A 56999-nucleotide genomic window follows, 5' to 3' on the forward strand; every position below is an offset into this window, starting at 1 on the left:
CGCCCCGGCCTCGCCACCCTGGTCGACGGCGTCCGCCGCATCACCGCCGCCGGCCGGTCCAAGCGCGAGACCGCCTTCGCCGTCGCCGACTTCCTGCGCGCCCACCTGCCGGGTCTCGACATCCTCACCGAGCAGGAGCGGGCGGGGAAGGCCGAGACCTACCACTCGTTCCCGCTGCACGCGGAGACGGGCTTCTCGATCGTGGCCGTGGTGTGGCGCCCAGGACAGGGGACGGTCATCCACGACCACCTGTCCTGGTGCGCGTTCGGGGTGCTGAGCGGGAACGAGCACGAGACGCTCTACCGGGACATGGGGGACCACCTGGTGGAGATCGGGCGCGCGGACAACCGGCCGGGGGAGGTCAGCGGGTTCGCGCCGCCCGGAGACATCCACTCGGTGATCAATACCAATGACGAGGTGGGGGTGTCGATCCACATCTACGGCGCCGACGTCAGCCGGACGGGAAGCAGTGTGCGCCGGGTGTACGACCTTCCCGTCCTGTGACCGCATGGGCCTCCCACCACCGGGCGCTTCGCGCCGCTCGGGGTCGGGCTCCCCTCCTTTGGGGGGCCGAGCCCCCCAAGACCCCCAGCCGGGGGCCTGCCGGCCCCCGGACCCCCGGTCGTTACCGTGATTCGGGCCGAGTATCGCCGGGCGCTTCGTGGCCGTGAAGAGACGCGCCCACGGCGCGACCAGGCCGCACGTGGCCGCAGGGTCGGCTACCTGTGCAACCGGCATCGACGACCAAGCCGGCGCCGGCCTGCGCACCCGCCAGAAGTTCAGCCGCCCGCACTGCTCGTGGACCAACGGCAAGCCGGACGCCTCAACCGCACCCCGGCCGCCGAATGGGCCTACCGTCAGCAACCAGCACCTCACCGGCTCCGTCGGGCCCTGACTGGGCCACTACAACACCCAGCGACCTCACTGAGTCTCGGCGGCCGGCCACCCATCACCCGACTGTCACGCAGCCATGGCCAACTACACCTAGACCACCCTGGGGCGACTGCCCCGACGCCCCCGGGCGGCGGGTTCAGCCCCGTGCCGCGTCCGCCTGCCAGGGCCGTAGCAGCCGCTGCCACTGGGCGGGCCAGTTGAGCAACGCGATCACCCCCGCCACCACGAGGTGGATCGGCGCCGACAGGCTCTCCTGCACCGGGTCATGGCTGACGATGTGCGTGGTCACCGCCCCCGTCAGCACGAACACCAACCCGGCCGCCCCCAGGAACCGGGCCCGCCGCCGAGGTATGACCAGCAGCACCGCGCAGGCGAGCTCCAGGGCGCCGACGGCGAACCGGAACCACGGCGGGTACCCCCAGTCCGCGAACCTGACCGCGTAGTCCTGCCCGAAGGGCCCGACCCCTGGCCAGTACTTGGTGACCGCCCCGAGCAGAAACTCGGCCGCGACGATCCAGTACACGACGGTGGCCGCGTGCTTGCGCATCTCAGTCCTCCGCTGCCTGGGTGAGCCCGACGACGTTGCCGTCGGCGTCGGTGACGAGCGCGGTGAGCTTGCCGCCGCCGACGTCGGTGATGTCCTGCCGCAGGACGGCCCCGGTGGTGAGCAGCCGCTGCAGGCTGGCGGCGATGTCCTGGACGTGCCAGTAGCAGACGGGTCCGGTCATGCCCTGCCGGTGGCCGTTGGGGTCGAGGCCGATGTCCTGGCCGTCGACGTGGTAGCCGACGTAGTAGACCTCGTCCATGTACGGTTCCGCTCCGACCAGCGCGCCGAAGACCGTCTTGGCCTTGGCGAGGTCGCTGACCGGGTAGATGATCGTCTCCACTTTCGGCATGTTGACTCCTCTCTCGCTGGTGAGCGGCCTCTGGTGTGGCGGCTCTGATGCCACGGTAGGGATCGTCCCCGGCGGGCCGTGAGACCAGAACGTGCCAACCAGGGGACGGAACCCGCCACCCTCTGAGCAGCGGCGTCGCCCTGTTCTAGGCTGACGATCGTGACGAGGGGCACGATGCCGCCCTACGTGGTGAGCCTTGTGTTGGAGGCGGCGTCCGCCGCGGGGGTCGCGCGTGAAGAGCTCGCCCGCCTCCCGGGTGTGAGCAGCCTCGACCAGCCGGGCATCCGGGTGCCGACGATGACGCTGACCCGGTTGTGGGAGGTCGCGGCGGGTGCGTTCACCGAGGCGGGAGGCGCGCCACGGGTCGCGGGGCTGTGGACTCCCGGCCGGTTCCACGTCTGGGACTACGTGATCAGGTCGTCGCCCGATCTGGCAGAGGCCTTCCGGCTGGCCGCCCGTCATCTGCCCGCCGTCACCGATCCCGACAGCGCGTTCGACGTGCGCCTGGACTCGGCGGGCCGGCTGACGGTGGCCACGAGGCCGGTGCCCACGTTCGGCCGGGTGGGCGCGCTGATCGGCGAGTTCGTCCTGGGCCTCCTCCTGCAGCAGGCGGGCACGGCGCTGGGCCGTCCGGTGGTGCCGGTCGCCGTCGCCGTCGCGGGTGAGCCGCCGCGCTCGTACCGTCATCTGGTCGAGGCGTACGGCACGCATGAGATCCAGTTCGGCGCCCCGGTCTCGTCGATCACCTTCTCCGCCGCCGACGCGGCGGCACCGCTGCCGGGGGCCGATCCGGCCCTCGCGGTGATCGTGCAGGACCATGCCGTGCATTCGGTGAGCACGGCGAGGCTGCTGCTCGGCTGGCTCGACAAGGTCCATGCCGAGGTGGCCGAGTGTTTCCCCGACGGGCCTCCCTCGCTCGACAGGGTCGCCCGCAGGATGGCCATGAGTCCCAGGACCTTCCAGCGCAGGCTGCACGAGGAGGGTACGAGCTGGCGCGAGGAGGTGGAGAAGGTGCGCGAGGCGGAGGCGACGCGGTTGCTGCGCGACACCCGGCTCACCATCGACGTGATCGCCGCCCGGGTCGGCTACTCCGACATCCGGGCGTTACGCCGGGCCTTTCACCGCTGGCACGGTCACGCGCCGGCCGACTTCCGCCGGCGCTCGCCCTCGGGGTGACGATGGGCGTCGAGCCGGGCGAGGATGCGGTTCACGTCGCCCCGCTCGCCCGGCGGCAGCGGCGCGCCCACTGACGCTCGCAGCGCCTGCGCTTCGGCCAGGAGCCGGGTCGCCTCCTCCGTCTCCCCGGCGAGAGAACGAGCTCCGGCCAGCCCTTCCTTGGCCAGGGCCACGGCGCGCGGATCGGCCGTCGCCTCCGCGGCGGCCAGGCCCTGGAGCTGCAGCCGGGTCGCCGTGGCGGCGTCGCCGCGCTGCTCGGCGACGAAGCCCAGCTCGGCCAGCAGGAAGGCGGTGCCCGCCAGGCCCTTGACGTCGTCGAGCCAGCTCAGCCACCGGCGCAGCCGGGTCTCGGCCTCGTCGAGCCGTCCTTGGCGGCGGGCCACCATGCCCAGGCCGACCTCGGAGAACTCCAGCGCCGACCGGTACGACTGGCGGGTGGCCAGCTGTACGGCGCGCTCGTGCAGGGTCCTGGCCCTGCCGAGGTCGCCGGTGAGCAGGGCGACGCGGCCCAGCGCGGCGAGCCTGAACGCGACGGCGGGCCACAGCCCCAGCTCCTCGGCGTGTTCGAGCCCCTCCTCGCGCAGCTTGGCCGCCTGGTCGTAGTCGCCGCCGATCTCGGCCAGCATCGCCAGGGAGTCGGCGGCCTCCAGCTGCCCCCAGCGGTCGCCGAGCTCGGTGAAGGCGGCCAGGGCGTGCTCGCCGTCGGCGCGGCTCGCGGCCAGGTCGCCCAGGGCCATGGCCAGGTGGGAGCGGGTGGCGAGGGCCGCGGCCCGGGTCCAGGCGTCGCCCTCCTGGCGGGCTCGTTCCAGCACCTGCTCGATGCGGCGCAGGTTCGCGGCGAAGTCGCCGTAGGCCCACCGCACGTGCACGGCGAACCACGAGGCCCGCACGCCACCCGTCGCGACGGTGTCGGGGGGTTCGCCCAGGGCCGTGGACATGCCCGCGAGCCAGGCGCGGTCGCCTCCCGACGCCGCCAGCGCGTCGCGTGCCTCCACCAGGCGCCCCCGCAGGTGCCGGTACCAGGCCAGCGCGTCCGCCAGCCGTGCGTCGTGTACGAGCCCGAAGTCGGCAGCCTCCGCGTCGAGCCGCGCCAGCCACTCCCGCTGCCGTGCCCCGCGCACCTCGGGTTCGGCCCGTACGGCCAGGCCGACGAAGTAGGCGTGATGCAGGTCCCGTATCCGCGATTCCTCACCCGAGTCCGCCAGCTTCTCGCGGGCGTAGGCGCCGATCGACTGCAGCAGCAGGTAGCGCGGCCCGGCCCCGACGACCACCAATGACCGGTCGGCCAGCCGCGCCAGCTCCTCGGCTCCGACGCCGACCGCCTCGGCCGCCTCCAGCGTGCAGCCCCCGGCGAAGATCGACAGCCGCCGCAGCGCCGTACGCTCCGCCTCCGACAGCAGCTCCCAGCTCCAGTCGATGACCGCGCGCAGGGTGCGCTGCCGGGCGGGCAGGCCGCGGATCTCGGGGCTGAGCGTGGCGAACCGGTCGTCGAGCCGCCTGGCCAGCTCCTCCAGCCCCAGCGCGCGCACCCGGGGCGCGGCCAGTTCCAGCGCGAGGGGCAGGCAGTCGAGCCTCCGGCAGATCTCGGCGACCAGGTCGCCCGGTTCGACGGCGGCCCGTTCGGCGAACAGCTCGACGGCGGCGGGCTCGCTGAGCGGCTCCACGTCGAACCTGGCCTCGCCCGGCAGGCCGAGCGGTTGCCGGCTGGTGGCCAGGATCCTCAGCCCGGGCGCGGCGCCCAGCAGGGTGCGGGCGAGTTCGGCGACGTCGTCGATCACCTGCTCGCAGTTGTCGAGGAGCAGCAGGGTCCGCTTGTCGCGCAGGGCGTCGGTCAGGGGGATGTCGTCGCGGATGCCGAGCGTCGCGGAGATCGACCGGGTGAGGTCGGCGGCCGTGCGGGCCGCGGCGAGCTCGACCAGCCACACCCCGTCGGGCGCCGAGTGCGCCAGCCCGTTGGCGGCGGCCAGCGCCAGGCGGGTCTTGCCGACGCCGCCGGGCCCGGCGAGGGTCACCAGCCGGGCCCGGCCGAGCAGGTCCCCGACTCGTCGCACCGCTCCGTCGCGCCCTACCAGCCGGGTCAGCGGGGCGGGCAGGTTGGTTCTGGCGGGCTCCTGCCGGACCATCGCCAGGTGGAGCTCCCGCAGCTCAGGACCGGGGTCGACGCCGAGCTCCTCGGCCAGCCGTACCCTGAACCCGTCGAACGCCGTGAGCGCCTCGTGCCGCCGCCCGGCCCGATCGAGGGCCCTGAGGTGCAGCGCGAGCAGCCGCTCGCGGAACGGGTGCGCCTCGACCAGCGCGCCGAGCTCCACCGCCCGGCCCAGCGCCAGCCGTACCTCCGCCCGCTCCTCGATCAGCGCCAGCCGCAGCTCCTCCAGCCGCGCGGCGTACGGCACGGCGAAGTCGAGCCCTTCCAGCACGGGACCACGCCACAGGCCCAGCGCCTCGTCAAGCAGGTCGGCTCTGGCGGTGAGCTCGGAGGCGGCGCGGGCGGCGGCGGCCAGGCGCTCGAACTGCGCGGCGTCGAGCCACTCCACGACCACCTGGTAGCCGCCCGCCCGCCGCACCACCAGCCCGCGGTCGCCGAGTGCCCCTCTGAGCTGGGAGACGCGCGCCTGCAGCACGGCGGCGGCGTTGCGCGGCGGCTCGTCGCCCCACAGGTCCTCGATGAGGATCTCGGCGGGCACCGGCCGGGGCGCGTGGATGAGCAGGTCGGCCAGGAGCGCGCGGACCTTGGTCTCGGCCACGGCGAGCGGCCGGCCGTCGTCCGCCCACACCATCAGTGGACCAAGCACTCCGAACCGCACCAGGTCAGGCTATCCGTAGGAAACCCGTAGCCCGCTCCGGCAGAGTCACGGCCATGACGAAGAACGTGACGATTGCCGGTCTGGGCGCGATGGGATCGAAGATGGCCGAGGTCTACCTCGACCACGGTTACGAGGTGACGGTCTGGAACCGCACGGCCGCCAAGGCCGACCCGCTGGTCGCCAGGGGAGCGGTCAGGGCCGACACCGCCGCCACGGGTGCGTTGATCCTGATCAGCCAGGTCGACTACCGCTCCATGTACGACAGCCTCGGCGACGCGGACCTGAGCGGCAAGGTGCTGGTCAACCTGAGCTCCGACACCCCGCAGACCCTGCGTGAGGCGGCCCGCTGGGTGAGTGAACGCGGCGGCGAGCTGGTCACGGCGGGCATCATGGTGCCGCCGCCCGGCATCGGCCAGCCCGGCGCCTACAGCTTCTACAGCGGCAGCGAGAGCCTGGTCGAGCGGCACCGGCAGACGCTGGAGGTGCTGGGCGAGGTGAAGTTCATGGGGGAGGACCACGGGCTGGCCATGGCCTACTACACCGCGAGCCTGCACCTGTTCTTCTCCACGCTGGCCGCCTTCATGCAGGGCGCCGCGCTGGTCGGCGACGCGGGCACGTTCCTGCCGTTCGCCCAGGAGACCATGGTCGAGCTGGGCGGCGACGGGCCGATGGGCTATCTGAAGATCCTCGCCCGGGAGATCGAGCAGGGGGTCTATCCGGGCGGCGAGAACAACATGCACATGATGGCCGTGAGCATGGAGCACATCCTGCACGCGAGCAAGGACGCCGGCCTCGACGTGACCCTGCCGGCCGCGCTGGCGGAGGTGATGAACAGGACCGTCGGCAGCGGCCACGCCGCCGACGGGCTGGGCAGCGTCTACGAGGTGATCCGGCCGCGCAGCAGGTCCATCAGCTCGGTGTGAACCTCCTCGATCGAGCGGTCGGGACGCAGCACCTTCCGCTCGATCGAGACGGTCAGCACCATGCCGAAGACCGCCGTGGGCGCGACGCCTCCGGGCACGTGGCGCTCGTAGACGCTGATGACCCGGGAGCGCAGCGCGGCCACGGCGTCCTGCCAGGCCGTACGCCACATCTCGGCCAGCAGGACCCGCGCGAACGGCCCGTAGCGGGCGAAGAACTCCAGCTGGGCGAGCACGGCGGCGTCGAGGTCGCCGGCCTCGCCCATGGCGTCGGCGAGCAGGCCGATGCCGTAGTCGAGCAGCTGCGCGAACAGCTGCTCCTTGCTGCCGAAGTTGTAGAAGACCGTGCCCTTGGCGACTCCGGCGCGTTCGGCGATGGCCTCCACGGTCGTCGCCGTGTAGCCCTGCTCGGCCATCAGCTCGATGGCCGCGGCGAACACCTTGAGCCGGGTCTCCTGGCGGGTCACAGCGCCAGCTCCGGGTGGAGCCTGCGCATCGACCAGGTGCGACCCCGGTGTACGGCCAGCACGGTCAGCGCGAGGCCCAGCAGAAGGAAGGCGGACAGCACCCCGCAAGCCTGCCACACCACGGTGAGGTCGCCGCCGCTGATCAGCCGCCGCAACGCCGCGACGAGCCAGCTCATCGGCAACCACGGCGAGATCGTCTGGAAGAAGCCGGGTGAGGTCTCGATCGGGTAGGTGCCCGCGGCCGAGGTGAGCTGGAGCATCAGCAACGCCAGCGCCACCACCCGACCGGGTGGTCCGAGCAGCGCGTTGACCGCCTGGATCAGGGCCAGGAAGGCGGCGCTCGCCAGGAGCAGCATGCCCGCCAGCCCCCACCAGTGCGCCGCCTCCAGGCCCAGCAGCCTGAGCGCGCCGAGCAGGATGCCCACCTGGGCGAGGCCGAGGACCGCCGCGGGAATCCAGCCCGCGAGGGCGGTCCTGAGGGCGCCGGTGGTGCCCGCGAGCAGGCGGGGGTTGAGCGGCCGCAGCACCATGTAGGCGATCATCGCGCCCACCCACAACGCCAGCGGCACGAAGAACGGCGCGAAGCCGGTGCCGTAGTTGGGCACCTCGTTCTCCACGGAGGTGGCCAGCTTGACCGGGTCGCTCATGACCTCGCTGCGGCTCTCGCGCTCGCTGTCGGAGTAGTCGGGGATCTGCGAGGCGCCCTTGCCGAGCCCGTCCGCCAGTTCGCCCGAGCCGTCGGCCAGCTTGCCGAGCCCCTGGCCGAGGTCGTCGGCGCCGTCGTGGAGCTTGCCGACGCCCGCCTGGAGCGAACCGGCGCCCTGGTGCAGTTTGCCGACACCGCTCTGCAGCTGCCCGGCACCGTCGCTGAGCTTGCCGATCCCGCCGCCCAGCTTGCCGACGCCGGCGCCGAGCTCGGCCAGTCCGTCGCCGACCTTCGCGGAGCCGGCGGCGAGCTTGGCGGCGCCTGCTTCCAGCTGTCCTGCCCCGGAGCCGACCTGGCCGAGCTTCTCGTGGACGGTCGCGGATCCGTCGGCCAGCTTGGCCAGACCCGCGTCGAGTTCGGCGAACTGGTTGCGCACGCCGTCGAGCTTGGGGCCGAGCTGGGGCGCGATCCTGGCGATCTCGCGTGCCTGCCTGGCCAGCTCGCGCGCCTTGTCCGGCAGGTCGCTCGGGCGCGTGCCCAGCTCGCCTGCCTGGCCGGACAGGGCGGCGCTCTGCTCGGAGGCGCGCTCCGCCGAGGTGGCGGCGCCCCTGAGCAGTTCGCGGACCTGCGGGTCGGCGTCGGGCCCGAGCGCGTCGAGCGCGGAACGCGCCTGTTCCGCGGCGCTGGAGGCGTGCTGGCCCACCTGGCCGGCCTTGGCCGCCAGCCGTTCCGCTGCGCCGGTGCCGGCCCCGTCGGCGAGGGCGTCGGCGGCGTCGGCCACCGCCTCGGCCGCGGCGGCGACCTTGGGGCCGTACTCGTCGAGGAGGGGCACGTAGGTGTCGGCCAGCCGGTTGACGGTGGCGAGCTGGGCGTGCACCTGCTCGTAGGCCTGGCGGTTGCCCTCGGCCAGCGGTCCGGTGCCCTCGTCGCGCAGCCTGGCCACGCCGTCCCGGAGCTCGCCCAGCTTGCCCTGCAGCGTGGTCAGCCCCGTGGTGACCTGCTGCGAGCCGTCGCGCAGCTTCACCGCCCCGGCCGACAGTTTGGCGGTGGCGGTGCCGGCCTCGTTCAGCCCCACGGTCAGCTTCCTGCTGCCCTGGACGGCGGAGCCGAGGCCGCCCGTCAGCTCGCGCGTGCCCTGCTCGGCGTCGCCCAGCCCCTGGCTCAGCCGGCCGGCGCCCTCGCCGGCCTCGGCCGCGCCCTCCTGGAGCTGCCCGGCGCCGTCGGCGGCCTCAGTCGTCTTGTCGTGGATGTCGGAGAAGGAGAGGAAGACCTTGTCGAAGTAGCCCTGGACGGCCGTCCGCGACGCCGCGGCCCGCACCTCGTCGAAGACCGCGTCGGAGATCGTGCCCATGATGTAGGAGCGGCCGGTGTCGACACGCACCCCCAGCTCGGCGGGCTCCTTCGTGCCGGTCAGCCGCGAGCTGAAGTCGGCCGGGATGGTCAGCGCGACGTAGAAGCCGCCGTCGCGCACCCCGTCGGCCGCCTGCCGCGCGTCGACGTCGCGCCAGCCGAACACCTTCCGCTCGCGCAGCTCGTCGGCGAGCTCGGGACCGTAGGTGCCGGTGTCCTCCACGACCAGGGCGACCGGCAGCCTGTCCAGGTTGCCCTGCGGATCCCAGAACGACCACAGGTAAAGGCCCGCGTACAGCAGTGGCAGCAGCACCACCCCGGCCAGCGCCGCCCTGGTCAGCCTCGACCTGGTGAACCTGCGCAGCTCTCTCATCACAACTCCACCAGGTGATCGAAACGGGCGGGCGGCTGCACGCAGGAGGCGACCACGGCGACGTCGAGCCCGCGCAGCAGGTCCCACAGCACGTCCTGCCGGTCGGCGGGCAGGCCCCGGTCGACGTTGTCGGCCAGGATCACGCCCGGCCGGTCGAGGAGGGCGAGCGCGAGGCCGAGCCGTACGGCCTGCTCGCGGTCCAGCTCACCGGCGGCGGTCCGGTCGCCGGCGGTGAAGCCGACCCGTTCCAGGACCCGCTGGTACGGCACGCGCCTGCGCTCCCGCAGGTGCTCGCGGACCGTGAGCTGACGGTCGAGGTCGGTGACCCCGTCAACGAGCGCGAGCGCGGCGACCCGGCGGATCTGCCTGGGCCTGGCGTGCCCTGCCACGGTCAGCGTTCCGGAGGAGGGCCGCATCCGCCCCGCGAGGGTCAGCAGCAGGCTCGTGCGCCCGCTGCCGGCCGCCCCCGCGACGACGGTCAGCTCACCGGAGGCGGCGCTCAGGGTGACGTCCGAGAACACCCCCTCGACCGACAGATCCTTCGCGACGATCACGTGGCCCTCCTTTAAACTGACCAGTCAGTACAAAAGGTAGCGCACAAAAAGAGGGCCCCGTCCTCCGGGACCCTTCTCCGCCTAGCGCAGCTCGCCTTCCAGCAGGCCCATCATCACCATGTCGTGCCACTTGCCGCCCCGGCGGAAGCCGTCGCGCGCGACGCCCTCCTGCACGAAGCCCACCTTCTCGTACACCCTGCGCGCCGCCACGTTGTCGGCGACGACCCACAGCTCGATCCGGTGCAGCCGCATCTCCTCGAACCCGTAGCGGCACATCACCCGCATCGCGTCGCTGGCCAGGCCCCTGCCCCACTGGTCCTTCTCGCCGATCCACAGGTCGAGCTGCGCCATGCCCAGCTCCGGCTGGGCGTCGCGCAGCCGGATCGCCCCGACCAGCTTGTCGTCGCCGAGGGTCTCGATGCCCAGCAGGGTGGTGGCGTAGGAGTTCGTGTCACGCTCCAGATGCCGCCTGGTGAGCTGGGCCAGGGACTCGGGATAGCCCGCGTTCATCCAGCGCACCACCTCGGGGTCGGCGCCCCAGCGCCACAACGACGGGGCGTCGTCGGGTTCGAGCGGGCGGAGGCGGACCTTGGTTCCAGTGAACATGCCCTCTGTCTATCAGGGGTGGTCAACCGGTTTTCTCTGCCAGAAAGCCCGCGGCGGGACGCCGCGGGCTCTCGTAGTGCGACTCAGATGCCGCTGGGCTCTCGCGAGGTGACTCAGACGCCGAGGGCCGAAGGAAGCCCGAGCTCGCGCAGGAAGAGCGCCTCCGTCGTCGCGGTGCGGCGCAGCTCCTCGAGATCGAGCCGCTCGTTGGGCGCGTGGATGTTGGCCGCTTCGTCCTCCGCGCCGAACAGCAGGATCTCCGCCAGCGGGAACTGCTTGAGCAGCGTGTTCACCAGCGGGATCGACCCGCCCGCGCCCACGTCGCGCGGGGCACGGCCGAAGGCGCGCTCCATGGCGCGGTTGAGTGCCGAGCGTGCCTTGCCGCCCGAGTCGGCCTGGAAGCCCGACCCGACCGTCAGGTCGCCGAACGACACCTGCACGCCCCACGGCGCCACCTGGCGCAGGAACTCCATGACCGCCTCGGAGGTGGTCTTGGGATCGCCGGACGGAGGAACGCGGACGGTCACGCGGGCACGCGCGACCGGCTGGACGGCGTTGACGGCGCCCGAGACGGTCGGCACGTCGAGGCCGGTGACCGTGATCGCGTAGGAGGCCCACAGACGGTCGGCGAGCGAGCCGGAGCCGACCAGCGATACACCGTCGATCACCCCGGCGACCTCGCGGAACTCCTCCTCCGACGGCCCCTGGCCGAGGAAGGCGCCACGGGGCAGGCCCGGCACGCGGATGTCGCCGTTGTCGTCGTGGAGCGCGGTGAGCATGCGCATCAGCGCGGCGAGCGCGTCGGGCGCCGCACCGCCGAAGGAGCCGCTGTGCAGGGCCTCCTTGAGCGAGCGCACCTCGATGGTGAAGGCCGCCATGCCGCGCAGCGAGGTCGTCACCGACGGGTCGCCGACCTTCGGGTTGCCGGTGTCGGCGACCACGATGGCGTCGGCGCGCAGCAGCTCGGGGTTCTGCTCGACGAAGGCCTCCAGGCGCTCGCCGGCGTACTCCTCCTGGCCCTCGATGATGACCTTGATGTTGACCGGGAAGTGGCCCTGGAAGGCGCGCAACGCGGTGACGTGGGAGATGATGCCGGACTTGTCGTCGGCAGCCCCGCGGCCGAAGAGCTGGCCGTCGATGAGGGTCGGCTCGAAGGGCGGGGTGCGCCAGTTGGCCGGGTCGCCGGCGGGCTGCACGTCGTAGTGCGCGTACAGCAGCACGGTCGGGGCGCCGGCCGGGCCCTGTGCCTCGCCGTAGACGGCGGGGAAGCTGCCCTCCACCGGGATCTGCTGCACGTGGTGCAGGCCCACGGAACGCAGCAGTTCCTCGGTCACGGCCGCGGCGGCGAGGACGGGCTCCTCCGGGTGGCCGGGAAAGGCCACCGACGGGATGGCGACAAGGCGCTTGAGCTCCTCGACAGCCTGGGGCATCGCCGCGGCGACAGCGCTCTCGATCTGGTCAGGTGTCACCGGACTAATCTCCCGGATCGTTCTCGTCGTTGAGTTCGGTACGTCTCATTGGATCACACACGGTTACCCAGCGTGCAAATCGGGTTGACTCGCCGAACAAATCTACCTGCGGATTTCGTTGCCGTTACAAGTCGAGATTGCGGATACCTGTTTTCTTGCAGAGTGTTGCCACGCTTTCGCTTGGCAATACCGGCTGTGACCAGGCACACTGTGGGAAGTTCGACACAAGGGAAGATACAGATGAGCGCACAGCAGGCGGCTCAGGACCATCTCTGGCTCCACTTCACACGGCACTCCGGCGGCAAGATCCCCATGATCGTGAGGGGTGAGGGTTCCTACATCTGGGACGCCGACGGCAAGCGTTACCTCGACGGACTGGCGGGCCTGTTCGTGGTCCAGGCCGGACACGGGCGCTCCGAGCTGGCCGAGGCGGCCGCCAAGCAGGCCCAGGAGCTGGCCTTCTTCCCCCTGTGGTCCTACGCCCACCCCAAGGCGGCGGAACTGGCCGCGCGCATCGCGGAGCAGACGCCGGGCGAGCTGAACCGGGTCTTCTTCACCACCGGAGGCGGCGAGGCCGTCGAGACCGCGTGGAAGCTGGCCAAGCAGTACTTCAAGATGGTCGGCAAGCCGCTGAAGCACAAGGTCATCAGCCGCCAGATCGCCTACCACGGCACCACCCAGGGCGCCCTGTCGATCACCGGCGTGCCCTTCTTCAAGCAGATGTTCGAGCCGCTGGTGCCGGGACGCGTCGCCGTACCCAACACCAACCACTACCGGGCCGACGAGATCACCGGCGTGCCGGGCATGACGCCCGAGCAGTACGGCATCTGGGCCGCCGACCGCGTCGCCCGCGCCATCGAGATGGAGGGCCCCGACACGGTGGCCGCCGTCTTCGCCGAGCCGGTGCAGAACGCGGGCGGCTGCTTCCCGCCGCCGCCCGGCTACTTCCAGCGGCTGCGCGAGATCTGCGACCACTACGACGTGCTGCTGGTCTCCGACGAGGTCATCTGCGCGTTCGGCCGGCTCGGGACGATGTTCGGCGGGCAGAAGTTCGACTACGTGCCCGACATCATCACCTGTGCCAAGGGCCTGACCAGCGGTTACTCGCCTCTTGGGGCGATGATCGCGCACGAGCGGCTGTTCGAGCCGTTCAAGGGCGAGGGCGAGATGTTCGCCCACGGTTACACCTTCGGCGGCCACCCGGTCTCCGCCGCGGTCGCGCTGGCCAACCTCGACATCTTCGAGCGCGAGGACCTGCTCGGGCATGTCACCCGCAACGAGCCCGTCTTCCGGCAGACGCTGGAGAAGCTGTACGACCTGCCCATCGTGGGTGACGTGCGCGGCTCCGGCTTCTTCTGGGGCATCGAGCTGGTCAAGGACAAGACGACCAAGGAGACCTTCAACGCCGAGGAGTCGGAGCGGCTGATCAGAGGCATGCTCAGCCACTCCCTGTTCGACGCGGGCCTGTACTGCCGCGCGGATGACCGGGGCGACCCCGTCATCCAGCTGTCCCCCCCGCTGATCGCGGGCCCGAAGGAATTCGACGAGATGGAATCCATCCTGAGAAGAGTTCTTTCGGACATCTGGGCCAAGTTGTAAAATTCTTTCAACGACGAAAGAGGAACCGAGATGAAGATCGGCGTCCCCGCCGAGGTGAAGAACCACGAATACCGTGTCGCCGCCACCCCCGCCGGCGTGCACGAGCTGGTTCGCCACGGCCACGAGGTCCATGTCCAGCGGGGTGCCGGTCTGGGCTCGCACATCACGGACGAGGAGTACCTCGCCGTGGGCGCCAAGATCGTCGACACCGCCGACGCGACCTGGGCGGAAGCCGAGATGGTGCTCAAGGTCAAGGAGCCCATCGCCGAGGAGTTCCACCGGCTGCGCGACGACCTCGTGCTCTTCACCTACCTTCACCTGGCCGCCGGCGCCGACTGCGCGAGCGCGCTGCTCGGCGCGGGCACCACGGGCATCGCCTACGAGACCGTCCAGGTCGGCCACGCCCTGCCGCTGCTGGCCCCGATGTCCGAGGTCGCGGGCCGGCTGGCCCCGCAGGTCGGCGCCTACAACCTGATGCGCTTCAACGGCGGGCGCGGCGTGCTGCCCGGCGGCGTGCCCGGCGTGGCTCCCGCCAAGGTGGTCGTCATTGGCGGCGGCGTCTCCGGTCTCAACTCCGCGCAGATCGCCGTCGGCATGGGCGCCGACGTCACCGTGCTCGACACCAACATCGACCGGCTGCGCTTCATCGACGCCATCTACCAGGGCCGCCTGAAGACCCTCGTCTCCAACTCGCTCACCATCGAGCAGGAGGTGCTCCAGGCCGACCTGGTCATCGGCGCCGTGCTCATCCCGGGCGCCAAGGCCCCGACGCTGGTCTCCAACGAGCTGGTCTCCCGCATGAAGCCGGGCTCCGTGCTCGTCGACATCGCCATCGACCAGGGCGGCTGCTTCGAGGACTCGCGTCCCACCACGCACGCCGAGCCAACCTACAAGGTGCACAACTCGGTCTTCTACTGCGTGGCCAACATGCCGGGCTCGGTGGCCAACACCTCGACCTACGCGCTGACCAACGCGACCCTGCCCTACGCGGTCAAGCTGGCCGACCTGGGCTGGCGCGAGGCGCTGCGGATGGACCCGGCGCTGGCGCTCGGGCTCAACACCCACGCGGGCGCGCTCACCAACGAGCCGGTCGCCGAGGCCCTGGGCCTGCCGTACACCCCGGTCTCCGAGGTGCTGGCCGCCTAGTAGCCGGTGTTACGCACGATCTCGTCAGGGGTGAGCTGCTCGCGCGCCGTGGTCACCGACCACCGGTGGCCGAAGGGGTCCCGCAGGACTCCGTAGCGCTCACCCCAGAACATCTCCTGCACCGGCATGAGCACCTCGGCCCCGGCGTCGATCGCGTTGCGCGCGACCGCGTCGGGGTCGTCGACCTCCAGCAGGATCATCACCGGGCTGCCCCCGACGGTCGGCGGCGCCAGGGCGCCCAGCTCGGGCGTCTCCTCGCTCACCAGCAGCCGTCCCGCGCCCACCTGCAGCTCGACGAAGAGGATCACCCCGTTGGGCAGCGTGTTGCGGAAGACCTCCACCGCCCCGAAGGCCTCGCGGTAGAACTCCACGGCCCGGTCGGTGCCCAGCACGAACAGGTGGGGGCTCAGCCCCGTCGGCCTGATCGACGTCATGTCACTCCCGCCTCCCTGGCGGCCTCCACCATGCGCGTGAGCAGCGCGACCTCGGATCTCAAGGTCTGCTCGCCCGGCCCGGTGAGGCGGTAGTAGCGGCGGCGCGCGTCGTGCGGCGCGCCGGGGTCGTCCTCGTCGGTCTCCTCCACCAGCCCGTCGGCCAGCAGCCGGCTGATGGTGCGATACAGCGTGCCGGGACCCAGCCTGACGGCCCCGTCGCTGACCTGCTCGACGAACCGCATCACCGCATACCCGTGGGCGGGACCCTTGGCCAGGGCCAGCAGGACATGGAATCCGGCGCCGGTCAGCATGTTGACACGATAACACCACGATGGTTATATCCAAGTTGGGTATAACCACGAGGAGGACATCATGGCTATCTCCGTCAGCCAGGTCTCGCTCTACTACCAGGACCAGGACGCCGCGCTGCGCTTCTGGACCGACCAGGTGGGCTTCGAGGTCGCCACCGACCTGCCGTACGGTCACGACCGCTGGATCGAGGTGGCCCCGCCCGGCGGGGGAGTGCGGCTGGTCCTCTACAAGGCCGCGCCCGACTGGCCGACGCTGTCGTCGGACAAGCCCAACTACGTGCTCTTCGAGACCGACGACCTCGTCAAGACCCACGAGGAGCTCAGCGCGCGCGGCGTGCGGTTCACGATGGAGCCCAGGCAGGAGGGCTGGGGCTGGTCCGCGGTCTTCACCGACCCCGAGGGCCACCTGTTCCACCTCGGCCAGAAGCGCTAGCGGCTCTCCAGCTTGCCGCGCAGCCGGCGTGCCGTCGCCAGCACGTGCTCGATCTCGGTACGGCTCGGCCACGGCGCGGTGCCCGGCCGCAGCAACGTGGCCCTGACCGCGGCCAGGTGCTCGACGGCCGCGGCGTGCAGCCCGCTGCGCTGGGTCAGCCACGCCACCACGTCCGCGTGATCACGCAGCGGCCGGGTGACCAGGTCCCACGTGCCCAGGATCTCCGTCAGATCGGGTACGGCCAGCGGCACCGCTCCGCGCCTCCCGGTCGCCGCCGCGGCGAGTTCCGCCCGCGCGGTCAGCTCGGGCTCGGCCAGCCGGTCCCACGTCGGCGGGGGCGGATCGGCCAGCCACTGCTCGGCCTCCTGGGGCCGTCCGGTGGCGGTCAGCAGCCCGCCCAGCTCCATCGCAGCCCGGTGGTGCCCGGCCAGCGCGGCCTGGCGGAACCAGTGCTGCCCGCCCGCCAGGTCTCCGTTCTCGGCGATGAGCAGCAGCCCGAAATTGAACGCCGACTCGGCGTCGCCGCTGGCCGCGGCCCGTCCGAACCAGTGGCTGGCGCCCGCCGAGTCGGCCAGCTCCACGCAGACGAAGCCGGCCATGCGCTGGTCCTCCAGCCGCCCGGCCGCCGCGGCTCGCTCGAACCAGGCCAGCGCCGTGCGCAGATCCCTGCGTGACAACGCGATCCCGCCCAGCTGCGATGCCGAGCCCGGGTGCTCGCTCTTGGCCGCCAGCCGGTAGAAGGCCTCGGCACCCTCCGGGTCGCGCCGTGCCTGCAGCAGGAGTCCGAGGTGGTAGGCCGCCTCCGCGTGCCCGCTGCGCGCGGCGTACTCCCACCACTGGGCCGTGTCACCCTCCTCGCCTGCGGAGTAGGCCAGGAACCCCAGGTCGTGGGCGGAGGCCACGTCGCCCTCCGCCGCCGCCCGCCGGTGCCACTCGCGCGCGATGGGCAGCTCGCCGGCGTCCTCGCAGATCAGCGCCAGCCGCCTGGCCGCGGTGCGCGACCCCGCGTGCGCGGCGCGCTCGAACCACACCCGCGCGCCGCTCAGGTCGCCGCGCTGCTCCAGCAGGAGGGTGGCCAGGCTGAGCGCCGCCTCGGTGTCGCCCATGCCCGCGGCCAGCTCGTACCAGGTGACGGCCTCTTCCAGGCTGCCGTGCTTCTCGTGCCAGACCCCCAGATTGAACGAGCTGTCGACGTTGCCGGAGGCCGCCGCGCGCTCCCACCAGTGACGGGCCGCCGCCCGGTCGCCGCGGGCCGCGTAGAGCTTGCCCAGCCGGTGCGCGGCCGTGGCGTCACCCCGCTGCGCCGCTGCCAGCAGCTCGGGTTCGTCTCCCGTTCGTGGCGCGGGAACGGCCGCGGTCGCCTGCTCCGCCTGCTCCGGCTGCTCGGTCTGCCACCACGACATGTGCCCCTCCCCGGGTGTGATGGACAGGGTGACATGTGACGGCATGGTTGCGGAGCGTAATCACCGTATTTTCTCGCTCCGACTTTTCCTGTTGTCAGCTTTTCTTGTGATATTCCCGAGGCGCGATATTTGTTATGAGGCTGTTGTTTCCGTAGGAAATGATGTGGCCCCTTGGATCGATCCAGAGGGGTATCAGTGAAATCGTTGATAGTGGCGTTGCGCCGGGTGGGGGGAACCTTGGCCGCCATGGCCCTGGTCTCCGGCGCGCTCGCCTCGGGAGCTGCCGCAGCGCCGACACCGGTGGTGTTCGGTGCGGCCACCGCCACGCCCAAGACCCAGACCGTCGAGTGCCCGACCACCGTGAAGCTGACCACCACGGCCAAGGTCAAGGCGCCCGTGACGCTCGCCTACCAGTGGGTCTTCGCGAATGGCACCAAGAGCGCTGTGAAGCAGTACAAAATTGGCGGAAAGGGCATAAAGCCCATTCGTCTCACCACGACCGTAAAGGTCACCGGTGACGCCAAGGGCTGGGGCGCGGTCCGCGTGATCTCGCCGGTCAAGAAGGTCTCCAAGAAGGCCTGGTTCGCCGTTTCCTGCACCGGCGCCGACGCGCACACGGGCGGGTCCACCTGGGTGGGCACGACCTACGTGCACGAGCCGGAGAAGCCCTCCACGACGGCGCCGGCCGCCAACCCGGTCACCACGGTCAACCTGACAGCCGCGCCGAAGGACTACGCCGGCCGCTGCCCGACCGACGTGGCGCTCACGGCGAGCTTCCTGTTCGCCGCCTCGGCCAAGCCGTTCGTCGTGACCTACCGCCTTCGTGACTCCCTCGGGAACACCGGCCAGTGGCGCACCATGAACGTGGCCGCCGGGCCCGTCGCGGCGCGCACCGTCGACCTGGGCAAGATCAAGACCGCCAAGTCCGGCTGGCACCAGGTCGAGGTCGGCCAGTCCAACGGGCTGCTCTCCAACCGGGCCACCCACACGATCGTCTGTGGCGTGCCCGCGGTCACCCTGAACAAGGCCCAGGCCTACCCCGGCCAGACCGTCACCGTCACCGCCGCCTTCGTCGGCTCCGACGTCAAGACGATCTCCTCCAAGGCGTTCACCCCCGAGACCCACACCGCCCCGGCGGGCAAGCGCGACTACACCTTCGACGCCACGGTCTCGCCGGCCCTGGGCGAGCACGAGGTCAAGGCGGTCTTCGCCGACGGCGACACCGCCACGGCCAAGCTCACCGTCGTGGCCGACCCCAGCCCGGTCAAGGGCGTCAAGCTCACCCTCGACCCGGCCGCCCACGAGGGCCGCTGCCCGATCAAGGTCAAGGTCGGCGCGACCTTCGACCTGACCGGCTACCCCGCCCAGGCGCTGTCGATCAAGTGGCGCCCGGCCGGCGCCGAGCAGTGGAAGACGCTCGCCGTGCCCGCCGGCCACGGCGGCAGCTTCACCGCCCAGCTCGACGAGCTGACCGTCACCGAGAGCAAGAAGGGCGCCTACCGGATCGAGATCCAGCAGGCCGACAACCTCAAGTCCAACGAGGTGCCCTTCGAGTACCTGTGCGGTGAGCCGTCCATCACGCTGTCCGCGCCCACCGCCCACCCGGGCGACACGGTCAAGGTCACCGTGAAGGGCTTCGGCTCCGACGTGAAGACCGTCACCTCCAAGGCCTTCACGCCCGAGCTGCACACCGCTCCGGCGGGCAAGCGCGAGTGGTCCTTCGACGCCATCGTCTCCGCCGCCCTGGGCGAGCACGAGGTCAAGGCGGTCTTCGCCGACAACGACACCGTGAGCGCCAAGCTCAAGGTGGAGCCGGTGCCGAACCCGGTGCAGAAGTTCACCGTCGATGTCGATCCGGCCACCTACGTGGGCAAGTGCCCGACCGACCTCGAGGTCACGGCCAAGCTCGCGGGCATCCCCGCCGGGGTGAACAGCATCCAGTACAAGCGCGTCGGCACCGACACGTGGACCACGCTGGCCATCCCCGCCGGGCACGCCGAGCCGTACGTGGTCCAGCTGCCCTCGCTGCGCTACACCGAGTCCGGCAAGGCGAGCGTGCAGTACGTGATCAACCAGCCGGACAAGCTGGAGTCCAACACCGAGCACGTCGTGGTCACCTGCGGAGAGCCGACGATCACGCTGAGCAAGTCGGAGGCCTACCCCGGTGACCAGGTGAAGGTCACGGTCAACGGGTTCGACTCCGACATCAGGAAGATCTACTCGGACGCCTTCGAGCCGTCCACCCGCGACCCGCTCGGCACGCCGCGCACCTACGAGTACGTGGCCGTCGTCAGCGACGAGCTGGGCACGCACACCGTCACCGCCGAGACCTACAACGGCGGCAAGGCGACCGCGACCATCAAGGTCGTCCCCGACCCCAACAAGGTCAAGGGCGTGCACATCTGGTTCGGCGACGACGACTACAAGGGCCGCTGCCCGGTGTCGCTGCCGCTCACCGTCAAGTTCACCGGCCTGCCCAGGGGCAAGCAGACGATCCAGTACCGGATCGCCGGCACCACGGCGTGGCAGTCGGTGGAGGTGAACCCGGTGCTGGGGGTCGCCGTCGAGACGGTGCGGGTCCCGGTGACGCAGTCGGGCAAGGGCTCGGTGAAGATCGAGATCAACCAGCCCGACAAGCTGACCTCCAACGCCGAGGGCTACGAGGTCGAGTGCGTGCAGCCGAGCATCACGCTGCGCCCGGCCGTCACCCGCGCGGGCGGCGAGGTCGAGGTTGAGGTGAAGGGCATCGACTCCAAGGTCGTCCGCGTCTACTCCGAGGCGTTCGACCCGAAGGAGTACAAGCCCAAGTACCCCGACGAGTACTACGAGCGTGACCACACGGTCGGCTCCAAGGTCGCGCCCGGCACCTACGAGGTGAGCGCCACGCTCGCCGACGGCACCGTGCTCAAGGCCCAGCTCACCGTGGCGCCTCCGCAGGTCAAGAGCATCGCGTTCGCGACCAGCCCGACCGTGCCGACGAACAACAAGATGGCCTGCGGCACCGTGGTGACGGTGAAGGCCACACTCACGCTCGCCGCCCCGGCGAGCGCGGCGCAGGCCGTGTTGTGGAAGTCCGACAGGGACAACGCCTGGAAGACGGCCACCGTGCCGGCGGGCCAGACGTCGGTCACAGTCGACGTGCTGTCGTACACGGTCACCAAGAGCAAGCCGGACGACAAGTTCATCGACGTCTCCGTCAACCAGGCGGACGACATCAGCGAGACCTTCAAGTTCGAGCCGTACTGCCAGTAGTGAACCTGATGAAGCCGCTGTACATCCCCATCGAGCACGTGTAACGCAGCGTGCCGGGAGGCTGGGGCGGTAGCCGGACGATCGCCGGGAGCGCGTAGTCGCGACCGGCGATCGTCACGGTCCTGGTGCACCCCGCCTCGTGCGTCTTGAAGACCAGCTCCACGGCCTGCCCCGCGGGGGCGGTGACGAGGGCGGGGCGGTAGCCGGTGCCGGTGGCCCAGATGGTGAGCGGCCCCGTCGAGGCCGCCGCCGGGGCGGGCGTCCGGGGCAGCCAGCCGCCGAGGCTGAGACCGGAGCCGATCGTCCACACGCCCACGGCGAAGGCCGCGACCCCGGTCAGCAGGGCCAGGCGGGTCTGGGAGATCCTGCGCAGGATCACGCCCAGCAAGGCGAAGGCGGGAGCGGTGCCCGCGACGAATCCGGCCATCACGGCGGCGCCGCCGAGCGCGGATCCGCTGGAGACGGCGACCATCTCCATGCCGAGCGTCACGCCGCAGGGGATCAGGATCGTGGCCGCGCCCAGGAGCAGCGCGCTCCTGCCGAGGTGCCGGGGCGGCTCGTGCGGGGCGCATCCCGACTTCTCGCGTCTGATGAGGCGGACGGCGAAGACCAGCACCGTCAGTCCCGCCACGACGAGCAGGACCGCGCGAACCCGCGGAGACAGGGTGATCGCCGACCCGGCCAGGCCGAGCAGCGCTCCGGCCAGCACGTGCGAGATCAGGCGGCCGGTGAGGAAGCGGCCCAGGACCATCGGATCGGCCCGGGGCGGGCGGCAGGAGGCGCAGCAGCCACCGCCGCACCGATCCGTACGATCCACCAGGCCCACCAGGAGGCCGCCCTGCACCGCCGTACAGGACGCGGTCCCCGCGACCAGGCCGGCTGCCAGCCCGCTCACGAACAGCGAGACCGGCTCCACGCGCTCAGTGCACGACGGTCAGGTTGTCCAGGCTGCCGTTCTTGGCCAGTTCGACGATCGAGCCGAACTGGTCGAGGCTCATCTCCACCCGCTGGCCGAAATCGTCGGTGATGACGACCTGCTTCTCCTCGGGGGCCGCCGGGTCGAAGAACAACTCGGGGCATCCGCAACTGCACTGGCCGCAGAACCTGGCGATCGACTGCATCTCGTCCCTCGCTTCTCGATGTAGTCCTGTACGGAAGGTAACCGCGGCGCCTGACTGCGGCCAGTAACAGTTGTTTCACCCCCTGGAACGGTTAGGTCCGGGCTCCCTTGAGCACGGAAACCTTCTCGAAGTACTCGTCGTCGCTCATCTCGCCGCGGGCGTACCTTTCGGCGAGGATCTGCTCCGCGCCCGCGATCGGGCTGGAGGCGGCCGGTGTACGGCGGCGCCACCGGGTGATGAAGAAGGCGGCCAGGGCCACCCAGACAAGCGGGACGATCGGCCAGAAGAAACCCCAGTGTGCGTGCATCTCTTTCCTCCTTTGACGTACTCCAAGGGTCGCCGCCGGGACCGCGCGCGACATCGGCTCGCGGGCTCGTCGTGGTGTGCGACCGGGGTGGTGCATGAGCGGCCGTCCGGCTCCTCCCGCGGTCGTAGACGGACCTCAGGGTTCTCGGGGCAGGGCCCTGATAAATGAGTGGCAGCCCGCGTGAATGGCGGGTTACCTTTTACCCATCGAACGCGACGAAAAGGAAAGAGGAAACGTGGAAGCCATGACCGCGCGAATCCTCGCGGAGGCCCGCGGGTAGCTCACACGCTCCCTCACCGGCCGCCGCGGACCCCTTGTCCGGGCGGCTTTTTCGTTGCCCCGCAGACAACTCCATAACCGGAGAACGAGCTCTTCCGCTCTCCGATGGCTGCCCGCTTCCCGCAATCCACACTGCGGGTACGGCAGAGCCCGTGGGCACACTACCGCGACGGGCAAAACGTTCGGGCTGATGGTGAAACAGGAATCACACCTGCCTTGCAAGCAGGAATTCGGGGTTCGATTCCCCGCCGGTCCACGATCCCGCGGCCTGCCGTACGGTCAACGCACCGGGCGGCGGCGCGATGGAACCACGGACACCGTCCTCAGCCGTCCAAGGTGAAATCGCGGGCCGCGGGACCGCACGGCCCGTTGGTCCAGTGGTGAGGACGCCTGACTCTCAATCAGGAGGCCACCGGTTCGAATCCGGTACGGGCTGCACGACGCTCGGTGGTGCAAGGGTGGCACGCAGGCCTCATAAGCCTGAGGTTCGGGGTTCGAGTCCCTGCCGAGCGACCTGTCACAACCAGCCCGGCTTGACCAGGCCGGACTCGTAGGCGATCACGACGAGCTGCGCCCGGTCGCGGGCGTGCAGCTTCATCATCGTCCGGCTGACGTGGGTCTTGGCCGTCGCGGGCGACATGAACAGCTTCGCCGCGATCTCGTCGTTCGTCATGCCCGTGCCCACCAGCGACAGGACCTCGCGTTCCCGCTCGGTGAGCTGGTCGAGGCCGGTCATCTCCATCGGCTCCTTGGCGCGCGAGGCGTACTCGGCGATCAGCCGCCGGGTGACGCTCGGCGACAGCAGCGCGTCGCCCGAGGCGACCACGCGCACCGCCTGGATGAGCTCGGTCGGCTCGGTGTCCTTGACGAGGAAGCCGCTGGCGCCGCCGCGCAGCGCCTCGAAGACGTACTCGTCGAGCTCGAACGTGGTCAGGATGATGATGCGCGGGCCCTCGGGCATCTGCCGGGTGGCGGTCAGGCCGTCGGTGCCCGGCATGCGGATGTCCATGAGCACCACGTCGGGCTGGTGCTGGGCGGCCAGCCGCACGGCCTCGGCGCCGTCGGAGGCCTCGGCCACCACGGTCATGTCGGGCTGGGCGTCGAGCAGGGCCTTGAATCCGGCGCGGACCAGGGCCTGGTCGTCGGCGAGCAGCAGCTTGATCATGGTCGTCATTCTGTCGTCTCCAGCGGCAGGCGTGCGGTGACGCGGAAGCCCTCGTCGGTGGGTCCGGCGGTGAAGGTGCCGCCGAGGGCCGCGGCACGCTCGCGCATGCCGGGGATGCCGTTGCCGCCGCCCTCTTCCGCGACGGCCGCGGGCGCGTGGCCGCCCTTGCTGGTGACCTGGACCAGCAGCTGCCTGCCGTACTCCAGCAGGACGGTCACGCGGGCGCCGGGCGCGTGCTTGGCGGCGTTGGTGAGCGACTCCTGGACGATGCGGTAGGCGGCGCGCTCGACGCCGGGCGGCAGCGGGCGGGTGCCCGCGCGGGTCAGTTTCACGTCGAGGCCGGAGCGTTCGACGAGCTCGTCGAGGCGGTCGAGGCCGGCGGTGGGGGAGCGGGGCGCGCCTTCGCGCAGCACGTTGAGGACCGAGCGCATCTCGCCGAGCACCTCCTTGGAGGCGGTCTTGATGGTGGCCAGCGCGGTGCGGGCCTGCTCGGGGTGATCGTCGATGAGGTGCAGCGCGGTGGAGGCCTGGACGTGGATGAGCGAGATGTTGTGCGCCAGCACGTCGTGCAGCTCCTGGGCCATGGTCAGGCGTTCCTCGCTGGCCTGGCGGCGCGACTCCTCCTCCTTGGTGCGCAGGGTCTCGCGCCGCCGCTCGCGCACCATGCGGCCGAGCTCGGCGGCGACCATGAGCAGCATGGTGGAGGTGCCGATCCAGACGCCGTGGAAGGGGTCGCGCTGCCCGATGGACCAGGCGTAGACGATGAAGGTGATCAGCGTGGACCCGGCGATGAGCCAGGCGGCCAGGCGCCTGCCGTCGAGGACGAGCGCGACCAGCATGATTATCGGGCTGAAGAAGACCGGCCCGTACGGATAGCCGCCCCACAGGTAGAGGAAGGTCGCCAGGAGGGTGACGAGCGTGGCCGCGACGGGATATCTGCGGCGTACGGCCAGCATGGCAGGACCGACGAGCAGCAGCACGTTGGCGTAGAGGTCGGGGGCCTGGCGCGGCAGGTCCTTCTGCCCCAGATAGGCGGCAGACGACAGCGTCACCTGCACGAGGGCGACGATCACCGCCGCCAGAAGGTCCTTTTTCCGCACACGACCACGCTAGGGCACCCCGGCGACCGGCCGCATCCCACAGGTGTGGCAGAAGGGCCTACCCCCGGTGGTGTAGCTGAGTCATGGTGTTGGCATGATCCGACTCATCCTCGTGGGAGCGCTGATCGCTCCGTCCGGGCCCGCCGCTACGACGGACCCGGGCAAGGTCCCGGTTCAGGAGGGGTACGGCGGTGCGGTCTCCACCGTCGACCTCGATGCCAGCAAGGCCGCGATCGAGGTGTTGCGCAGGGGCGGCAACGCCATCGACGCCGCGGTGGCCGCCGGAGCGGTGCTCGGCGTGACCGAGCCGTACTCCGCGGGCGCGGCGGGCGGCGGCTTCATGGTTATCTACTCGGGCGGCCGCGTGCACACCATCGACGGCCGCGAGACCGCGCCCAAGGCCATGACCTCCACGTCGCTGGAGGGCATCCCGTTCGAGGAGGCCGTCACCAGCGGCCTGTCGGCGGGTGTCCCGGGCTCCGTGGCCCAGTGGGAGCTGGCGCTGCGCCGCTTCGGCTCCATCTCCCTTCGCGAGGCGCTGCGCCCGGCGATCGCGGTCGCCGAGAACGGCTTCGTGGTGGACCAGACCTTCCACGACCAGACCGCCGCCAACGCCGCCCGCTTCAAGGACATCGCCTCCACCGCCAAGCTCTACCTGCCGGGCGGCGCGCCCCCGGTCGTGGGCTCGGTCTTCAAGAACCCCGAGCTGGCCGAGACCTACCGCCAGCTGGCCCGCCGCGGCCCGAACTGGATGTACGGCGGGCAGCTGGGCCGCGAGATCGTCGCCACGGTCAAGAATCCGCCCGTGACGCCGGGCTCGACCCGCAACGTGCGCCCCGGCCTCATGGAGCTGCGCGACCTGCGCGACTACCAGGCGCTGATGCGCGAGCCCACGCGCATCGACTACAAGGGCATGCAGGTCTACGGCATGGCGCCGCCCTCCTCCGGAGGCTCCACGGTCGGTGAGGCGCTCAACATCATCGAGGCCCTGCCCAAGGTCGGCCTGCACGAGTATCTGGAGGCCTCCCGCCTGGCCTTCGCCGATCGCGGCAAGTACGTCGGCGACATCCCGGGGGTGCCGCTGCGCCAGCTGCTCTCCGACGGCTTCGCCAAGGAGCGCGCCTGCCTGATCGGCGAGCGTGCCATGCCGCACCCGGCCGCCCCCGGCGTGCCCGACGGCGACTACTCCGGCTGCTCGGCCTCCGCCTTCGAGCCGGCTCCCGTCGCGACCGAGGGGCCGGAGACCACGCACCTGGTCGTGGCCGACCGGTGGGGCAACGTGGTGGCCTACAACCTGACCATCGAGTCGACCGGCGGCAACGGCATCGTCGTGCCGGGACGCGGGCTGCTGCTCAACAACGAGCTCACCGACTTCACCTTCGGCTCGGCGCCGGGCGACCCCAACCTGCCGGCCCCGGGCAAGCGCCCGCGTTCGTCGATGGCGCCCACGATCGTCTTCAAGCACGGCAAGCCGGTGCTGGCCGTCGGCTCGCCCGGCGGTTCGACGATCATCACGACGGTGCTGCAGATCCTGCTCAACCGCTACGAGTTCGGCATGGAGCTGCCCGCCGCCCTGGCCGCTCCGCGGGCCACGCAGCGCAACACCGCCCAGACCCAGGCGGAGCCGGCCTTCCTGGCCGAGCACGAGGCGGCGCTGGAGGCCTTCGGCCACGATCTGGTGCTCAACCCCGAGATCGGGGCGGCGACCGCTCTGGAGTTCGTCGGGCGAGGGCGGGTCCAGGCCGTCGCGGAACCCACCCGCAGGGGAGGGGGTAGCGCGCTGGTGGTCAACCCGGCGCGATGAGTCAGCGGGCTGACTGAATGACGCGGCACCCGGTCTCGCGTCGGGCGGTTTGGTGAGACCGGGTGGCGCACCCCCGTTGACCGTCGCGGCGAACGGGGCACACTCACGTGTGTGGCGCAGGTCGAGCACGTCGTCGTACTGATGCTGGAGAACCGGTCCTTCGATCACATGCTGGGCTTCCTGGCCCATCCCGATCCCGCCTTCGACGGGCTCAGGCACGGCGGGCCGTACACCAACCCCGGCTGGGAGGGCGGCCCGCCGGTCGCGGCGACGGCCGACGCGCGGCCGGTCATCCCGGTCGACCCCGACCACTCGCACGACGCGGCCGTGGAGCAGTTCGCCGAGGGCAACCAGGGCTTCGTCACCTCCTTCGAGCGCAAGGCCAGGGGGCTGGCGCAGCCGTCCTTCGGCGGCCTGCTCGGGCCGGTGATCAACTTCTTCTTCCGGCTCTTCAGCAGGCCGACGGAGAAGCGGGGCATGGGTCCGATCGTCATGCGCTGCCAGGACCCGGCCAACGTGCCGGTGCTGGCGACGCTCGCCACGGAGTTCGCGGTGTGCACCCGGTGGTTCTGCTCGGTGCCGGGCGAGACCTGGCCCAACCGCAACTACCTGCACGCGGCGACCTCCGACGGCGAGACGTCGATCCACCCGCGCTTCTACACCAACAAGACGATCTTCGAGTTGCTGGAGGAGGCCGGGCACGACTGGCGGATCTACCACGACGACGTGCCGCAGGCGTGGGCCTTCAGCAACCTGTGGAACTCCGCCGAGCGCATCGCGCGCTGGCGCGACATCTCCGAGCTGGCCGCCGACGCGGCCGCCGGGGACCTGCCCGCCTACACCTTCGTCGAGCCCAACCACCGGCCGCCGGTCAGGCTCAACGACCGGCCGAGCAACAGCCAGCATCCCGGCAACAACGTCGCCGACGACTGGAAGCCGGGCGACGACACCGACTTCGCCCGCGCCGAGGGCCTGATCGCGGGGATCTACGAGGCGCTGAGAGGCAATCCCGAGCTGTTCGCCACGACGGTCTTCGTGGTCACCTACGACGAGCACGGGGGGCTCTACGACCACGTCGCGCCGCCGACGGGCCTGCGCGACCCCGGCACGGCGCCCAGCCCGCTGGGCCGCATCCTGCGCTTCCTGGCCTACAAGAACAGCTCCGCCTTCGACTTCTCCAGCACCGGCGGCAGGGTGCCCGCCGTCGTCGTCTCGCCACTCATCCCGCCCGGCACGCTGTGCACGGCGACGATGGAGCACGCGTCGGTGCCCGCCACGCTCAGGGCGCTGTTCGCGCCGGACGCGCCGCCGCTGACCGCGCGCGACGCCGGCGCGGCCAGGTTCGACACGCTGTGCACGCTGCCGGCGCCGCGCTCCGCCGTACCCGACCTGTCCGGTTTCGTACGGCACGCGCTCACGATGGAGGCTGCCGCAGAGCCGCCCGCCGAGAGGCTCCCCGACCATGCCCAGGAGCTGGCCGTGCTGGCCAGAAGGGTGAAGGCCAGGCTGGAGCGCCGTCCCGCCGTCTTCCCGGGTGTGAGCTGGCAGGCCAGGGACCGGCGCTCCTTCGGCCCGGCACTCGACTCCTTCCGCGAGGCCGCCGAGCGGGCCCGCGTCAGTAGATGAGCTCGTAGGCGCCGGTGTTCACCTTGCGCGTGCGTGCCCAGTACTCGAAGGTGAAGCCCGGCCACAACGTGCGGTTGACGCCGTGCTCGTCCAGATACCAGGAGCGGCAGCCGCCCTCCGCCCACACCAGCCGGTCGAGCCGCTCCTGCAGGCGCCGGTTGAAGGCACGCTGGTGCGAGGGGAGCACGTCGATGGCCCTGGCCTTCGTGCGCGACAGCAGCCGCAGGCATTCCATGACGTAGCGGACCTGAGACTCGATCATGAAGACCACCGAGTTGTGCCCCAGGCCGGTGTTGGGGCCGAGCAGGAAGAACAGGTTGGGGAAGCCGGACGTCGTGATGCCGTAGTAGGTCTCGATGCCGTCGCGCCAGGCGTCCTGGATCTTCAGCCCGTCGCGCCCGATGATGCGCTGGTCGTTGAGGGCGTCGACGACCTTGAACCCGGTGCCGTAGACGATCACGTCGACCTCGATCTCCTCGCCGGAGGCGGTGACGACGCCCGTCGGCGTGATCGCGGTGATCGCGGAGGTGTCGAGGGTGACGTTGGGCCTGGTCAGCGCCGGATAGTAGTCGCTGGACAGCAGGATGCGCTTGCACCCGATGGTGTAGTCGGGGGTGAGCTTGGCGCGCAGCTCGGGGTCGGGAACCTGCTGCTCCAGATGGCGCAGGGCCATGCGCTCGTGCACCTTCATCAGGCGCGGGTCGATGGTGAAGCCGAGCGCGCGGGTCTCCAGCGACCAGTAGATGGCGTTGCGGAGGGTCCTGGCGCCGCCGGGACGTTCGACGAACTTCTTGAGCCGTCCGGTGATGGGGAAGTCCGGCTTGGGCTGGATCCACGGCGGGGTGCGCTGGAAGAGGGTCAGGTGGGCGGTCTGGGGGGCGATCCGCGGCACGAACTGGATGGCCGAGGCGCCGGTGCCGATGACGGCGACGCGTTTGCCGGTGAGGTCGATCGAGTGGTCCCACTCGGCGGAGTGGAAGGCGGGACCGGCGAACGACTCCCGCCCCGGGATGTCCGGAAATTTCGGGATGTGGAGGGCGCCGATTCCGGACACCACCGCCTTGCACCGCAGCGGAGCGCCACCCGCGACGGCCACCTCCCACTCCCGCGCCGCGTCGTCCCACTCCAGGCCCACGACCTCCTGGCCGAAACGGAAGTGGCCTGCCAGGCCGTACCTCTCGACGCAGGAGCGCATGTACCGCCAGATCTCCTCCTGCGGCGAGAACATGCGCGACCAGCCGGGGTTGAGGTCGAAGGAGAAGGAGTACATGTGCGAGGGCACGTCGCAGGCGCAGCCGGGGTAGGTGTTGTCGCGCCAGGTCCCGCCCAGGTCGGCGGCCTTCTCCAGGATGACGAAGTCGTGGTACCCGGCGTCCTTCAGCTTGATCGCCATGCCGATCCCGGCGAAGCCGGAACCGATGATCACAATGCCCGGCTCAGCCATTGGCTCTCCTGTAGGACTCGAACTCTCGATGCGCCGGTGAGACGGCGATATAGGCGAGCGCCTGCCGTACGTCGCCCTCCTGCGAAGGGTGGAAGCCGGGCCGCAGGTAGCGCGGCATGGCCAGGACCAGGCTGCGCAACGTCGGCACCCGCCCCTGGCCGGCACGATAGAAGAAGTGCGACCACTTCGGCGCGATCCGCCCGCGCACGATCGGGTCGTGCTCCATCAGGAACCGCCCGCCGTTCATGATCAGGTAGATCATGGCCGGCCCGGTGCCGGCCATCGTCCGCACCCGCCGCGCGTAGGAGCCGTCGAGGTGCGTGAACAGGTCGAAGGCCACGCTGCGGTGCTCGACCTCCTCGGCGCCGTGCCAGCGCAGCAGGTCCATCATGACCGCGTCGGCGCCCGCGTCGTCGAGGGGCTCGGCGTCGAGGATCCACTGCCCGAGCACGGCAGTGTAGTGCTCGATGGCCGCGATGATCGCCACCCGCTCCAGCAGCCAGAAGCGCCGGGCGGAGGGCGGCAGCGTGTGGTCGCCCAGCAGCCGCTCGAACAGCCACTCCACGTTCTCGACGAACGGCGTCGGGTCCAGTCCCTGCTCGCGCAGGTGCTCCAGCACCCGCTGGTGGGCCACGGCGTGCGTGCCCTCCTGCCCCATGAAGCCCTTGACCTGCTCCTTGAGCAGCGGGTCGGTGATGTGGGGCAGAGCCTGCTTGAAGACGTGCACGAACCAGCGTTCGCCGGCGGGCAGCAGCAGGTGGAGGGTGTTGATCAGGTGCGTGGTGAACGGGTCGCCCGGCACCCAGTGCAGCGGCGTGTCCTCCCAGGAGAAGCGCACCCTGCGCGGCGCGATTTTATTGGACACAAAGTCCAATGTAATAACAGAACAATATTCAGTCTAGAGTGACCGGTGTCACAGTGTCTCGGGCACGACGAAACCGCGCCGTGAGCGGGCTCCCGCGGCGCGGACAGGGCTGCCGCCGTCAGCGGAGCAGTAGGTACGCCACGACGCCGACGATCGCGATCGCCAGGACGACCGCGATGACGGGCAGCACCATGGAGCGCTGCTTCGGCTGTGTGGCCTCGTTGTCCACCCGGTTCGCGTACGCGCGGAACTGCTGGGTGTTGCCCGCGGGATCGAGGTGCTGGTCAGACATGACCAGCACTGTATCCGCGAACGGTGGTCGATTTGCACCTTTTCGACACATCCGAGGGTCGCAGGGGAGACCGGTCCTATCTGCGGATACCTTTGACTCATGCTGCGCACCCTCCTCGCCCCCCGCCTGTGGGGACTGCACCTGGTGGTGATCGCAGCCGTCGCCGCCTTCATCTTCCTGGGCCGGTGGCAGCTGGGCGTCTTCGAGGACTCGGGCCGCCCGCACGCCGCGGACGACCCCGCGCCCGTCGCCGTCGAACAGGTCATCAAACCCGGCTCCGGCTTCGACGGAACCCCCAGGCACCGGGTGACCGCGAGCGGCACCTACGACGCCGCCCTCCAGCTGTTCGTCGTCGACCGCAAGCCCGACGCCGACGCGGTCGGCGGCAAGGCCTCGCGCGACGAGGGCTTCTGGGTGCTCACCCCGATCCGCCTCGACGACGGCACGCTCGTGCCCGTCGTGCGTTCCTGGGTGGCCCGGCAGGCCGACGCCCCCGCGGTGCCGAGCGGCAAGGTCCAGGTCACCGGCCGGGTCAGCCCGCCGGAGTCGACCGACAGCGTGCAGCGGCGCTCGGGAACCCAGCCGGGGCAGGTGCAGACCGTCTCGACCTCCGAGCTGATCAACCTGTGGCCCGGGGAGCAGGTGCGCAACGGCTTCGTCGTCGCCTCCGACTCCGGCGTCGCGGCCGCACCACCCCAGCAGGGCGGTAGCGTGACCTGGCGTAACCTCGCCTACGCGCTGAACTGGTGGATCTTCGCGGTCTTCGCAGTTTTCATGTGGTTTCACTACGTACGCGAAGCCGTACGGACATCGAGAGGACAGCAGTGGAGTCAGCCCTCAAGCCCTTCAGAGTTCTCGCCTACATCGTCGGGGTGATGCTGCTGGTGCTGTGCGTGGGCATGGTGCTGAAGTACATCGTCGGCGTCGACTGGTGGCCCTCGCTCGTCATCGCGCAGATCCACGGCTTCCTCTACATGGTCTACCTGGTCGCCACCATGAACCTGGGCATGAAGGCACGCTGGAGCTGGCCGAAGATCCTGGGCGTGATGCTCGGCGGCACCGTGCCGTTCCTGTCGTTCTACGTCGAGCGACGGGTGACCGAGCAGATCCATCAGGCGGAGGAACCGAGCGGATCCCCCGCCTGACGCGGGCCTCAGTGGCCGATGCCGCGCCTGCGAGCTCTCTTGAGCCGCTCACGCTGCGACTGGTCGAGCATGAGATAGCCGACGACAGGCGCGGCGATGACACCGAGCACGACCAGCGTGGTGATCCAACCCCAGCCGAAGATGAACAGTGAGAGCAGGACGGCGGCGCCTGCGCCGATGGCGTACTTCTTCATGGGCGACATCATCAACTCCTAGAGACGCGGGCCCTTCCCATTCTGCAACGTCTCATACCCTCATGACGGTTCCTGGCCGCGATATATCGCATCCCTGATCCTCGCCAGGTCCTCCTCCAGAGCGGGCGAGGCGGGCATGCCGCAGGTCAGACGCGTCGAGGCCGCCTCGTCGAGCAGCCGCGCGGCCTCCTCGAACAATCCGGCGAGCGCGTGCGCGCCGGCCAGCCCCTCCAGCGCGCCCGCGATGTCGCCGGGCGCGTCCATCGCCTTGGCCTCGTCCAGCGCCTGCCGGTGCAGCTCCATCGCCGTCGCGGCCTGACCCCTCAGCTCGGCGATGTAGCCGAGCTCGATGAGGATCATCGTGTTGTGCACCGCCCCCGGCTCCAGCAGCAGGCGCAGATGCCGCTCCGCCAGGTCGAGGCGGCCGCTGCGGCGCGCGGCGTAGCCGAGCACGGTCCTGGCGAACACCAGCGTCGTGCGGAACCCCTGCTCCGTGGCCAGATCCAGGGCGCGCTGGCCCAGGTCGAACGCCTGCTCGTGCTCCCCGCGCTGGGTGGCGATCCAGCCCAGCCAGCACAACCGGTCGGCGGCGTCGGGCCACAACCCCAGCTCCTCCGCCAGGCGCAGCGCCTCGGTGTTGGCCAGGACCGCCCGCTCGTAGTCGCCGGTCATCTCCGCCAGCGCCGCCAGCCACTCGGCCGCGCGCAGCGAACCCCACGGGTCGTCGCGCAGCAGCTCGGCCGCGCGAGTCGCGGTGCTCTCCAGCTCGGCCAGGTCGGCGCGCATGTGCGCGGCCATCGCCGAGAGGATCAGCGTCGCGCCCTCGCCCCACCGGTCGCCCACGGCACGGAAACGTTCCAGCAGCTCGGGTGCGCGGTCCAGGTCGTTGGTGGCGATGGCGTGGAACCACTGGGCGCGCGCCCGCTCACCCGGGTCGGCGATGTCCTCGTACGGCACCGCGGTCGTCCGCTCGCCCTGGGCCGCGGCGAAGGCGGACTGCCAGGCCAGTGCTCTGGCCCGCTCGCTCGCCCGTGAGACGCCGTCCTCGCCTTCCAGAGCCGCCGCCAGCGCGCGGCGTGCCTCGACGAGCCGTCCGCGCAGGTACCAGTACCACCCCAGCGCGTTGACCAGCCGCAGCGCGTACGGCCCGCGCTGAGCGGCACGCAGGTTGGCCGCCTCGGAGTCCAGGCGCTTCAGCCACTCGGCCTGGCCGAGCCCGTGCAGGTCCGCCCGCTCCGCCAGCTCCGTGTAGTAGGCAGCGTGGCGCCGCCGTACCTCCGCCTCCTCGCCCGCCTCCCGCAGCCGCTCGGCGCAGAAGGCGGCCACCGACTCCAGGAGCCGGTAGCGGGTCGCGCCCGGCCCGTGCACCACCGTGACCAGCGAACGGTCGACCAGCCTGACCAGCAGGTCGAGCACGTCGAGCCCAGGTTCCGCGCACACCGCCTCGGCGGCCTCCAGCGTGCAGCCGTCGGCGTGCGCGGCCAGGCGGCGCAGCACCACGCGCTCGTCGGCGGAAAGCAGGTCCCAGCTCCAGGCGATCATCGCGGTGAGCGTCTGCTGCCGAGGTGGCGCACCCCGGTGGCCGGTCTGCAGCAGCCGGAACCGGTCGTCGAGCCGGGACACCAGCCCGTCGACGCCGAGCGCGCGCACGCGGGTGGCCGCCAGCTCCAGCGCCAGCGGGATGCCGTCGAGCCTCTTGCACAGCAGTGCCACGCCGTCGTCCTGGCCGTCGGCCACCTTGCTCCGCGCCCTGAACAGCCGCATCGCGTCGGACAGGTCGAGCGGCGGCACACTCCACACCGCCTCGCCCGGCACCCCCAGCGGCTCGCGGCTGGTGGCCAGCAGGCTCAGCCCAGGAGCACCGCGCAGCAACTGCCCCGCCAGCCCGGCCGCCTGGTCGATCACGTGCTCGCAGTTGTCGAGCACGATCAGCATCGAACGCTCGCGCAGCGCCTCCACCAGCGGGACGTCGTCGCGCAGTCCCAGACTCGCCGCCAGGTGGGCGGCCAGATCGGTGCGCGCGTCGGCGCCCGCCAGCTCCACCAGCCACGCCGGCCTGCCCCTGGCCGCCTCCAGCGCCAGCGTCGTCTTGCCGACCCCGCCCGAGCCCGTCAGCGTGACCAGGCGGTTGCCCTCCAGCAGCGCGCCGATCTCGGCCAGCGCCTCGTCGCGGCCGATCAGCTCGACCAGCGCGGCGGGCAGATTCGACGCCGGTACGGCACGCGGCGCCGAGAGCGCCGGATCCTGGCGCAGGATCCGCTGGTACAGCTCGGCCAGCTCCGGGCTCGGATCCAGGCCCAGCTCGTCGGCGAGACGATCACGCAGGTCCTGGTAGGCGTCCAGAGCCTCGCCCTGGCGGCCCGCACGATACAGGGCCTTGATCTGTACGGCACGCAGCCGCTCACGCAGCGGATGCGCATCGACGAGCTCGGCCACATCGACCGGCATGCCCAGCTCCAGCCGGGCCTCGGCCAGCTCCTCCGCGCAGGCCAGCCGCTGCTCCTCCAGCCGCGCCACCGCCGCCCTGGCGAACTCCTCATCGGCGAAGTCGGCCAGCGCCGGACCCCGCCACAACCGCAGCGCCTCCTCCAGCCGCCGCACCCGTGTCTGGGCGTCGCCCGGCGTGTTCACCAGCTCATGGAAGGCCACCACGTCGATCGCGTCGCTCTGGAGGAGATAGCCAGGCGCGCGCGACACGACCAGCTCGGCGCCGATCGCCTTGCGCAGCTGCGACACGCGCACCTGCAGGCTGGCGGTCGGGTTCGACGGCGGCTCCTCGCCCCACAGGTCGTCGACCAGCCGATCCACCGAGACGACCCGGCCGTGGCTCAGCAGCAGGTCCGCCAGGAGCGCGCGCACCTTCAGGCCCGGCACGGACACCGGCTCGCCGTCGTCCGTCCACACCCCAAGCGGTCCAAGCAGGCCAAAGCGCATAAGCCCCTACCTTAAGACTTCGGTAAGCGCGGCCCGGCATCGTTACGGCCATGAGGGAAATGCGGATCGCGGTCATCATCGCCAGCACACGGCAGGGGCGCTTCGGCCCCACCGTCGCCGGCTGGTTCGCCGAGCAGGCCCGCAAGCACTTCCAGGTCGACCTGATCGACCTGGCCCAGGCGGGGCTGCCCGCGATGCTCCAGGACGACGAACCCGCCGAGGTCGCCGCCCTGGGATCGAGGCTGGCCGCGGCCGATGGTTTCGTGATCGTGACTCCCGAGTACAACCATAGTTTCCCCGCTCCGCTGAAGACCGCGCTCGACTGGTACTTCGAGGAGTGGCACGCCAAACCGGTGAGCTTCGTCGCCTACGGGCGCGAGAGCGGCGGGCTGATGGCGGTCGCGCAGCTGCGGCAGATCTGCATCGAGCTGCGTGCCGTACCCATCCGCGAGATCGTCGCCCTGCCCAACTACTGGGAGCTGTTCACCGCGGAAGGCGCGTGGCCCAGGCCGTACGCGGTCTGCGACGAGGCAGTCAAGACCATGCTCGACCGGCTCGGCTGGTGGGCACAGATTCTGAGGAACGGAAGGACCGAGTCATGAGGAAGATCATCAACTCGACGTACGTCACGCTCGACGGTGTGCAGGAGGACCCGCAGGACTGGTCGTTCACGTACTTCAACGAGGAGGCGGCGGCGCTCGCCCACGAGCAGCTGTTCTCCAGCGGCGCGCTGCTCATGGGCCGGCGCACCTACGAAGGCTTCGCCGAAGCCTGGCCCGGCCGCGACGGCGACTTCGCCGACCGCATCAACGGCATGCCGAAGTACGTGGCGACCACCACGCTCGACAAGCTCGACTGGGACAACTCCCACCTCATCACCGGCGACCTCGTCACCGAGGTGACCAAGCTCAAGCAGGAGGACGGGCAGGACATCCTCATGTACGGCTACGGCCCGGTCGCACGCAAGCTGATGGAGAACGGCCTGCTCGACGAGCTGCGGCTGTGGGTGCACCCGGAGATCGTCGGCCGCGGCGGGCCCGCAGGGCTCCTCTACCACGAGGGCAGCGCGGGCCGGCTGCAGCTCGCCGACGTCAAGACCTTCGCCACCGGGGTGGTCGTGCTCACCCTGCGCGCGAACTGACGATCGCCTTCAGCTCCTCCCGCAGCGCCTCCGGAGCGGGGCGCTGGGCGGGATCGCCGGACAGGAGCTTGAACAGCACCGTGGCCAGGGTGTCCGCCCTGGTCAGCGGCGCGCCAGGAGCAGGCGGGCGACCCTCCACGGCCGTGTACAGGGTGGCACCCAGCGACCACAGATCGGACGCGGGCACCAGGTTGCCCTCGGGGGCGGTGTACGGGCTGGAAGCACGTGGGGGCGAGGGAGGCGTCAGGCTGGCCCTGCCGTCGTCGGCCAGGAGCACGTTCTGCGGGCAGACGGAGCCGTGACGGCCGCCGCCGGCGTGGATGGCGCTGAGCTGGTCGAGCAGGTCGAGCCCCAGCCCCGCCACCTCGGCGGGCGGCAGCGGGCCATCGGCTTCGAGGAGCTGCTCCAGCCGCACGTCTGCGCTGGGGGTCGGGGGGTGCTCGACGGTTACGGCGTTGGCGGGGTCGAGGGAGGCGGGGCGCGCTCCCGGCACGGCCAGGGGCACCTCGGGCGCACCGGGGACGGGCGAGCCTTCGCCGGGCGCCGTGGCGCCGGGCGATTCGGCCACGGGTGCTCCGGGCATGGGCGGCCCGGCCAGCGGCGCGCCGGGCAACGGCGCCCCGGGCAACGGCGGCCCCGCGATTGGCGGCCCGGCGCTAGGTGGCTCGCCGAGCGGTGCTCCCGTGGCAGGTGGCGTGGACGGCGGGACCGTGGGCTGCGGTTCGGCGGCCCGCTTCTGCTTGCGGCGGAAGACGCGCATCAGGCCGCGCGGCCGCTCAGGCTCCGGCCCACCGGCACCCGGCGCGGCGCCAGGCACCCCGTGCGGCGGAGCGACGGGGCCCGACGGCGGAGCGAACGGCGCGCCACCAGGGCCGTGAGGAGGCCCGGCCCCCCCGGCACCCGGCGCGGCGACCGCCATGGGACCGGCAACCCCGGCGCCCGGCATTCCCTCGGCAGGCCCCTCGTGCGCCAGCTCCGCCAGCGCCCGGCCGACGCCGTCCGGTGGCACCTGTCCGTCGAGCATCGCCCGCACCAGCCCCCGCAGCGGATCCACCGCCGCCACCGGCTCGCCCCCCGGAGGTCGCCCCTCCAGCGCGAAGTGCAAGGTGGCCGCCAGCGACCACAGGTCCGCCGACGGCGGCAGGTTCGGGTGCGGCCCGCTCAGCCCGGTGAGGACCGCCCGTCCGGTGGTGGTGAGCATCACGTTCCCCGGGTTCACCCGCCCGTGCACGAACCCGGCGGCGTGCGCGCAGGCGAGCGCGTTGAACACCTGCAGGCCCACGCGTGCCGCCTGGACGACGGGCAGCGGGTGCCGTGACGTGACGGCGGTCTCCAGCGACGCCCCCGACACGAACTCCATCACCAGCCAGCCCTCGTCGAGCACCTCGTGCACATGCACGAGCGACGCGTGGCGCAGCCCTGCGGTGGCGCGCGCGTCACGCACGGCGTCCTGCAGTGTCTGCGGCGGAACCCGCAGCTCCTTGACGGCTACGTCGCGGTGGAGCTCCTCGTCGAAGGCCAGCCGTACGGCACCGTCGCCGAGGGGGTTCAGCAGCCGATAGCGCCCGGCCAGCTTCATGAAAAGCCACGATATCGGTTGGTAAGGCCCTCGGGCATCGACCGTTGCGCAATTCGTCTACCGCCGATACCGTCGATGATCAGGTCCTAGCGACACGAAGGAGGTGAGGAGTCGCATGTTCCGCATCGTGATGTCGCGCTCCCGCCTCGGGAGGCGCTCCTAAGCTTCAGGAGCTTTCTTGTCCCGTTTCCTTCAGGGAGAGCTCGGGCTCTTCCACAGCTGTGCGCATGTGCCCGCTAGCGTGGGCGCCTTCAAGCACCCCTTCGACGAGTCGCTCGCGAAGGGGATGTACCGGCCCGAGTGGACCTTCGTCGCGCTGAGCGGCGACGAGGTCGTCGGCCGGATCGCCTTCTGGGGTCCGCCTGACGGCGCGCACCCCTTCCACCTCGACTACTTCGACTTCGACACCGTCGAGACGGGCGCCGCGCTGCTCAGGCACGCGTACGGCGCGGTCGTCACCGGCGACTACCGCGCTCCGGTCGGACCCCGCCCGACCTACGAGTTGTTCCTGCGCGACGGCTGGGACCAGGTGCCCGGCGCGGAGGGCGAGCTCAAAGCACGGAGGGAGGCGGCCGAGCGGGGCGGGCTGACCTTCCTGCGCGAGCGGCTGAACCTGAGGTGGCTGCCGGAGTACGGCCTGCCCGAGCGTTCCACCCGGCTGACCTTCACCCCGGCCGACGACGACGAGCTCGTGCTGGAGCTGTTGTCTCGCATCGTGGTGGGCAGCCTCGACGTCTCCGACCAGCAGGAGCTGCTCACCAAGCCGCCCAGGCTGGTGGCCGGGCAGACGCTGGAGGAGGTCGCCTCGATGCCGGGCGGGCGCTCGCGCTGGCGGCTGGGGTACCACGACGGGGAGCCGGTGGGCGTGGTGATGGGCACCCGCAACCCGGGCTCGGCGACCATCGGCTACATCGGGGTCGACCCGGCCCACCGCGGCAACGGCTACGCCTTCGACCTGCTCGCCGAGGCGATGCACCTGTTCGCGGAAGAGGGTGAGCCGCACATCGGCGACGCCACCGACGTGGGCAACACCCCGATGGCGGCGGTGTTCGACCGCGCGGGTTACCGGGTGACCGGGCGCGTCCTGGTGTTCATCTAGCCGCGAGCCACTCCTTGTGGGCCTGCCACACGCGGGCCCACAAGCGCTCCCTGTCGAAGGCGCCGAAGTTCAGCCCGAAGACGTCGGCGAGCGCGGCGAAGTAGTCGCCGGGCGTCTCCAGGGTGGCGACGAGCTGCCCGTTGCGGGTGAGCGTCAGCCCGCGCAGGCTGTCGACCCCGGCGGAGTCGCGCCGCTGGACGGTCGCCACCCGTACGAAGCCGGACTCCGGCGAGGTGGTCAGATATTCGTGCTTCTGGGCGAACGCCGACATCTCCGCCGGGGCGAGGCCGAAGTCCATGCCCTCGAAGGAGCCCGACGGGTCGTGGTCGAAGCGCCACCCGAACTCCGACGGGCGCAGGCCGTACTCGAAGGGTCCTTGCCGGTAGCGCCCCTCCACGAGCGGCAGCGGTTCGTGGAGTGCGTCGCCGAGGCCCAGGTCGGCCAGCCAGAGCCCGTCGGGGAAGGCGACGGTGAGCACGAGGTGGTTGGCGGTGATGCCCGGCTCGACGCCGCTGGTCTGCACGCCGCCGACGTGGCGTGTCACCTGGAACCCCATCGCCCTGGCCAGCTCGGAGAAGGCGCCGTTGAGGTGGTAGCAGTATCCGCCGCGCCCGCGCAGGATGCGCCCGGCCGACTCCAGGGGGTCGACGGTGGTCGGCCGCCCGAGCCAGATTTCCAGGGCTTCGTACGGCACGCGCTCGATGTGGGCGATGTGCAGCTGGATCAGGGTGTCGATGGTGGCCGGGGCGCCGAGCAGGTCGGGGCGGCCGAGGCGGGTGAGGTAGGCGGCGATGTCCACTCGGAACAGTCTGCACAGAATGTGCACGAATGAGGAAGTGCCCTCTGCACAGCCACTCTCTAGTCTACGAAGCGTGAAACGGGTGCTACTGGTCGAAGACGACGCGACGATCGCGCTGGCCGTACGTGATCGGCTGGCGGCGGAGGGCTTCGACGTGCGGGTCGCCGGGGACGGCACGCGGGCCCTCGCGGAGTACGGCAAGGCGGAGCCGGATCTGGTCATCCTGGACCGGTTGCTGCCCGGCCTGGACGGGCTGGAGGTGTGCCGCCGGATGCAGGCGGCCCGTCCGGTGCCGGTGCTGATGCTGACCGCGCTGGGTGAGGAGACCGATGTGCTCGTCGGCTTGGGCGTGGGCGCCGACGACTACCTCACCAAGCCGTTCAGCATGCGCGAGCTGGTGGCCAGGATCCACGCGTTGCTGCGCAGGGTGGAGCGGGCGGCGCAGCTCGCGACCGAGGACACGGTCATCCGGGTGGGTGAGGTGGAGATCGACACCGCCGCCCGCCGGGTGTTCGTGGGAGGTGTGGAGGCGCAGCTGACCAGGACCGAGTTCGACCTGCTGCGGCGGCTGGCCGAGCGGCCGGGGCAGGTGTTCGAGCGTGACCGGCTGCTGTCGGACATCTGGGGCTTCTCTGAGGCCGCGGCGACGAGGACCGTCGACAGCCATGTGCGGGCCCTGCGCAAGAAGCTGGGTCCCGATGTGGTCCGTACGGTCCACGGCGTGGGCTACGCGCTGGTGCGCCGATGAGGCCGCTCGACTTCCTGGGCCGGATCAAGGTCAAGCTCGGGCTGATCATCGTGCTGGCGGTGGCCACGGCCTTCGCCGTCTACGAGTTCGCCGCGCCGCTGCCGCGCGAGTGGCGCATCGTCGTCGCGGTCGCGCTCGCGCTCGTCATGGTGCAGGTGCTGGCCCAGGGCATGACCAAGCCGCTGCGCGAGATGGCCAAGGCGGCGCAGACCGTCGCCAAGGGCCGCTACGACCTGCGCGTGAGCGCCACCTCGCGCGACGAGGTGGGGGAGCTGGCCAGGGCGTTCAACGCGATGGCCGCCGATCTGGGCGAGGTCGACAGGCAGCGCAGGGAGCTGGTCGCCAACGTCAGCCACGAGCTGCGCACGCCCATCACCGGGCTGCGTGCCGTACTGGAGAACGTGGTCGACGGCGTCTCGCCGCCCGACACGCTGCGGACCGCGCTCGCCCAGACGGAACGGCTCGGGCGCCTGGTCGCCCAGCTGCTGGACCTGTCGCGCCTGGACTCGGGGGCCAGGCTCGTCGAGGCCGAGACGGTGGAGCTGGCGCCGCTGGTTGAGCAGGTCGTGCGCGAGTCGGCGGCGGCGCGCGACGACGTGAGCATCGAGACCGGCGTCCCGCGTGAGGCGGTCGTGCGGGCCGATCCCGACCTGCTGGCCCAGGTGCTGGCGAACCTGCTGGACAACGCGGTACGGCACAGCCCGGAGCACGGAGTCGTCACCGTTTCCGTCTCCGGCAGCACCATCACCGTGGCCGACCGGGGGCCTGGCATCCCCGAGTCGGCCCGTGCCCGGGTGTTCGAGCGGTTCTCCCGGCTGGACGCCGCCCGCGCGGCCGACGCCGGGGGAGCGGGACTCGGGCTGGCGATCGTCAGGGAGATCGTCGAGTTGCACGGCGGCTCCATCCACATAGGCGACGGCGCGGGCTGCCGCATGATCGTCGATCTGCCGGGGAGGCTCACGATGGCGGAGACGCCGTTGGAGAAGGTGGCAGGGGAACCGGCCGCCGAGAGCGTGGGTGTTCGGGGTGCGGAGGCCGAGCCGGCCGTCGTGGCGGGCGGGCACGAGACGGCGGCGACCGCGGTGGCCGCAGTGGCCACAGTGGAGGGGCCGGTGGCCGCGGCCGAGCCCGAGCGTGAGGCCGTCTCGGCGGGCGCACCGGCCGCCGCGGCGGGTCCCGCTGACGTGTCGATCCCCGCACCGGCTCTCGCGCCGGCCCCCGCACCGGCCGCTGCCGCGGTCCATGTGCCGGTGGCCGCGATGGCGCCGGGCGGTCATGGCGGCGCGGTGCCGTACGCGGCGCCGCTGGTCATGCCCGGGATGGGCAAGCTCGTGGCGGGATGCGTCATCGGGGTGAGCGGCGGCTTCTTCGCCGGGCTGATGGCGGCGGTCTTCGCCTCCGTCGGCCTCGGCGGGGGTGCGGCGGTGCTGGTGCTCATCGTCTTCATCCTGGCCGGCGGCTTCTTCGGCACCTGGGCGGGCGCGGCCAGCAGGCGGCGCAGCATCGAGGAGGCCCTGGCCCGGCAGCAGGCGGACGCGCGCAGGGCCGCGGTGATGTCCGGCCACACCATCGACACGAAGCAGGTCGCCGTGAACCAACCCCCTCTCCCGCAGGTCCAGGGGAGCCAGCCCCACGCCGCGCAGCCGTACGGCCCGCAGCCCCAGAGCCAGCTCCAGGGCCAGCAGCACGGCCAGCCCCAGGCCTTCGGTCCGCCGCCACCGCCGCCTCTCTACGTTCCTCCGCCCCTGTTCCCGAGGCCGGACCTGCCCGAGACCCCCCGCTGGCTGCTGCCGGCGGCGGCCGGGGCCGGCGTGTTCGCCGCCGTCGCCATCCCGGACGCGGCACCCGGCCTCGGCCTGGTCCTGGTGGCTCTCGTGGTGGCCGCGGCGGCGCTGCCCGCGGTGGCCAGGCGGGTGACGCCGTGGACGATCGCCTTCGGCGCGATCGCCGTCGGCCTGATCTCGGTGGCCGCCTGGCGAGACGCCGACTGGCTGGTCGCCCTGTGCGTCATGGGCGGGTTCGGGCTGGGCGCGCTGGCCGTCTCCGGCGCGGGCGCCGGATGGCTGGGCGTGATCCGCGGCGGCGCGTCGGTGCTGCTGTCGATGATCCCGGTGCCGTGGTTCCTGGCGGCGCCGCTCAAGCAGCTCACCGCGCGCAGGCGCATCATGCCCATCGTGGGGGGGCTGGGCATCACCGCGTTCCTGCTGCTGATCTTCGGCGGGCTGTTCTCCTCGGCCGACGCGGTGTTCGCCGGCTACGTCGAGCAGCTGCTGACGACGCCTGCCTGGGCGGAGTCGATTCCGGGGCGTCTGTTCGTCTTCGTGGTGGTCGCCGCGGGGCTGGCGGCGCTGGTGCTGGTGGCGCTGCGCCCGGTGGTGGACCCGGTGAGCCCGTCGTTCAGGACCCAGGTCAGCCCGGCGCTGTGGGTGGTCCCGCTGAGCGCGCTGAACATCCTGTTCGCGCTCTTCGTGACGCTGCAGATCGCGGTGCTGTTCGGCGGCGACGAGCGGGTGCTGCGCACGTCGGGCCTGACGTACGCGGAGTACGCCAGGCAGGGCTTCTTCCAGCTCGTCTTCGTCAGCGTGATCGTGGTCGCGATCGTCGCGGTGACCAGCGCGGTGGTGCGCACGAGCAACCGTGGACGCTGGCTGCTGGCGGCCGAGCTGGGAACGCTGTGCGCGCTGACGATGGTGATCCTGTTCTCCGCCTGGCACCGCATGGACCTGTACGTCGAGGCCTACGGCTGGACACGGCTGCGGATCTCCGTGCAGGCGGCGATCTACGGGCTGGCGATCCTGTTCGTGCTGATCCTCGTCGCCGGTGCCGTACGGCTGGCGGGCCGCGGGTCCGGCTGGCTGCCCAGGACCGTGGTGCTCGTCGCCGGGCTGGGGCTGTTCGCCTTCGCGCTCGTCAACCCCGACTACCAGGTGGCCGTGTCGCAGGTGGAGCGCCAGCGCATGGACGCCTCCTACCTGCGCGACCTGGGGGCGGAGGCCGCACCCGCCCTGGACCGCGCGCCCGAGCCGCAGCGCAGCTGCCTGCTGCGGGCGGTGGGGGTGAGCGAGGGCCCGCACGACTGGCGCTCGTGGAACCTGGCCAGGTCCGGCGCGACGGAGCTGATCGCGGCCAAGGGACTGGTCGACGGGCCGTGCCCGTGACGGCGAGAGGCACGAATCGGGTTTAATCACGGAGTGGCTTTCGATGTGATCATCCGGGGCGGGCAGGTGCTCGACGGCACCGGCGCTCCGGCGTTCCGCGCGGATGTGGCGATCGACGGTGACCGGATCGCCGCGGTCGGCCGGCTGGAGCAGGCCGAGGCCGGGCTGGTGGTGGAGGCGGCGGGGCGGTACGTCGCGCCGGGGTTCGTCGACTGCCACGCGCACGGCGACGCCGTGTTCGACGACGAGGAGGTGCAGCTCGCGGCCCTGCGCCAGGGGGTGACCACGTTCGTCCTCGGGCAGGACGGGCTGTCGTTCGCCCCCGGTTCCTCGAAGACCGTGCGCTACGCGACACGCTACTTCGCCGCCGTCAACGGCGGGCTCGACATGCCGTGGTCGAGCGACCTGCCCGCGGACGGCTCGGTCTCCGTCGACGACCTGCTGTCCGTCTACGACCGCAACACCGCGCTCAACACCGCCTACCTGCTGCCGCACGGCACGATCCGCTACGACGTCATGGAAGCCTCGCCCGACGAGCCCTCCGGCGACCAGCTGAGGCAGATGCTGCGCCGGGTGGAGAAGGGCCTGTCGGAGGGCGCCGTCGGGATGTCGACGGGCCTGGAGTACCTTCCTGGCCGCTACGCCACCGCCTCCGAGCTGGCCGCGCTCTGCCGCCCGCTGGGCCGCCTGCCGTACGTGACCCACATGCGGGCGTACGGCGCCCGCGCGGGGGTGGGCATGGACGAGGTGATGGAGATCGCCGCCCTGTCAGGCGCCGCGATGCACGTCTCCCACCTGCACGGACCGGCGGACGTGCTGCTGCCGCTCGTGGCCCGCGCCCATGACCGTGACGTCGACCTGACCTTCGACACCTACCCGTACCTGCGGGGGAGCACGATCCTGGCGATGGTGGTGCTGCCGCCGTCGGTGCCCGCGGCCGAGGTGGGCAGGGCGATCGAGATGCTCGAGTCCGACGCGCTCGACGAGCACTGGGAGTCGCTGGAGGAGGTCTGGCCCCGCCTGACGATCTCGCACGCGCCCGGTCTGACCTGGAGCGAGGGGCTGACCATGGTCGAGGCGGCGGAGCGCGCCGGCCAGAAGCCCGCCGACTTCTGCCGCAGGCTGCTCATCACGACCGAGCTCGAGGCCGGCTGCGTCTCCGCCCGGCCCGACGAGGGACCGGAGGGCGAGGAGTCGGTGCGGCGCATGCTGCGCCACCCGGCGCACACGGGCGGCTCCGACGGCATCTACGTCGGAGGCCACCCGCATCCGCGCGGCTTCGGCGCCTTCGCCCGCTTCCTGGGCCGTCACGTGCGCGAACTCGGCGACTGGAGCTGGCCCGAGGCGATCGTGCACCTGGCCTCCCACCCGTCCAGGCGCTTCGGGCTCGACGACCGCGGGCTGGTGCGCCCGGGCTTCGCCGCCGACCTCGTGGTGATCGACCCGTCGACCGTGGCCGACCTGGCGACCTACGCGGCTCCGCGCACGCTCGCGGCGGGCATCGACGAGGTCTTCGTGTCGGGCGTCCGGGTGCTTTCCGGAGGGGCGCTGACGGGCGTCACTCCTGGTCGGGCCCTTCGTTCTCATTGATAGGGTCGGTTGCGGACAAAGGGGGGTGCATCGGGGTGGGCTCGATCTTCGACGGTTCGTACGGCTTCCCCCTGATGGTCGTCCACCGTGAGGCGCTCGAGCACAACATCGCCACGATGGCGGCCTTCACCCGCGAGCACGGCCTGGAGTTCGCCCCGCACGCCAAGACGCACCTGTCACGTGAGATCGCCACCCGGCAGCTCGCCGCCGGAGCCTGGGGCCTGACCGTGGCCACCTGGCGGCAGGCGCAGGCGGCCGTCTCCTTCGGCGCGCCGCGCGTGCTGGTGGCCAACCAGGTCGTCGACCCGCACGGGCTGCGCTGGATCGCCTCGCAGGACGTGGAGATCCTCTCGTTCGTCGACTCGCGCGCCGGCGTCGACCTGCTGGCGCGGCATGCGGGGGACCAGCCGTTCCCGGTGCTGGCCGAACTCGGCCACGAGGGCGGCAGGGCCGGGTGCAGGACCCTCGACGAGCTCCTCGACCTGGCCACCTACGTGCAGCGGAGCGAGGGCGTGACGCTCGCGGGCGTCGCCGGCTACGAGGGCTCGCTGAAGAGCGCCGACGAGGTCAGGACCTACCTGCGACTGCTGCAGGACGCCGTCGAGCACCTGCGCGTCAAGAGCCCCTACCTCACCGTCGGCGGCAGCCAGTGGTTCGACGTGATCGGCCGCGAGCTGGTCACCACCCAGGCCAGGGTGCTGCTGCGCAGCGGCGCCTACGTCACGCACGACGACGGCTACTACCGCGAACGCACCCCCTTCACCCGCATCGACGGCTCGCTGCGGCCCGCCCTGGAGATCTGGGCGCACGTGCTCTCCGTGCCAGAACCCGGCCTGGCCGTCGTGGGCATGGGCAAGCGCGACGCGCCCTTCGACGAGGGGCTGCCGATCCCGCGCAAGGCCGGGCTCGAGGTCGTCAAGATGCAGGACCAGCACACTATCGTGCGCGGCTCCGCCGAGGTGGGCGAGCTGCTGGCCTTCGGGATCTCGCACCCGTGCACGGCCTTCGACAAGTGGCGCGAGATGCCGCTCGTCGACGCGGACTACCAGGTTGTCGAGACGATAAGGATCTCCTTGTGAAGAAAGAACTGCGGACCGACGAAGGTGCGGCGCCGGTCGGGGCCTACTCCCAGGGACTGGTCGTGGGCGACTTCGTCTACACCTCGGGCATGGGGCCGCTCGACCCGGAGACCGGCCAGGTCGTGGGCGACGACATCGAGACCCAGACCCACCAGACGATGAAGAACCTGGGCGCCGTCCTGGCCGCCCACGGGCTCGGCTTCGACGACGTGATCAAGTCGACCGTGCACCTGCAGGACCTCAAGGGGGACTTCGCCCGCTACAACGAGGTGTACAAGTCCTACTTCACCCCGCCCTTCCCGGTGCGCACCACCGTGGGGTCGCAGCTGATGGACATCCTCGTCGAGATCGACTTCGTCGCCCACAAGAGCTCCTGAGCATGGACAGCTCCGTGTTCGTCTTCGCGGAGGACCTGCACGGCGAGGGCGCCGAGCGGGTCCTCGACCGGGTGCGTGGGTACGGCGCGGCAGGGGTGACCGTCGGCGCCGTGCACCACGCCTCGCGCGACGTGACGCCCCACGGGCTGTCCAAGCTGACCACGCGCCACGACGGGGCGCACTTCCCGCTGCCCGCCGATCTGTTCGCCGGGCAGCGGCTGCGGCCCCCGGTGGGCCTCACGGAGACCTTCGACGGGTTGCGCGACGCGTGCCGTACGAGGGGGCTCAAGCTCCATGGGTGGACGGTGTTCCTGCGCAACGGCACGCTGGGCGCCGAGCATCCCGACGTGACCGTGCGCAACTGCTTCGGCGACCGCGGCCACCCGATCGACCTGTGCCCGGCCCACCCCGACGTACGGCAGTACGCGGTCTCGCTGGCGCGTGCCGTGGCCAGGCTCGGCGTCGACAGCGTCGTGGCCGAGTCGCTCCACTACCGCCCGCTGCGGGCCGAGCGCTCGTTCGTGCCCTTCGGGCCGATGGACGCCTACCTGATGGCGCTGTGCTTCTGCGACTACTGCCTCGGCAGGGCGGCCGACCTCGGGGTCAACGCCGAGGCGGCACGCGAGGAGTGCGCCAGGGTCGTCGCCGGGGTGCTCGCGGGAGACCCTCCCGCGCAGGGAGAGGTGACCAGGGCGGCGCTGACCGCCTACGCGGGACCCGAGGTCGTCGCCTACGCGCGTGCCCGCACCGAGACGGTGACCTCGCTGGTGTCGGAGGTGGCCCAGGCGGTCGCCGCCGAGGGCTCGCGGCTGGTGTTCGTCGACTCGACGGGCGCGGTCAAGGGCTACCGCGACGGGCTGCCCACGCCGGGGCTGGCCGCGCACGACGCCTGGCAGTTCGGCGTCGACCTCGTGGCGCTGGGCGACCTGGTGCCGTCGTTCGCGGTGCTCGCCTACGCGCGCGACGCGGCCAGGGTGGCCGACGACGTCGGCGCCTACCTGCGGTCGGTGGGCAAGGACCGGGAGGTGCGCGCGGTCCTGCGTCCCGGCTACCCCGACAGCGACTCGGCCGACCGGCTCGCGGCCAAGGTGCGCGGCGTCAAGGCGGCCGGCGCCTTCGCTGTCGACTTCTACGCCTACGGGCTGATGTCGTTCCCGGTGCTGGAGCGTATACCGCACGCGCTCATCTGAGTGCCCCGGCGAGAAGTGGGAGCGCTCTCTCCAGTTCTCGGGTCCAGTACGGCCAGGCGTGCGTGCCGGGGCCGTACAGGCTCACCGTGACCTGCGCGCCCGCCTTCTCGGCGGCGGCGACGAATCGCCGGTTCTGCTCCTCGATCGTGGCCTCGCCGTTGTCCTTGGGGGTCGACGGCGAGTCGAGCGGTCCCGGCTCGCCGTTGCCGCAGGCGACGTAGAGCGGGATGCCGGTGAGCTCGGCGACCAGGGACGTGGGGCTGTGCTTCGGGATGTCCTCGTCGCGCCACAGGTCGCGCGACCGGTCGCGGGCCAGGTAGTCGGCGTCGGCGCGGCCGGCGTCGAGCAGGCCGGAGAAGGAGGCCGCGGCCCTGAACATGCCGGGGTGGCGGGCGGCGTAGGCGAAGGCGCCGAGGCCGCCCATGGAGAAGCCGGCGATGGCGCGCCTGCCGTTGCCGCCGTAGGTGGTCTCCAGGTAGGGGATCAGCTCCTTGATGTGGAAGCTCTCCCACTGGGGGCCGTCGGCCCAGTCGCTGTAGAACCCGGCGTGGCCGCCTTCCAGGGCGATGACGATGACCGGGAGATCCTTGGTGAGCTCGTCGGCCTGGCCTCGGGCCGTCCAGTCGATCGTGTTCTCGTGGCAGCAGCCTTCGAGGAGGTAGAGGACGGGCCAGGTGGTGCCGGGCTTCCAGCCGGTAGGGAGGAGGACCTCGGCCAGGGTCTGCGTCGTGAGGCTGGGGGAGGCGACGGTCAGGGAGACGCCGCGCTGCGACTTTTCCTCTTTTATGACTTTCAAGGCTGGCGTCTGGGCGTTTTTCGTGATTTCAGTGTTTTTCGGGATCTCGGTGTTTTTTGGGATTTCGGCGGCGCACCCGGCCGTGAAGGCGAGCACCAAGGTCAGGAGGAGGCGGAGGGCCACGTGAAGATTGTGGCGCTTCGCCCCGGTGTCGATCAACGGCGGCCCGCGAAGGCGGTCACCACGCCCATGCCGATGTAGACCACGCCGCTGAAGATGCGCAGGCCGCGCGCCCTGGCGGCCATCCTCGTGCCCAGCGCGCCCGCGGCGAACGCGTAGACGACGTTCGAGGTCAGGCCCAGAGCCGACAGGGTGATGCCGAAGATCACGATCTGCAGGGCGGGCGAGCCCGACTCCGGGTGCACGAACTGCGGCAGGAAGGCCAGGAAGAACAGCGCCACCTTGGGATTGAGGACGTTGACCAGGACCGCTTCGAGGAAGACCTTGCGCAGCGGCTGCGGGGTGACCGACCGGGTCGTCGCCGTGTCCTTGGCGGTGAGAGTCCTGATGCCCAGGTAGAACAGGTAGGCGACGCCCGCCCACTTCACGATGCCGAACAGGGTCGCCGACCGGCTGATCAGCACCGAGAGGCCCGCCGCCGCGGCCACGGTGTGCACCAGCGTGCCGACCTCGACGCCGAAAGCGCTGGCCAGGCCCGCCGTCCGTCCCTGGGCCAGGCCCCGGGCCGTGATGTAGAGATGGTTGGGGCCCGGGATCAGGACGAGGGTGAGGGAGGCGAGCACGAAGAGTGCGTATGTCGACCAGGTGATCACGATTACCGAGGATATTTCCTGGTCCGATGGATGAAGGGGTCCAATGCCGTCGCCGGTCGCTGGACCATTGGGTTGTCGGCCGCGCGTGGCATAGTGGCCAGCATGAACGGGTTGCTGATCGGACGCTCCGCCGAGCTGGAGGCGCTTGTGCGGGTGCTCGACGCCGCCGCCTCCGGCGTCGCCGGCACCGCTCTGATCGGCGGCGACGCCGGGATAGGCAAGACCCGGCTGGTGACGGAGCTGTCGGCCGAGGCGCGCGAGCGTGGCTTCCACGTCCTGGTCGGGCAGTGCGCCGAACTCGGCGACGCCCTGCCGTACCTTCCCCTGATCGACGCCCTGCGCGAGCCGTCCATCCGCCCGGCCGTCGAGTCGCGGCCGATCCTGCGCGGCGAGGTCCTCGACGGCGGCGGGTCGGGGCTCACCCAGCAGCGGCTGTTCGGGTCGTTGCTGGAGCTGCTCGGCGAGGTGCAGCCGGTGCTGCTGATCATCGAGGACCTGCACTGGGCCGACCGGTCGACCCGCGACCTGCTGATCTTCCTCAGCCGCATGGTGCAGCGCGGGCAGGTCTGCGTCGTCGGCACCTACCGCACCGACGACCTGCACCGCCGCCACCCCCTGCGGCCGGTGCTGGCCGAGCTGCAGCGGCTGCCGACGGTGTCGGCGCTGGAGCTGCGGCCCCTGGGAGCCGACGACATGTCCCGATTCATCGCCTCCTTGGGCGATGCGCCCTCGATGGTGCTCTCCCAGGTCGTCGAGCGCGCCGAGGGCAACCCCTTCTACGCCGAAGAACTCTTCGCGGCCGCCGCCGAGGGTTCCGGCGAGAGCATGCCCGACGGTCTGGCCAGCCTGCTCATGTCGCGGGTCGAACTACTGTCGGAAGAGGCGCAGAGCGTGCTGCGCGCCGCCGCCGTCGCCGGGCGCAAGGTCGACGACTCCCTCCTGCGCGAGGTCACGGGCCTGCGCGTGCCCGAGTTCGAGGAGGCCGTGCGCGAGATCGTCTTCCGCGGCCTCCTGCGCGTCGACGGCTACGGCTACACCTTCCGCCACGCCCTGCTCCAGGAGGCCGTCTACACCGACCTGCTGCCCGGCGAGCGCACCCGCCTCCACGCCTCCTTCGCCCGCCTGATCACCTCGCCAGCCGAGCTCGCCCACCACTTCCTGGCCTCCCACGATCTGGCCGGAGCGCTGTCCGCCTCCGCCCGCGCCGGACGCGAGGCCGAACGCGTCGGAGCCCCCGCCGAAGCCCACCGCCACTACGACCAGGTCCTGTCGCTGTGGGACCGCGTCACCGAGCCCGAGGCGCTGGCCGGAGAAGACCGGATCTCGCTGGCCCTGCGCAGCGCCGTCATGGCCGCTGACAGCGGCGACAACCACCGCGCCGTCACCCAGCTGCGCGCCCTGCCGCCCAGCGCCGAGGTCAACGAACGCCTCTCCTACTACCTCTACGAGCTCCACCACGACGGCGCCTCCGTCGAAGCCGCCGAGGAGGCCGTCAGCACCGCCGCCGACGACGCCGTACGCGCCCGCGCCCTGGCGACCCTCGCCCGCTGCCTGGCCTGGACCTCCCGCCACGCCGAAGTCTCCGACATCGCCGCCAAAGCCCTCGACACGGCCAGGCTCGCCGGAGCCCGCGACGCCGAGACCAGCGCCCTGGTCACCCTCGCCGTGTACGCCGAGAACGCCGGCGACCACGCCCGCGCCATCGAACTCCTCGACGCCGCCATCGCCCACCCCTCCGGCAACCTGGCCATCGACCTGCGGGCCGAATTCATCCGCGCCCGCGTCTCCTACGACAACGGCGACCTGCCCGGCGCCGCCGCCGTCGCCGAACGCGGCATCAAGCGAGCCCACGACAGCGGGCTGTCCTGGAGCACCTACGGCACCGACCTGCGGTTCCTGCGCTTCCTCGTCCACTACGTGCTGGGCGAGTGGGACCAGGCCGAATCCCTGGCCGCCTCCTTCGGCGCCCGCGTGGGGCGCGTCTCCGAGGCCATCCTGTCGTCGTTCGCGCTCTTCATCGAGGTCGCCCGCGGCCTGCCGACCGTCGAAGACCGGCTCACCTGGATCGAGCCCTTCTGGAACGAGCCGATCGCCTCCTACATGTCCCGCGGCCTGGCCGCCGAGCGTGCGCTCTGGCAAGGAGACCCCGACCTCGCGCTCACCCACGTGCACGCCGTCCTCGACCTGATGGACGGGCCCGACCCGGGCGCCATCCGCATCGCCGCCACCGGACTGTGGGCCCTGGCCGAACTCGGCCGCACCGACGGCGCCGACGCCCTCATCGCCCAGGCCCGCCTGTCGTTCACCACCGGGCCCGACGGCAAACCCACCGCACTCGGGCCCGAAGGGCGGGCCTGGATGATGCGCGCCGAAGCCGAATACGCCCGCGTCCACGGCGACCACGACGTCGCCCGGTGGAAGGACGTGGTGGCGGCCTTCGACTACGGGTTCGTGTACGAGATCGCGCGGTCGCGCTGGCGGCTCGCCGAGGCCCTCCTGTCGACGGGCGAACGGGACGCCGCGCAGGCCGAGTGGTCGCTCGCCCGGGAGTCCGCCGCCGGTCTGGGGGCGGCGCCGCTGCTGGAGGCGCTCGAGGAGTTCGGCCGCCGCGCCCGCTTCTCGGCGCGCACCCCGTCGTCGGGCGGCGGGCTGACGGCCCGGGAGCTGGAGGTGCTGGGCCTGGTGGCGGAGGGGCTGCCGAACCGGGAGATCGCGGAGCGGTTGTTCATCGCGCAGAAGACCGTTTCTGTGCACGTGTCGAACATCCTGGGGAAGCTGGGGGTGTCGACGCGGGGGCAGGCGGCGGCTGAGGGGCGACGGCTCGGCCTCTTCTGAGGGCATGGGCCTCGCGGTGTCGTGCGCCTTCGGCGCTTGGGGCTCGGGCTCCCCTGATTGGGGGGCCTAGCCCCCCCAAGGCCCCCTGCCGGGGGCCTTCCGGCCCCCGGACCCCCGGTCGTTGCCGGGGGTGGAGGGGATGGTGGTGGGGCGCCTGGATGGGGCTTGGGGGTGTCTGCAGGGGACGACGTAGTGGGTCTGCTTATGGGTTGCGGTGAATTGAGCGATGTCGCCCGTTGCCCGTTGCCCGTTGCCTGAGCTTCGGCGCGCTCGTTGGCCGATGCCGGGCTCTTGGGCGCCCGCGCTGACGCTGTCAAATCGCCCGCCACTTGCTCGGCATTCGCCTGCACGGGGAGGGCGGCCTTGGGCTGCGTGCAGCCTCGAGCCTGCGCGCAGTCTTGGGTCTGCGCGCGGCCTGGGGTCTGCGTGCGGTCTTGAGTTTGCCTGCGGTCTCAAGTCCTGCGTGCGGCTTTGGGTCTGCCTGCGGTCTCAAGCCCTGCGTGCGGCCTCGAGCCTGTGTTGCGGCCCTGAGCGCCATGCGCGCCCGACGAGCACCCGTGCCCGACACGCCAACTGCCTGAGGGCCGAGCTCAGACTCTCCGCCGCTCCGGCCCCATGGCCGCCAGATCCCTCACGATCTGGATCAGCTCCGCCGGATCGAACGGCTTCGTAAGATACGCGTCCACCCCGGCCCCCAGCCCGCGACGCTTGTCGTCGTCCTGCGCCCTGGCCGTGATCAGCACCACCCGGATGTGCCTTGTCTCCTCATCCGTCCTGAGCCTGGTGGCCGTCACCCACCCGTCGAGGTGCGGCATCATCACGTCAAGCGTGATGACATCCGGCATGACGTCGAGCACCCGCTCCAGACAGTCCTGCCCGTCGGTCGCCTGCTCGACGTCGAACCCCTCCATCGTCAGGTTGACCGCGATCAGCTGACGGATCACTTCGTCGTCGTCGACAACCAGCACCTTGCCCAATACCTCGCCCACGGCCGCCAAGCTAACCCCTGGAGAGGGGGTCACGTGCGGTTTTCGTTGGATGTGGGGGTGGTGGATTAAGGGCGTGCAGAGTGGTGGGGGATTGCTGATAGCCTTGTTCCGCATCGCTCCCGTAGCTCAGGGGATAGAGCACCGGCCTCCGGAGCCGGGTGCGCAGGTTCGAATCCTGCCGGGAGCACTTGAGAGCGCCAACGTGAACGGGCGGGACTTCGTGAGATCGAAGTCCCGCCCGTTCACGTTGGTGCCGGTCCGTAAGCTCTGATCATGTCCAGCATCGAAGAGCTCGTCATCACCCGCCGCCTGCGTGTCCCCGTCGACAGCCGGGCGGTCGGCGACGGCGAGGCTGCTACGCGGCAGCTGGACGCGGCGCTGCTCAGCGTGGGCTTCGCCTGCTCGCCCGCCCTGCTTCTGCGTCTGGCCGGGCTGCCCGGCGAGCAGGTGATCGATCTGGGTGTGAGAGTCCTCGCGGCGGTGCGGCGCCTGGTGGGCGATCATGTGCGGCACAACGTGTACTTCGTCGACTTTCCGGCCGACGTCCCGGAGACGGTGGACTTCTGGGCGTCCCTGATGCGCGAGACCGTGCCCACGTTCAACCTGCTCGACCTGCCCGGATACGGGCGCTATCAGCACACCTTCGCCGACCTGGTGACCGCGCACGGTGAGTTCGTGGCGACGGCGGGTGACCGGGTGACCGTGCTGCAGGTGGGCGGCACGCTCCAGGACGAAGCTCGTGAGCTCTACCTGTCGCTGGCGGGGTCGGAGGTCCCGTTGGCGGCGGAGGATCTGGCGGCGTTGCGGATGCTGGCCGCTTTCTGTCCTGGGGAGACGCCGTCCAGGATCCCGGTGCGGGAGAACCGGGCGGTCGTCAACGAGGTGCGACTGGCGGCCGGGCTGCCCTTGGCCGTCGACACGGTGACGGATGTCCTGCGGCTGGCCTGCGCCTGTTCGGGCGGGGACGTCACGCTGGTCACCCCTGCCCGGTTTCGTTCCTTCCGCCGCCCTGAGCGCCGTGTTCTGCTGGCGGCCCTGGACGCGATGAAGCCGAGCAAACACGCCGACGTCCTGCGCCACCGGGAGCAGTGGAAGCGTCTGGGTGAGCGGCTGCACCCTCACGAGTACCCGCAGTTCCCTCGGGCCGCCGAGCTCTTCGAGGTCGCCAGGGGGGTGCGCCAGGTTCGCAGCATTGAGGGCAGGGTGGAGCTGGCCCTGACCGCGGGCCGTACAGAGGAAGCCGCCGGACTGCTGGAGCGGACGCCGGGTGCGCTGCTGCGACGGCTGGACCACCTGTTGCGTGCGGGCGGCGGCTCCGCCGTACTGAAGGCGGCGGAGAGGGCCGCTCCCGACGTGTCCGGGCGCGTGCTGCTCTCCCTGCGCGAGCATCTGCAGAACCGGCTCGCGCCCGCGGACCGGACGTTCACCAACCGGTACGGCAGGGCATGGACGACCGCCGACACACGCCAGCCGCTGGACGAGGGGATTCTGGCCCACGTGCTGGCCATGCTCGACGCCGAGATCGCCTCGCGGCTGCCCGATCCTGGCGAGCTGGTCGTCGATCCCGATGTGATCGACGTGGCGTTGCCGTTGTCGGGCAAGGCGGTCGCGCCCGGGCTCGGGATGCTGCCGCGCGGGTCGGTGTCGCGGGTCGACGGGGAGGTGCTGCGGTTCTTCGTGCACTGGCGGGAGACCTCGCAGCGGACCGACTACGACTTGTCGGCGCTCATGCTGGACGCTTCCTTCGAGCGCCCGACGCAGATCTCGTGGACGAACTACCGCAGCAGCTTCGCCACGTATTCGGGGGATTTGACCGAGGCTCCCGAAGGGGCGTCGGAATTCATCGACCTCAAACTCGGAAAGGCCGACAAGTCAGTCATCATCCCGCAGGTGAACATTTATGCGGGCGAGGAGTTCAATGAGGCGGCCGAGGCCTTCTTTGGCTACATGAGCAGGGATTCGACGCAGAAGGGCCTGCCATTCGAACCGCGAACCGTCCGAGCCAAGTCCGATCTGCGGGGATCTGGAAGGATCGCCCTTCCGCTGGTCTTCCTGCGAGGTGACGATGGGGGCTGGCGGGCCAAGTGGTTGCACCTCTATCTGCGTGGATATCCATCCTTCAACCAGGTTGAGGGTAATCGCGTCAGCACGTCGCAACTGGTCCGTTCGATTGTGGAGCGCCGCTATCTGACCGTCGGCTATCTGGTCGGCCTGCTGCGTGAGAAGGCGTCGGGACAGGGACAGGTCACTCGCATCGGGCTCGACCCGTCCGCGGGCGGCTACACCCCTTCCACGCTGCACGAGCTGATCCCCGCCTGATACCGTCGCATGGGTGAGGCCATGGGAGGGCTTCCTTCTCACATCTCTGTAAGCCAGCTCTCCCGCTTTCCTCGCATTCACGGTGGGCGCGGCCATTCGGGTGCTTCCTTCTCTCCTGGTTCGATTCCAGGAAGGCCCTTCCGGGCCTTCTGGCGGTTCTAGCGCCCGAGCCCTCCGCGCCCACCGAAATTGTCGGCGGCGTTCCTTACCCTCCAGGCATGACCACAGCGACGCAGGCGTATTCCTACGCCGCGCCCTCCTCCCTCACCGCCGGTCACCTGGGCTTTTCCACCTCAGGTGGCGCCGGGCTCGCGCCCCGCTTCTTCAGCGGCGTGATCACCCAGCCCGCTCCCGCCGCCGCCGCCCTGTTGGGGGTGGCCGACGTGGCGATGACCCGCTACCACCAGCCGAGGCCGGGCTGGACCCGCGACCCGGTGGTGACGTGCGGGGGAGACCGGCTGCGCTTCGAGTCCTTCTCCGCGTGCGGCGGGGTCTACGCCCGGCTCGACCTGCTCGGTCCCGCCCTCGATGGCGAGGTCTTCGACCGCGGCACCACCAACGTCGACGTCAACCCGCCCCTGCGGGTGGCGCTCGCCCGCGTGGGCGCCCGCGACGGCCTCCACCTGGGCGTCGGCGCCGACGAGCTGACCGTCACCACGCTCGACGGCGCGGTGGTGGAGAAGAAGGTGCCCCTGCCCGAGCGATGGCTGCGCGGCTTCGCGGAGGTGCAGGTCATCGCGGCGGGCATGGACCAGCGGGCCGAGCTGACCGGCGTCTCGGCGGTGCGGTTCCTCCGCTCCCTGCCCAAGCGCGCCGCCGCCGATCTCTGGGCCGTCCCCGCCGCCCGCGACCTGCGTGTCTCGGACCACCCCTCGGCCGGCGCCGTCCATCTGGCGGGCGTCGGACGGCTCGCCACGCTCATGCCGCTCCTGCGCTTCGCGAAGGCTCTCAGGGTGTACGGCCCGGCGGGCGGTTCGTCGTCGGCCGCTTCGAGTGCCTGGGAGCTCGAACTTCCTGGAATGCGCTACACGCTGGTGCTGTCCCCCGAACGATGGCGGGGGTTCTCCGGCGAGGGCGCGTCGCTGCTCGACCTGGCGGGGGAGGAGACGGAGGCCGACGCCGACGTGGTGGGCATGCTCCTCAACTACGAGCCCGAGGTCGAGACGGGCCTGCTGGCCGACCGCGCCGGGTTGCCCGTCTCCCGGGTCCGCGCAGCCCTCACCCAGCTGGGCATGGCGGGGCGCGTGGGGTACGACCTGGGAGAAGCTGCCTACTTCCACCGCGAGCTGCCCTACGACCGGGAGCATGTGCGCGAGCTGCATCCGCGGCTGAGCTCGGCGCGTGCCCTGGTGGCCGCGGGCGCGGTGCGCCTGCTGGGTGACCGGGCGCTGGTGCGGACCGACGGTGGGGTGCGGGAGGTGGTCCTGGCCGACGGGTCGTGCACCTGCCCGTGGTGGTGGGATCACCGGGGCTCACGCGGACCGTGCAAGCACGTGCTCGCCGCCGGGATCGCCGCCA

General features: G+C 71.2%; 49 protein-coding genes and 4 tRNA genes (2 of these 53 running past the window's edge). 27 read left to right on the top strand and 26 right to left on the bottom strand.

What is annotated here, in order from left to right; genetic code table 11:
• A protein-coding gene (locus HNR30_RS20555; protein ID WP_181611519.1) for a cysteine dioxygenase family protein crosses the window boundary here: on the top strand, positions 1 to 504 show its 3' portion. Its footprint begins 24 nt before the window's first position; 504 of the gene's 528 nt are visible here — the last part of the coding sequence; its start codon lies beyond the left edge, outside the window; its stop codon occupies positions 502 to 504.
• Positions 505 to 1030: 526 nt separating this feature from the next.
• Here HNR30_RS20555 and HNR30_RS20560 read toward each other — a convergent pair.
• Both HNR30_RS20560 and HNR30_RS20565 read right to left on the bottom strand, forming a co-directional pair.
• Positions 1031 to 1441, bottom strand: coding sequence for a DoxX family protein (locus HNR30_RS20560; RefSeq protein WP_181611520.1), 411 nt, complete (start codon positions 1439 to 1441; stop codon positions 1031 to 1033).
• A 1-nt stretch (position 1442) separates the two neighbouring features.
• Positions 1443 to 1790 (bottom strand): VOC family protein, encoded by a 348-nt coding sequence (locus tag HNR30_RS20565; RefSeq protein ID WP_181611521.1) that lies wholly within the window; start codon positions 1788 to 1790, stop codon positions 1443 to 1445.
• Positions 1791 to 1949: 159 nt separating this feature from the next.
• Between HNR30_RS20565 and HNR30_RS20570 the strand changes: the two genes are divergently transcribed.
• Positions 1950 to 2966 carry an AraC family transcriptional regulator gene (locus HNR30_RS20570; protein ID WP_181611522.1) on the top strand — a complete coding sequence of 339 codons (1017 nt, stop codon included), beginning with the start codon at positions 1950 to 1952 and terminating at the stop codon, positions 2964 to 2966.
• On the opposite strand, the gene HNR30_RS20575 is transcribed toward HNR30_RS20570, so the two are convergent.
• Positions 2924 to 5770 carry an ATP-binding protein gene (locus HNR30_RS20575; protein ID WP_312894534.1) on the bottom strand — a complete coding sequence of 949 codons (2847 nt, stop codon included), beginning with the start codon at positions 5768 to 5770 and terminating at the stop codon, positions 2924 to 2926. The two genes, HNR30_RS20570 and HNR30_RS20575, sit on opposite strands and share 43 nt — an antisense overlap.
• 53 nt (positions 5771 to 5823) lie before the next feature.
• On the opposite strand from HNR30_RS20575, the gene HNR30_RS20580 reads away from it, so the two are divergent.
• Complete coding sequence (locus tag HNR30_RS20580) at positions 5824 to 6693, top strand: NAD(P)-dependent oxidoreductase (RefSeq protein WP_181611523.1); 870 nt, start codon at positions 5824 to 5826, stop codon at positions 6691 to 6693.
• Here HNR30_RS20580 and HNR30_RS20585 read toward each other — a convergent pair.
• From HNR30_RS20585 to HNR30_RS20605, 5 genes are all read right to left on the bottom strand, one after another.
• On the bottom strand, positions 6648 to 7157 hold the full coding sequence (locus HNR30_RS20585) for a TetR/AcrR family transcriptional regulator (protein WP_181611524.1): 510 nt from the start codon (positions 7155 to 7157) through the stop codon (positions 6648 to 6650). The two genes, HNR30_RS20580 and HNR30_RS20585, sit on opposite strands and share 46 nt — an antisense overlap.
• Complete coding sequence (locus HNR30_RS20590) at positions 7154 to 9526, bottom strand: YhgE/Pip domain-containing protein (RefSeq protein ID WP_181611525.1); 2373 nt, start codon at positions 9524 to 9526, stop codon at positions 7154 to 7156. The genes HNR30_RS20585 and HNR30_RS20590 overlap by 4 nt, the downstream gene beginning before the upstream one ends.
• Complete coding sequence (locus HNR30_RS20595; protein WP_312894535.1) at positions 9526 to 10080, bottom strand: ABC transporter ATP-binding protein; 555 nt, start codon at positions 10078 to 10080, stop codon at positions 9526 to 9528. Before HNR30_RS20595 ends, HNR30_RS20590 begins: the two co-directional genes overlap by 1 nt.
• Positions 10081 to 10161: 81 nt before the next feature.
• On the bottom strand, positions 10162 to 10686 hold the full coding sequence (locus HNR30_RS20600) for a GNAT family N-acetyltransferase (RefSeq protein WP_181611526.1): 525 nt from the start codon (positions 10684 to 10686) through the stop codon (positions 10162 to 10164).
• Positions 10687 to 10799: 113 nt separating this feature from the next.
• Complete coding sequence (locus HNR30_RS20605; RefSeq protein ID WP_181611527.1) at positions 10800 to 12155, bottom strand: dipeptidase; 1356 nt, start codon at positions 12153 to 12155, stop codon at positions 10800 to 10802.
• Positions 12156 to 12395: 240 nt separating this feature from the next.
• Here HNR30_RS20605 and HNR30_RS20610 point away from each other — a divergent pair, with 240 nt between their 5' ends.
• The gene (locus tag HNR30_RS20610; protein WP_181611528.1) at positions 12396 to 13754 is read left to right on the top strand and encodes an aspartate aminotransferase family protein; all 1359 of its coding nucleotides are present in this window, start codon (positions 12396 to 12398) and stop codon (positions 13752 to 13754) included.
• A 30-nt stretch (positions 13755 to 13784) separates the two neighbouring features.
• Positions 13785 to 14900 carry an alanine dehydrogenase gene (ald, locus tag HNR30_RS20615; RefSeq protein ID WP_181611529.1) on the top strand — a complete coding sequence of 372 codons (1116 nt, stop codon included), beginning with the start codon at positions 13785 to 13787 and terminating at the stop codon, positions 14898 to 14900.
• Here ald and HNR30_RS20620 read toward each other — a convergent pair.
• Both HNR30_RS20620 and HNR30_RS20625 read right to left on the bottom strand, forming a co-directional pair.
• Complete coding sequence (locus HNR30_RS20620) at positions 14897 to 15334, bottom strand: VOC family protein (RefSeq protein ID WP_181611530.1); 438 nt, start codon at positions 15332 to 15334, stop codon at positions 14897 to 14899. The genes ald and HNR30_RS20620 overlap by 4 nt on opposite strands.
• Positions 15331 to 15645: a PadR family transcriptional regulator gene (locus HNR30_RS20625; protein ID WP_181611531.1), complete on the bottom strand. Its 315-nt coding sequence runs from the start codon at positions 15643 to 15645 to the stop codon at positions 15331 to 15333. Before HNR30_RS20625 ends, HNR30_RS20620 begins: the two co-directional genes overlap by 4 nt.
• Before the next feature lie 61 nt (positions 15646 to 15706).
• Here HNR30_RS20625 and HNR30_RS20630 point away from each other — a divergent pair, with 61 nt between their 5' ends.
• Complete coding sequence (locus HNR30_RS20630) at positions 15707 to 16078, top strand: VOC family protein (protein WP_181611532.1); 372 nt, start codon at positions 15707 to 15709, stop codon at positions 16076 to 16078.
• On the opposite strand, the gene HNR30_RS20635 is transcribed toward HNR30_RS20630, so the two are convergent.
• A complete protein-coding gene (locus HNR30_RS20635) occupies positions 16075 to 17526 on the bottom strand; it encodes an SEL1-like repeat protein (RefSeq protein ID WP_220133792.1) in 1452 nt (483 codons plus the stop codon). The two genes, HNR30_RS20630 and HNR30_RS20635, sit on opposite strands and share 4 nt — an antisense overlap.
• A gap of 150 nt (positions 17527 to 17676) precedes the next feature.
• Here HNR30_RS20635 and HNR30_RS20640 point away from each other — a divergent pair, with 150 nt between their 5' ends.
• Positions 17677 to 20733, top strand: coding sequence for a hypothetical protein (locus tag HNR30_RS20640; RefSeq protein ID WP_181611533.1), 3057 nt, complete (start codon positions 17677 to 17679; stop codon positions 20731 to 20733).
• Here the strand turns inward: HNR30_RS20640 and HNR30_RS20645 are convergent.
• The 3 genes from HNR30_RS20645 to HNR30_RS20655 form a co-directional block, all read right to left on the bottom strand.
• Positions 20708 to 21649: a sulfite exporter TauE/SafE family protein gene (locus tag HNR30_RS20645; protein ID WP_181611534.1), complete on the bottom strand. Its 942-nt coding sequence runs from the start codon at positions 21647 to 21649 to the stop codon at positions 20708 to 20710. The genes HNR30_RS20640 and HNR30_RS20645 overlap by 26 nt on opposite strands.
• Before the next feature lie 4 nt (positions 21650 to 21653).
• Positions 21654 to 21854 carry a hypothetical protein gene (locus HNR30_RS20650; RefSeq protein WP_181611535.1) on the bottom strand — a complete coding sequence of 67 codons (201 nt, stop codon included), beginning with the start codon at positions 21852 to 21854 and terminating at the stop codon, positions 21654 to 21656.
• A gap of 91 nt (positions 21855 to 21945) precedes the next feature.
• Positions 21946 to 22161, bottom strand: a complete 216-nt coding sequence (locus tag HNR30_RS20655) for an SHOCT domain-containing protein (protein ID WP_181611536.1) — start codon at positions 22159 to 22161, stop codon at positions 21946 to 21948.
• 463 nt (positions 22162 to 22624) lie between these two features.
• Here HNR30_RS20655 and HNR30_RS20660 point away from each other — a divergent pair.
• From HNR30_RS20660 to HNR30_RS20670, 3 genes are all read left to right on the top strand, one after another.
• Positions 22625 to 22696, top strand: a tRNA-Ala gene (locus tag HNR30_RS20660).
• 107 nt (positions 22697 to 22803) lie between these two features.
• Positions 22804 to 22876: transfer RNA gene (locus HNR30_RS20665), tRNA-Glu, on the top strand.
• A gap of 5 nt (positions 22877 to 22881) precedes the next feature.
• Positions 22882 to 22953 (top strand) — tRNA-Met (locus tag HNR30_RS20670).
• A 4-nt stretch (positions 22954 to 22957) separates the two neighbouring features.
• Here HNR30_RS20670 and HNR30_RS20675 read toward each other — a convergent pair.
• Entirely contained in the window at positions 22958 to 23605 is a 648-nt protein-coding gene (locus HNR30_RS20675) for a response regulator transcription factor (RefSeq protein WP_181611537.1), read from the bottom strand.
• 5 nt (positions 23606 to 23610) lie between these two features.
• Positions 23611 to 24705, bottom strand: a complete 1095-nt coding sequence (locus HNR30_RS20680; protein ID WP_181611538.1) for a sensor histidine kinase — start codon at positions 24703 to 24705, stop codon at positions 23611 to 23613.
• A gap of 94 nt (positions 24706 to 24799) precedes the next feature.
• On the opposite strand from HNR30_RS20680, the gene HNR30_RS20685 reads away from it, so the two are divergent.
• Positions 24800 to 26509, top strand: coding sequence for a gamma-glutamyltransferase family protein (locus tag HNR30_RS20685; RefSeq protein WP_181611539.1), 1710 nt, complete (start codon positions 24800 to 24802; stop codon positions 26507 to 26509).
• 111 nt (positions 26510 to 26620) lie between these two features.
• Entirely contained in the window at positions 26621 to 28135 is a 1515-nt protein-coding gene (locus HNR30_RS20690; RefSeq protein WP_181611540.1) for an alkaline phosphatase family protein, read from the top strand.
• On the opposite strand, the gene HNR30_RS20695 is transcribed toward HNR30_RS20690, so the two are convergent.
• The 3 genes from HNR30_RS20695 to HNR30_RS20705 all read right to left on the bottom strand — a co-directional run bounded on the left by HNR30_RS20695 (position 28125) and on the right by HNR30_RS20705 (position 30736).
• Positions 28125 to 29579 (bottom strand): flavin-containing monooxygenase, encoded by a 1455-nt coding sequence (locus HNR30_RS20695; protein ID WP_181611541.1) that lies wholly within the window; start codon positions 29577 to 29579, stop codon positions 28125 to 28127. The two genes, HNR30_RS20690 and HNR30_RS20695, sit on opposite strands and share 11 nt — an antisense overlap.
• Positions 29572 to 30444 carry a metal-dependent hydrolase gene (locus tag HNR30_RS20700; RefSeq protein WP_181611542.1) on the bottom strand — a complete coding sequence of 291 codons (873 nt, stop codon included), beginning with the start codon at positions 30442 to 30444 and terminating at the stop codon, positions 29572 to 29574. The genes HNR30_RS20695 and HNR30_RS20700 overlap by 8 nt, the downstream gene beginning before the upstream one ends.
• A 118-nt stretch (positions 30445 to 30562) precedes the next feature.
• Positions 30563 to 30736, bottom strand: a complete 174-nt coding sequence (locus HNR30_RS20705) for a flagellar basal body-associated FliL family protein (RefSeq protein WP_181611543.1) — start codon at positions 30734 to 30736, stop codon at positions 30563 to 30565.
• 99 nt (positions 30737 to 30835) lie between these two features.
• On the opposite strand from HNR30_RS20705, the gene HNR30_RS20710 reads away from it, so the two are divergent.
• Together HNR30_RS20710 and HNR30_RS20715 are read left to right on the top strand one after the other, a co-directional pair.
• Positions 30836 to 31612, top strand: coding sequence for an SURF1 family protein (locus HNR30_RS20710; protein ID WP_181611544.1), 777 nt, complete (start codon positions 30836 to 30838; stop codon positions 31610 to 31612).
• A complete protein-coding gene (locus HNR30_RS20715; protein ID WP_220133794.1) occupies positions 31612 to 31881 on the top strand; it encodes a DUF3817 domain-containing protein in 270 nt (89 codons plus the stop codon). The genes HNR30_RS20710 and HNR30_RS20715 overlap by 1 nt, the downstream gene beginning before the upstream one ends.
• 8 nt (positions 31882 to 31889) lie before the next feature.
• On the opposite strand, the gene HNR30_RS20720 is transcribed toward HNR30_RS20715, so the two are convergent.
• Together HNR30_RS20720 and HNR30_RS20725 are read right to left on the bottom strand one after the other, a co-directional pair.
• Complete coding sequence (locus HNR30_RS20720; RefSeq protein ID WP_181611546.1) at positions 31890 to 32084, bottom strand: tail-anchor membrane protein; 195 nt, start codon at positions 32082 to 32084, stop codon at positions 31890 to 31892.
• Between the two features lie 51 nt (positions 32085 to 32135).
• Complete coding sequence (locus tag HNR30_RS20725; RefSeq protein ID WP_312894536.1) at positions 32136 to 34979, bottom strand: AfsR/SARP family transcriptional regulator; 2844 nt, start codon at positions 34977 to 34979, stop codon at positions 32136 to 32138.
• Between the two features lie 80 nt (positions 34980 to 35059).
• On the opposite strand from HNR30_RS20725, the gene HNR30_RS20730 reads away from it, so the two are divergent.
• Both HNR30_RS20730 and HNR30_RS20735 read left to right on the top strand, forming a co-directional pair.
• Positions 35060 to 35611: an NADPH-dependent FMN reductase gene (locus HNR30_RS20730; protein ID WP_181611548.1), complete on the top strand. Its 552-nt coding sequence runs from the start codon at positions 35060 to 35062 to the stop codon at positions 35609 to 35611.
• On the top strand, positions 35608 to 36150 hold the full coding sequence (locus HNR30_RS20735; protein ID WP_181611549.1) for a dihydrofolate reductase family protein: 543 nt from the start codon (positions 35608 to 35610) through the stop codon (positions 36148 to 36150). The genes HNR30_RS20730 and HNR30_RS20735 overlap by 4 nt, the downstream gene beginning before the upstream one ends.
• Here HNR30_RS20735 and HNR30_RS20740 read toward each other — a convergent pair.
• Positions 36131 to 37729 (bottom strand): protein kinase domain-containing protein, encoded by a 1599-nt coding sequence (locus HNR30_RS20740; RefSeq protein WP_181611550.1) that lies wholly within the window; start codon positions 37727 to 37729, stop codon positions 36131 to 36133. The two genes, HNR30_RS20735 and HNR30_RS20740, sit on opposite strands and share 20 nt — an antisense overlap.
• A gap of 178 nt (positions 37730 to 37907) precedes the next feature.
• On the opposite strand from HNR30_RS20740, the gene HNR30_RS20745 reads away from it, so the two are divergent.
• Positions 37908 to 38828 (top strand): GNAT family N-acetyltransferase, encoded by a 921-nt coding sequence (locus tag HNR30_RS20745; protein ID WP_181611551.1) that lies wholly within the window; start codon positions 37908 to 37910, stop codon positions 38826 to 38828.
• Here the strand turns inward: HNR30_RS20745 and HNR30_RS20750 are convergent.
• Positions 38821 to 39627, bottom strand: a complete 807-nt coding sequence (locus HNR30_RS20750) for an arylamine N-acetyltransferase family protein (protein ID WP_181611552.1) — start codon at positions 39625 to 39627, stop codon at positions 38821 to 38823. The two genes, HNR30_RS20745 and HNR30_RS20750, sit on opposite strands and share 8 nt — an antisense overlap.
• A gap of 73 nt (positions 39628 to 39700) precedes the next feature.
• On the opposite strand from HNR30_RS20750, the gene HNR30_RS20755 reads away from it, so the two are divergent.
• The 6 genes from HNR30_RS20755 to HNR30_RS20780 are packed head-to-tail and all read left to right on the top strand — an operon-like array spanning position 39701 to position 47769.
• On the top strand, positions 39701 to 40375 hold the full coding sequence (locus tag HNR30_RS20755; protein WP_312894537.1) for a response regulator transcription factor: 675 nt from the start codon (positions 39701 to 39703) through the stop codon (positions 40373 to 40375).
• Complete coding sequence (locus tag HNR30_RS20760; protein ID WP_181611554.1) at positions 40372 to 43533, top strand: DUF4153 domain-containing protein; 3162 nt, start codon at positions 40372 to 40374, stop codon at positions 43531 to 43533. The genes HNR30_RS20755 and HNR30_RS20760 overlap by 4 nt, the downstream gene beginning before the upstream one ends.
• 33 nt (positions 43534 to 43566) lie before the next feature.
• Positions 43567 to 45123, top strand: coding sequence for an N-acyl-D-amino-acid deacylase family protein (locus tag HNR30_RS20765; protein ID WP_181611555.1), 1557 nt, complete (start codon positions 43567 to 43569; stop codon positions 45121 to 45123).
• Between the two features lie 35 nt (positions 45124 to 45158).
• Positions 45159 to 46202 carry an alanine racemase gene (locus HNR30_RS20770; RefSeq protein ID WP_312894539.1) on the top strand — a complete coding sequence of 348 codons (1044 nt, stop codon included), beginning with the start codon at positions 45159 to 45161 and terminating at the stop codon, positions 46200 to 46202.
• A complete protein-coding gene (locus tag HNR30_RS20775; protein ID WP_181611556.1) occupies positions 46199 to 46579 on the top strand; it encodes a RidA family protein in 381 nt (126 codons plus the stop codon). The genes HNR30_RS20770 and HNR30_RS20775 overlap by 4 nt, the downstream gene beginning before the upstream one ends.
• Positions 46580 to 46581: 2 nt before the next feature.
• Entirely contained in the window at positions 46582 to 47769 is a 1188-nt protein-coding gene (locus HNR30_RS20780; protein ID WP_181611557.1) for a hypothetical protein, read from the top strand.
• On the opposite strand, the gene HNR30_RS20785 is transcribed toward HNR30_RS20780, so the two are convergent.
• Both HNR30_RS20785 and HNR30_RS20790 read right to left on the bottom strand, forming a co-directional pair.
• Entirely contained in the window at positions 47762 to 48565 is an 804-nt protein-coding gene (locus tag HNR30_RS20785) for an alpha/beta hydrolase (protein WP_181611558.1), read from the bottom strand. The two genes, HNR30_RS20780 and HNR30_RS20785, sit on opposite strands and share 8 nt — an antisense overlap.
• A gap of 155 nt (positions 48566 to 48720) precedes the next feature.
• A complete protein-coding gene (locus tag HNR30_RS20790) occupies positions 48721 to 49338 on the bottom strand; it encodes a LysE family translocator (protein ID WP_181611559.1) in 618 nt (205 codons plus the stop codon).
• A gap of 102 nt (positions 49339 to 49440) precedes the next feature.
• Between HNR30_RS20790 and HNR30_RS49370 the strand changes: the two genes are divergently transcribed.
• Positions 49441 to 52173, top strand: a complete 2733-nt coding sequence (locus HNR30_RS49370) for a helix-turn-helix transcriptional regulator (protein ID WP_181611560.1) — start codon at positions 49441 to 49443, stop codon at positions 52171 to 52173.
• Positions 52174 to 52763: 590 nt separating this feature from the next.
• On the opposite strand, the gene HNR30_RS20800 is transcribed toward HNR30_RS49370, so the two are convergent.
• Positions 52764 to 53162, bottom strand: a complete 399-nt coding sequence (locus HNR30_RS20800) for a response regulator (protein ID WP_312894585.1) — start codon at positions 53160 to 53162, stop codon at positions 52764 to 52766.
• A 115-nt stretch (positions 53163 to 53277) separates the two neighbouring features.
• Between HNR30_RS20800 and HNR30_RS20805 the strand changes: the two genes are divergently transcribed.
• From HNR30_RS20805 to HNR30_RS20815, 3 genes are all read left to right on the top strand, one after another.
• Positions 53278 to 53349, top strand: a tRNA-Arg gene (locus HNR30_RS20805).
• Between the two features lie 86 nt (positions 53350 to 53435).
• The gene (locus HNR30_RS20810) at positions 53436 to 55481 is read left to right on the top strand and encodes a TerD family protein (RefSeq protein WP_181611562.1); all 2046 of its coding nucleotides are present in this window, start codon (positions 53436 to 53438) and stop codon (positions 55479 to 55481) included.
• Between the two features lie 218 nt (positions 55482 to 55699).
• Positions 55700 to 56999 carry the 5' portion of an SWIM zinc finger family protein gene (locus HNR30_RS20815; RefSeq protein WP_181611563.1) on the top strand. Its footprint extends 26 nt past the window's final position, so only the first 1300 of its 1326 coding nucleotides appear in the window; its start codon is at positions 55700 to 55702; the stop codon falls past the right edge of the window.

Source organism: Nonomuraea soli, from assembly GCF_013761175.1.
In the GTDB taxonomy this organism is placed as follows: Bacteria; Actinomycetota; Actinomycetes; order Streptosporangiales; family Streptosporangiaceae; genus Nonomuraea; species Nonomuraea soli.

Coding starts and splice junctions, on each gene's coding strand:
- HNR30_RS20600 (WP_181611526.1), bottom strand. CDS start 10,686: ATGTTCACTGGAACCAAGGTCCGCCTCCGCCCGCTCGAACCCGACGAC.
- HNR30_RS20655 (WP_181611536.1), bottom strand. CDS start 22,161: ATGCACGCACACTGGGGTTTCTTCTGGCCGATCGTCCCGCTTGTCTGG.
- HNR30_RS20590 (WP_181611525.1), bottom strand. CDS start 9,526: ATGAGAGAGCTGCGCAGGTTCACCAGGTCGAGGCTGACCAGGGCGGCG.
- HNR30_RS20580 (WP_181611523.1), top strand. CDS start 5,824: ATGACGAAGAACGTGACGATTGCCGGTCTGGGCGCGATGGGATCGAAG.
- HNR30_RS20705 (WP_181611543.1), bottom strand. CDS start 30,736: ATGTCTGACCAGCACCTCGATCCCGCGGGCAACACCCAGCAGTTCCGC.
- HNR30_RS20735 (WP_181611549.1), top strand. CDS start 35,608: ATGAGGAAGATCATCAACTCGACGTACGTCACGCTCGACGGTGTGCAG.
- HNR30_RS20810 (WP_181611562.1), top strand. CDS start 53,436: ATGTCCAGCATCGAAGAGCTCGTCATCACCCGCCGCCTGCGTGTCCCC.
- HNR30_RS20715 (WP_220133794.1), top strand. CDS start 31,612: ATGCTGCTGGTGCTGTGCGTGGGCATGGTGCTGAAGTACATCGTCGGC.
- HNR30_RS20685 (WP_181611539.1), top strand. CDS start 24,800: ATGATCCGACTCATCCTCGTGGGAGCGCTGATCGCTCCGTCCGGGCCC.
- HNR30_RS20565 (WP_181611521.1), bottom strand. CDS start 1,790: ATGCCGAAAGTGGAGACGATCATCTACCCGGTCAGCGACCTCGCCAAG.
- HNR30_RS20625 (WP_181611531.1), bottom strand. CDS start 15,645: ATGCTGACCGGCGCCGGATTCCATGTCCTGCTGGCCCTGGCCAAGGGT.
- HNR30_RS20730 (WP_181611548.1), top strand. CDS start 35,060: ATGAGGGAAATGCGGATCGCGGTCATCATCGCCAGCACACGGCAGGGG.
- HNR30_RS20560 (WP_181611520.1), bottom strand. CDS start 1,441: ATGCGCAAGCACGCGGCCACCGTCGTGTACTGGATCGTCGCGGCCGAG.
- HNR30_RS20650 (WP_181611535.1), bottom strand. CDS start 21,854: ATGCAGTCGATCGCCAGGTTCTGCGGCCAGTGCAGTTGCGGATGCCCC.
- HNR30_RS20720 (WP_181611546.1), bottom strand. CDS start 32,084: ATGTCGCCCATGAAGAAGTACGCCATCGGCGCAGGCGCCGCCGTCCTG.
- HNR30_RS20630 (WP_181611532.1), top strand. CDS start 15,707: ATGGCTATCTCCGTCAGCCAGGTCTCGCTCTACTACCAGGACCAGGAC.
- HNR30_RS20675 (WP_181611537.1), bottom strand. CDS start 23,605: ATGATCAAGCTGCTGCTCGCCGACGACCAGGCCCTGGTCCGCGCCGGA.
- HNR30_RS20710 (WP_181611544.1), top strand. CDS start 30,836: ATGCTGCGCACCCTCCTCGCCCCCCGCCTGTGGGGACTGCACCTGGTG.
- HNR30_RS20610 (WP_181611528.1), top strand. CDS start 12,396: ATGAGCGCACAGCAGGCGGCTCAGGACCATCTCTGGCTCCACTTCACA.
- HNR30_RS20780 (WP_181611557.1), top strand. CDS start 46,582: ATGGACAGCTCCGTGTTCGTCTTCGCGGAGGACCTGCACGGCGAGGGC.
- ald (WP_181611529.1), top strand. CDS start 13,785: ATGAAGATCGGCGTCCCCGCCGAGGTGAAGAACCACGAATACCGTGTC.
- HNR30_RS20635 (WP_220133792.1), bottom strand. CDS start 17,526: ATGCCGTCACATGTCACCCTGTCCATCACACCCGGGGAGGGGCACATG.
- HNR30_RS20760 (WP_181611554.1), top strand. CDS start 40,372: ATGAGGCCGCTCGACTTCCTGGGCCGGATCAAGGTCAAGCTCGGGCTG.
- HNR30_RS20695 (WP_181611541.1), bottom strand. CDS start 29,579: ATGGCTGAGCCGGGCATTGTGATCATCGGTTCCGGCTTCGCCGGGATC.
- HNR30_RS20620 (WP_181611530.1), bottom strand. CDS start 15,334: ATGACGTCGATCAGGCCGACGGGGCTGAGCCCCCACCTGTTCGTGCTG.
- HNR30_RS20740 (WP_181611550.1), bottom strand. CDS start 37,729: ATGAAGCTGGCCGGGCGCTATCGGCTGCTGAACCCCCTCGGCGACGGT.
- HNR30_RS49370 (WP_181611560.1), top strand. CDS start 49,441: ATGAACGGGTTGCTGATCGGACGCTCCGCCGAGCTGGAGGCGCTTGTG.